This window comes from Vibrio sp. PID23_8 (assembly GCF_003584965.1).
In the GTDB taxonomy this organism is placed as follows: Bacteria; Pseudomonadota; Gammaproteobacteria; order Enterobacterales; family Vibrionaceae; genus Vibrio.
In genome coordinates this window covers 57,672-115,342 of the sequence record NZ_LIXE01000003.1, presented here as the reverse complement: position 1 = coordinate 115,342, position 57,671 = coordinate 57,672, and the positions used below count along the sequence as shown (strand labels likewise).

Annotated in this window: 49 protein-coding genes and 6 pseudogenes (2 of these 55 cut by a window edge); 21 read left to right on the top strand and 34 right to left on the bottom strand. The window is 44.4% G+C overall.

What is annotated here, in order from left to right:
- From AK966_RS07035 to AK966_RS06970, 14 genes and pseudogenes are all read right to left on the bottom strand, one after another.
- Positions 1–1,564: the beginning of a glycoside hydrolase family 99-like domain-containing protein gene (locus AK966_RS07035; protein WP_119463803.1), read on the bottom strand. The gene continues 2,249 nt to the left of window position 1, outside the view; the window shows 1,564 of its 3,813 coding nt (coding positions 1–1,564); it begins with the start codon at positions 1,562–1,564; the stop codon falls past the left edge of the window.
- A 47-nt stretch (positions 1,565–1,611) separates the two neighbouring features.
- Positions 1,612–2,733: a dTDP-glucose 4,6-dehydratase gene (gene rfbB / locus AK966_RS07030; protein ID WP_119463802.1), complete on the bottom strand. Its 1,122-nt coding sequence runs from the start codon at positions 2,731–2,733 to the stop codon at positions 1,612–1,614.
- 145 nt (positions 2,734–2,878) lie between these two features.
- Positions 2,879–3,847 (bottom strand): dTDP-4-dehydrorhamnose reductase, encoded by a 969-nt coding sequence (gene rfbD, locus AK966_RS07025; RefSeq protein WP_119463801.1) that lies wholly within the window; start codon positions 3,845–3,847, stop codon positions 2,879–2,881.
- On the bottom strand, positions 3,825–4,796 hold the full coding sequence (locus tag AK966_RS07020) for a glycosyltransferase family 2 protein (protein ID WP_119463800.1): 972 nt from the start codon (positions 4,794–4,796) through the stop codon (positions 3,825–3,827). Before AK966_RS07020 ends, rfbD begins: the two co-directional genes overlap by 23 nt.
- Positions 4,793–5,671: a glycosyltransferase gene (locus AK966_RS07015; protein ID WP_182852614.1), complete on the bottom strand. Its 879-nt coding sequence runs from the start codon at positions 5,669–5,671 to the stop codon at positions 4,793–4,795. The genes AK966_RS07020 and AK966_RS07015 overlap by 4 nt, the downstream gene beginning before the upstream one ends.
- Complete coding sequence (rfbC, locus tag AK966_RS07010; protein ID WP_119463798.1) at positions 5,668–6,243, bottom strand: dTDP-4-dehydrorhamnose 3,5-epimerase; 576 nt, start codon at positions 6,241–6,243, stop codon at positions 5,668–5,670. Before rfbC ends, AK966_RS07015 begins: the two co-directional genes overlap by 4 nt.
- A 90-nt stretch (positions 6,244–6,333) precedes the next feature.
- Entirely contained in the window at positions 6,334–7,254 is a 921-nt protein-coding gene (gene rfbA, locus AK966_RS07005; protein ID WP_119463797.1) for a glucose-1-phosphate thymidylyltransferase RfbA, read from the bottom strand.
- A gap of 18 nt (positions 7,255–7,272) precedes the next feature.
- Positions 7,273–8,658 (bottom strand): lipopolysaccharide biosynthesis protein, encoded by a 1,386-nt coding sequence (locus AK966_RS07000; protein WP_119463796.1) that lies wholly within the window; start codon positions 8,656–8,658, stop codon positions 7,273–7,275.
- Between the two features lie 202 nt (positions 8,659–8,860).
- On the bottom strand, positions 8,861–9,646 hold the full coding sequence (locus tag AK966_RS06995; protein WP_119463795.1) for an ABC transporter permease: 786 nt from the start codon (positions 9,644–9,646) through the stop codon (positions 8,861–8,863).
- Between the two features lie 5 nt (positions 9,647–9,651).
- A complete protein-coding gene (locus tag AK966_RS06990; RefSeq protein WP_119463794.1) occupies positions 9,652–11,370 on the bottom strand; it encodes a polysaccharide biosynthesis/export family protein in 1,719 nt (572 codons plus the stop codon).
- Positions 11,371–11,379: 9 nt separating this feature from the next.
- A complete protein-coding gene (locus tag AK966_RS06985) occupies positions 11,380–11,778 on the bottom strand; it encodes a hypothetical protein (RefSeq protein ID WP_119463793.1) in 399 nt (132 codons plus the stop codon).
- 882 nt (positions 11,779–12,660) lie between these two features.
- Positions 12,661–12,816: a hypothetical protein gene (locus AK966_RS20105; protein WP_259343743.1), complete on the bottom strand. Its 156-nt coding sequence runs from the start codon at positions 12,814–12,816 to the stop codon at positions 12,661–12,663.
- Positions 12,817–12,825: 9 nt separating this feature from the next.
- Positions 12,826–13,119, bottom strand: coding sequence for a hypothetical protein (locus AK966_RS06975; protein WP_259343742.1), 294 nt, complete (start codon positions 13,117–13,119; stop codon positions 12,826–12,828).
- Between the two features lie 198 nt (positions 13,120–13,317).
- Positions 13,318–13,520: pseudogene (locus AK966_RS06970) on the bottom strand (AlpA family transcriptional regulator).
- Positions 13,521–13,926: 406 nt separating this feature from the next.
- Here AK966_RS06970 and ylqF point away from each other — a divergent pair.
- Positions 13,927–14,871 (top strand): ribosome biogenesis GTPase YlqF, encoded by a 945-nt coding sequence (ylqF, locus tag AK966_RS06965; RefSeq protein ID WP_119463792.1) that lies wholly within the window; start codon positions 13,927–13,929, stop codon positions 14,869–14,871.
- A 68-nt stretch (positions 14,872–14,939) separates the two neighbouring features.
- Here ylqF and AK966_RS06960 read toward each other — a convergent pair whose 3' ends face one another.
- The gene (locus AK966_RS06960; protein ID WP_099077887.1) at positions 14,940–15,488 is read right to left on the bottom strand and encodes a GNAT family N-acetyltransferase; all 549 of its coding nucleotides are present in this window, start codon (positions 15,486–15,488) and stop codon (positions 14,940–14,942) included.
- Between the two features lie 271 nt (positions 15,489–15,759).
- On the opposite strand from AK966_RS06960, the gene AK966_RS06955 reads away from it, so the two are divergent.
- The 4 genes and pseudogenes from AK966_RS06955 to AK966_RS06940 all read left to right on the top strand — a co-directional run bounded on the left by AK966_RS06955 (position 15,760) and on the right by AK966_RS06940 (position 20,460).
- The gene (locus tag AK966_RS06955; RefSeq protein WP_119463791.1) at positions 15,760–16,884 is read left to right on the top strand and encodes a fatty acid desaturase; all 1,125 of its coding nucleotides are present in this window, start codon (positions 15,760–15,762) and stop codon (positions 16,882–16,884) included.
- Positions 16,885–16,910: 26 nt separating this feature from the next.
- Positions 16,911–17,055, top strand: a pseudogene (locus AK966_RS06950) (transposase); the annotation flags it as partial.
- Positions 17,056–17,496: 441 nt separating this feature from the next.
- Positions 17,497–18,729 carry an OFA family MFS transporter gene (locus AK966_RS06945; RefSeq protein WP_099077889.1) on the top strand — a complete coding sequence of 411 codons (1,233 nt, stop codon included), beginning with the start codon at positions 17,497–17,499 and terminating at the stop codon, positions 18,727–18,729.
- A gap of 96 nt (positions 18,730–18,825) precedes the next feature.
- Entirely contained in the window at positions 18,826–20,460 is a 1,635-nt protein-coding gene (locus AK966_RS06940) for a VRR-NUC domain-containing protein (protein ID WP_119463790.1), read from the top strand.
- Between the two features lie 2 nt (positions 20,461–20,462).
- Here AK966_RS06940 and AK966_RS06935 read toward each other — a convergent pair whose 3' ends face one another.
- Complete coding sequence (locus tag AK966_RS06935) at positions 20,463–21,515, bottom strand: tetratricopeptide repeat protein (protein ID WP_099077891.1); 1,053 nt, start codon at positions 21,513–21,515, stop codon at positions 20,463–20,465.
- Positions 21,516–21,525: 10 nt separating this feature from the next.
- Positions 21,526–22,848 carry an anaerobic sulfatase maturase gene (locus tag AK966_RS06930; protein ID WP_099077892.1) on the bottom strand — a complete coding sequence of 441 codons (1,323 nt, stop codon included), beginning with the start codon at positions 22,846–22,848 and terminating at the stop codon, positions 21,526–21,528.
- Between the two features lie 176 nt (positions 22,849–23,024).
- Between AK966_RS06930 and AK966_RS06925 the strand changes: the two genes are divergently transcribed.
- The 3 genes from AK966_RS06925 to AK966_RS06915 all read left to right on the top strand — a co-directional run bounded on the left by AK966_RS06925 (position 23,025) and on the right by AK966_RS06915 (position 26,045).
- Complete coding sequence (locus AK966_RS06925) at positions 23,025–23,813, top strand: SUMF1/EgtB/PvdO family nonheme iron enzyme (RefSeq protein WP_119463789.1); 789 nt, start codon at positions 23,025–23,027, stop codon at positions 23,811–23,813.
- A gap of 39 nt (positions 23,814–23,852) precedes the next feature.
- Complete coding sequence (locus AK966_RS06920) at positions 23,853–25,550, top strand: alkaline phosphatase family protein (RefSeq protein ID WP_119463788.1); 1,698 nt, start codon at positions 23,853–23,855, stop codon at positions 25,548–25,550.
- 159 nt (positions 25,551–25,709) lie between these two features.
- A complete protein-coding gene (locus AK966_RS06915) occupies positions 25,710–26,045 on the top strand; it encodes a YgiW/YdeI family stress tolerance OB fold protein (RefSeq protein WP_099077929.1) in 336 nt (111 codons plus the stop codon).
- Between the two features lie 56 nt (positions 26,046–26,101).
- Here the strand turns inward: AK966_RS06915 and AK966_RS20100 are convergent.
- The 11 genes and pseudogenes from AK966_RS20100 to AK966_RS06860 form a co-directional block, all read right to left on the bottom strand.
- Positions 26,102–26,263, bottom strand: a pseudogene (locus AK966_RS20100) (lipid kinase YegS); the annotation flags it as partial.
- Between the two features lie 52 nt (positions 26,264–26,315).
- Positions 26,316–27,218: a LysR family transcriptional regulator gene (locus AK966_RS06905; RefSeq protein ID WP_119463787.1), complete on the bottom strand. Its 903-nt coding sequence runs from the start codon at positions 27,216–27,218 to the stop codon at positions 26,316–26,318.
- A gap of 138 nt (positions 27,219–27,356) precedes the next feature.
- Complete coding sequence (locus tag AK966_RS06900) at positions 27,357–27,782, bottom strand: bifunctional diaminohydroxyphosphoribosylaminopyrimidine deaminase/5-amino-6-(5-phosphoribosylamino)uracil reductase RibD (RefSeq protein ID WP_099077896.1); 426 nt, start codon at positions 27,780–27,782, stop codon at positions 27,357–27,359.
- Between the two features lie 134 nt (positions 27,783–27,916).
- Complete coding sequence (locus AK966_RS06895) at positions 27,917–29,236, bottom strand: BatD family protein (RefSeq protein WP_119463786.1); 1,320 nt, start codon at positions 29,234–29,236, stop codon at positions 27,917–27,919.
- Complete coding sequence (locus AK966_RS06890; protein WP_119463785.1) at positions 29,233–30,984, bottom strand: VWA domain-containing protein; 1,752 nt, start codon at positions 30,982–30,984, stop codon at positions 29,233–29,235. Before AK966_RS06890 ends, AK966_RS06895 begins: the two co-directional genes overlap by 4 nt.
- Positions 30,977–32,068: a VWA domain-containing protein gene (locus tag AK966_RS06885; protein ID WP_119463784.1), complete on the bottom strand. Its 1,092-nt coding sequence runs from the start codon at positions 32,066–32,068 to the stop codon at positions 30,977–30,979. Before AK966_RS06885 ends, AK966_RS06890 begins: the two co-directional genes overlap by 8 nt.
- Positions 32,061–32,612, bottom strand: a complete 552-nt coding sequence (locus AK966_RS06880) for a DUF4381 domain-containing protein (RefSeq protein ID WP_119463783.1) — start codon at positions 32,610–32,612, stop codon at positions 32,061–32,063. Before AK966_RS06880 ends, AK966_RS06885 begins: the two co-directional genes overlap by 8 nt.
- The gene (locus AK966_RS06875) at positions 32,613–33,575 is read right to left on the bottom strand and encodes a DUF58 domain-containing protein (protein ID WP_099077901.1); all 963 of its coding nucleotides are present in this window, start codon (positions 33,573–33,575) and stop codon (positions 32,613–32,615) included. It lies immediately after the preceding gene.
- 12 nt (positions 33,576–33,587) lie between these two features.
- Entirely contained in the window at positions 33,588–34,571 is a 984-nt protein-coding gene (locus tag AK966_RS06870) for a MoxR family ATPase (protein WP_099077902.1), read from the bottom strand.
- Between the two features lie 99 nt (positions 34,572–34,670).
- Positions 34,671–36,977: a multiheme c-type cytochrome gene (locus tag AK966_RS06865; RefSeq protein ID WP_119463782.1), complete on the bottom strand. Its 2,307-nt coding sequence runs from the start codon at positions 36,975–36,977 to the stop codon at positions 34,671–34,673.
- A 158-nt stretch (positions 36,978–37,135) separates the two neighbouring features.
- Positions 37,136–38,683: an arylsulfatase gene (locus tag AK966_RS06860; protein WP_099077904.1), complete on the bottom strand. Its 1,548-nt coding sequence runs from the start codon at positions 38,681–38,683 to the stop codon at positions 37,136–37,138.
- Between the two features lie 344 nt (positions 38,684–39,027).
- Between AK966_RS06860 and AK966_RS06855 the strand changes: the two genes are divergently transcribed.
- The 4 genes and pseudogenes from AK966_RS06855 (at position 39,028) to AK966_RS06840 (ending at position 41,643) form a co-directional block, all read left to right on the top strand.
- Positions 39,028–40,599 carry an arylsulfatase gene (locus AK966_RS06855; protein ID WP_099077905.1) on the top strand — a complete coding sequence of 524 codons (1,572 nt, stop codon included), beginning with the start codon at positions 39,028–39,030 and terminating at the stop codon, positions 40,597–40,599.
- A 309-nt stretch (positions 40,600–40,908) separates the two neighbouring features.
- A complete protein-coding gene (locus tag AK966_RS06850; RefSeq protein WP_259343750.1) occupies positions 40,909–41,073 on the top strand; it encodes a fatty acid cis/trans isomerase in 165 nt (54 codons plus the stop codon).
- Positions 41,045–41,433 (top strand): annotated as a pseudogene (locus AK966_RS06845) (fatty acid cis/trans isomerase); the annotation flags it as partial. The gene AK966_RS06850 and the pseudogene AK966_RS06845, both read left to right, overlap by 29 nt.
- Positions 41,434–41,451: 18 nt before the next feature.
- Positions 41,452–41,643: a hypothetical protein gene (locus AK966_RS06840; RefSeq protein WP_099077907.1), complete on the top strand. Its 192-nt coding sequence runs from the start codon at positions 41,452–41,454 to the stop codon at positions 41,641–41,643.
- 112 nt (positions 41,644–41,755) lie between these two features.
- Here AK966_RS06840 and torS read toward each other — a convergent pair whose 3' ends face one another.
- On the bottom strand, positions 41,756–44,719 hold the full coding sequence (gene torS, locus AK966_RS06835) for a TMAO reductase system sensor histidine kinase/response regulator TorS (RefSeq protein WP_119463780.1): 2,964 nt from the start codon (positions 44,717–44,719) through the stop codon (positions 41,756–41,758).
- Positions 44,720–44,768: 49 nt separating this feature from the next.
- Between torS and torT the strand changes: the two genes are divergently transcribed.
- Positions 44,769–45,812 (top strand): TMAO reductase system periplasmic protein TorT, encoded by a 1,044-nt coding sequence (gene torT, locus AK966_RS06830; RefSeq protein WP_259343741.1) that lies wholly within the window; start codon positions 44,769–44,771, stop codon positions 45,810–45,812.
- A 64-nt stretch (positions 45,813–45,876) separates the two neighbouring features.
- Positions 45,877–46,332 (top strand): methylglyoxal synthase, encoded by a 456-nt coding sequence (locus AK966_RS06825; RefSeq protein ID WP_099077910.1) that lies wholly within the window; start codon positions 45,877–45,879, stop codon positions 46,330–46,332.
- Between the two features lie 57 nt (positions 46,333–46,389).
- Here AK966_RS06825 and helD read toward each other — a convergent pair whose 3' ends face one another.
- Positions 46,390–48,459: a DNA helicase IV gene (gene helD, locus AK966_RS06820; RefSeq protein ID WP_119463779.1), complete on the bottom strand. Its 2,070-nt coding sequence runs from the start codon at positions 48,457–48,459 to the stop codon at positions 46,390–46,392.
- Between the two features lie 291 nt (positions 48,460–48,750).
- Here helD and yccS point away from each other — a divergent pair, with 291 nt between their 5' ends.
- A complete protein-coding gene (yccS, locus tag AK966_RS06815; RefSeq protein ID WP_119463778.1) occupies positions 48,751–50,904 on the top strand; it encodes a YccS family putative transporter in 2,154 nt (717 codons plus the stop codon).
- Between the two features lie 152 nt (positions 50,905–51,056).
- A complete protein-coding gene (locus AK966_RS19910) occupies positions 51,057–51,218 on the top strand; it encodes a hypothetical protein (protein ID WP_172438033.1) in 162 nt (53 codons plus the stop codon).
- A 239-nt stretch (positions 51,219–51,457) separates the two neighbouring features.
- Here the strand turns inward: AK966_RS19910 and AK966_RS06805 are convergent, their stop codons facing one another.
- A complete protein-coding gene (locus AK966_RS06805) occupies positions 51,458–51,703 on the bottom strand; it encodes a hypothetical protein (protein ID WP_119463777.1) in 246 nt (81 codons plus the stop codon).
- Between the two features lie 305 nt (positions 51,704–52,008).
- Between AK966_RS06805 and AK966_RS06800 the strand changes: the two genes are divergently transcribed.
- The 3 genes from AK966_RS06800 to AK966_RS06790 all read left to right on the top strand — a co-directional run bounded on the left by AK966_RS06800 (position 52,009) and on the right by AK966_RS06790 (position 53,373).
- Complete coding sequence (locus AK966_RS06800) at positions 52,009–52,251, top strand: YgjV family protein (RefSeq protein WP_099077914.1); 243 nt, start codon at positions 52,009–52,011, stop codon at positions 52,249–52,251.
- Positions 52,252–52,455: 204 nt separating this feature from the next.
- Positions 52,456–52,842, top strand: a complete 387-nt coding sequence (gene cueR, locus AK966_RS06795; protein WP_099077915.1) for a Cu(I)-responsive transcriptional regulator — start codon at positions 52,456–52,458, stop codon at positions 52,840–52,842.
- A 375-nt stretch (positions 52,843–53,217) separates the two neighbouring features.
- Positions 53,218–53,373, top strand: a complete 156-nt coding sequence (locus AK966_RS06790) for a DUF3012 domain-containing protein (RefSeq protein WP_099077916.1) — start codon at positions 53,218–53,220, stop codon at positions 53,371–53,373.
- A 43-nt stretch (positions 53,374–53,416) separates the two neighbouring features.
- Here the strand turns inward: AK966_RS06790 and AK966_RS06785 are convergent.
- Together AK966_RS06785 and AK966_RS06780 are read right to left on the bottom strand one after the other, a co-directional pair.
- Positions 53,417–53,649 (bottom strand): annotated as a pseudogene (locus AK966_RS06785) (transposase); the annotation flags it as partial.
- A 77-nt stretch (positions 53,650–53,726) separates the two neighbouring features.
- Positions 53,727–54,485, bottom strand: a complete 759-nt coding sequence (locus AK966_RS06780; RefSeq protein ID WP_119463776.1) for a 5'-methylthioadenosine/adenosylhomocysteine nucleosidase — start codon at positions 54,483–54,485, stop codon at positions 53,727–53,729.
- 757 nt (positions 54,486–55,242) lie between these two features.
- Between AK966_RS06780 and AK966_RS06775 the strand changes: the two are divergent.
- Positions 55,243–56,159 (top strand): annotated as a pseudogene (locus AK966_RS06775) (IS5 family transposase).
- 477 nt (positions 56,160–56,636) lie between these two features.
- On the top strand, positions 56,637–57,278 hold the full coding sequence (locus AK966_RS06770; RefSeq protein WP_099077918.1) for a murein L,D-transpeptidase catalytic domain family protein: 642 nt from the start codon (positions 56,637–56,639) through the stop codon (positions 57,276–57,278).
- 154 nt (positions 57,279–57,432) lie between these two features.
- Here the strand turns inward: AK966_RS06770 and AK966_RS06765 are convergent, their stop codons facing one another.
- On the bottom strand, positions 57,433–57,671 hold the 3' portion of the coding sequence (locus AK966_RS06765) for a hypothetical protein (RefSeq protein WP_119463775.1). It continues 49 nt past the right edge of the window; 239 of the gene's 288 nt are visible here — the last part of the coding sequence; its start codon lies off the right edge, out of view; the stop codon is at positions 57,433–57,435.

Sequence of the window (57,671 nt, the reverse complement as noted above, 5' to 3'; positions counted from 1 at the left end):
AACTTGGATAATGCCCGGTAAAGTTCGGGTCAAACAGCCCCAGCTCCTGAGCTACAGATGGCAGGCCCGCCGCAACTTTATGGGGTGGAAACTCGATTGCGCCATCCAAACCGTATGGTCTCGGGTCATTGTCATCAAATGCCTGTGCCATGTAGAAGATAACTTCTGTATCATGGTTAGTTTTGAGTAGTTCGCGCCACTTCTCAAACTTGGCTTTAGCTTCCGGGACAATGCCAGGACGGTAGATAAAGAACAATGGTTTACCATCGATTCGAATATAACGAGGATCTTCAAAGTGCCTTACTATATCCGCGATAAATGCCTCGTCATCTTCATCACGATAGTCTTGGGCAATTAAGATATCCTGATCCAACCCATCCCAACGTCGCGACCAGTTTTCATTGGTCCACATCAAACAGAACGGTAACTCTATATCTCCATTTTCCAATAACAGATTTACTGGACCATCCATAAGACGTTTTCCATTAAACCAATAATGGTAGAAGCAGAAACCTTCAAGTCCGGCTGCACGTGCCATTTCAGCTTGCTTAACCAAAGTTTCTTTGAGACGTAAGTCATAGAAGCCTAGGTCTCTTGGCAGATGTGGCTGGACATGACCATTAAATCTTGGCCTTGCTCGTGTTACGTTAGTCCACTCGGTGAATCCAGTGCCCCACCATTCGTTATTTTCCGTAAATGGATGAAATTGTGGCAGGTAATAAGCGATGAGCTTTACATCAGGATCATGGGTTCTTGCTCCAAAGGCAAACTCTTCAAATTGAGCTCCTGCTTTGTGATATTGCGCTTCATAATCTATGTAATTGATCGCTACTGATGTGTTACTTGGTATAGATGTGTTTTCTTGGCCATTTGACGCGAATGTTTGAGGACTGGTTTTTAGCCCTTGAGACTTACCTTCTGATAGGAAATGATAAAAAGCATGTTTAGATAGATCATTTTCTAGGTATTCCTGTGCGTACCAGCCAACATTGAACTCGGGATTTGGGTTACGTCCTTCTAGATAACCTTGCAAGATAAAGTGCTTAAATGCATCCAACCCTGCATCTTTGATATCAATGTTGATAGTGAGGTAATACTCAGAGTTAAATTCTGGGACAGGGTCGAATTGACCGGTCTGTACATTATCGTAAAAGTGTTTTAGTGGGGATGTGGCCTCATCAAGGTTGTATTTAATTCTATAAAACTCAGGATCAAAGTAAATGGACGGTTTACGGCCTTCTTTTTCCCCGTAGAGTATGTAATGTTCTAATGGGGCCATTCCTGATGATTTAACATCCGGGTTGCAATCAAGATACCATGTTGGGTCAAAGAGGTAAGAGGGTGTTCTGCCTTCTTTTTCTCCATTAAAAAAATAGTGCTCTAATGGATTAACTTGAGCTTCAGCAATATCTGGATTGGACTCAAAATACCACTCAGTAGAGAATAGTCCGGAGTGATAGATAGTTTCTATGCTTTTTTCTTCATTACTTAATTCAGCGTTAGTTTTAACTTGTTCTTCTGAAGTAAGTTTTTTGAACTTCTTTTGAATATTAAAGTGTGCCATTTCTAGCCTATAAAATTGATGTATTCTATTAATAGTTTAACTTCGCGTTATTTGCTCAAAGGTTGCCACCAGTCCTGGTGATTTAGATACCACTCAACGGTTTTCTTAATTCCCGTTTCAAACGACTCCGCTGGTTTGTATCCCAGCTCGCTGTTGGTTTTAGTGGCATCAATCGCGTAGCGGCGGTCGTGGCCGGCACGGTCGGTGACGTAAGTGATCAGCTCTTCACTTCTACTTTCAGCAGCTAAAGTGGCCTCAGGGAATTTCTCTTTAAGCATTGCAGGAGCAAGGTTCAAGGTGCAAGATTCAAGGGAAGTACCTTCGTTACTGAAGTATTCGTTCATCAGCTTACACACGACTTTTACAATATCGATGTTCGCCCATTCATTGTGGCCGCCGATGTTGTAGTTCTCGCCGACTTGGCCTTTGTTTAACACCAGCTCAATGCCGCGAGCGTGATCTTCTACGTATAACCAGTCACGGATTTGCTGACCATCGCCATAAATTGGCAGCGGTTTGTTGTGCAAAATGTTGGTGATGATCAGTGGGATCAACTTCTCTGGGAAGTGGTAAGGCCCGTAGTTGTTTGAGCAGTTTGAGGTTGTCACCTCTAATCCATAGGTATGATGGTAAGCACGTACTAGATGGTCTGATGCTGCCTTTGATGCCGAGTATGGCGAGTTTGGCGCATAAGCCGTTTGCTCAGTAAACGCCGGATCGTTTGGAGCGAGAGTGCCGTACACCTCATCCGTCGAAACGTGATGGAAACGGTGAGCTAAAGGTGATTTTCCTTCCGCTTTTGGTTCATCAATCCAGACTTTTTTTGCCGCTTTTAGTAGGCTGTACGTTCCCAAGATGTTGGTTTCGATAAACGCATCTGGGCCCGTGATTGAACGGTCTACATGAGATTCTGCTGCAAAGTGTACAATAGTGTCCAGCTGATGTTCTTTGAGCAGTTTCTCTACTAGATTAGTGTCGCAAATGTCACCATGGGTAAAAATAAAGTTCGGATGTTGTTCTACCGATGCAAGATTCGCGCGGTTACCTGCATACGTCAGCGCATCCAATACCACCACTTTATCTTGTGGATTATTTTCTAGCCAATAAAGCACATAGTTAGCGCCAATAAAACCAGCGCCGCCTGTTACCAATAAGTTTCTTGTTTTCATTTTTTGCAATTAACGTTGAAAGTGAAAGTTGAAAGTTGAAAGTTGAGCAAGGTGCAAGAAATAAGCGCTTGATATTGTATTTCAACAATAACTTGGCTTATTTGTTTCGTTTCCCTTGAAGGAGCGAAGCGACACCCTTTTCACTTTAGCCTTGAACCTGCAGTTTTAGTTCATCCAGCATGGCGGATAGCTGCGCTCGCCAGTGCTTGGTTTCTACCCCGCTGGCTTTCTCTGCCGTGCTTTTGTCGATGACGCTAAAGCTTGGTCGCTTAGCAGGCGTTGGGTAATGGCTCGCAGGGATTGGGCGAATGGGAATCGCCTTATCTAGCATGCCTTTTTCTATCGCGAGTTCTTGAATCGCGACCGCGAAATCGTACCAAGAGGCCACGCCAGCGTCTGTCCAGTGCAGCAGCGTAGCTGCAGGTTTAAGAGTTAAGGGCGCTTCGCTTGAAGGCTCAAGGGTTAAAGACGCTGCGTTTTTTTCACTTGCACCTTGCGCCTTGTTTCTTGTCCCTTGCTTCTCAATGAGTTGCCAGATCATCTGCGCTAGGCCTTTTGCCCAGGTTGGCGTGCCAACTTGATCGTAGACGATGCCAAGTTGCTCTTTTTCTGCCATTAGGCGAAGCATGGTTTTAACGAAGTTATTACCGTGTGCCGAGTAAACCCAAGCCGTACGAATGATCGTGGCTTGATGCCCAAGGATTTGACTGATTTTTAAATCACCCTGAAGTTTGGACTCGCCGTAGACGTTAATGGGATTTGGCGTATCATCGACTTGGTATGGTGTCGTTTTCGTGCCATCAAACACAAAATCGGTCGAGACATGAATAAGCTTGGCGTTTATTTCTTTGCAGATTAGCGCTAAGTACTCACTGCCTTTCTCGTTCACCGCAAAGGCGGTTTCTTGATCGGTTTCGGCTTTATCCACGGCCGTATAGGCAGCAGCATTGATCACGATATCTGGAGCATGAGCAAGCACTATCTCATTTACTTGTGCTTGATTGGTTATATCGAGTTGCTGCGCATCGAAGCTGACCAACTCAACATGGGCAGGCGCCGTTTGCTCCAGCTCCCATGCGAGTTGACCGCCTTTACCGGTGATCAGTACTTTCATTTCTTTTACCTGTTTTGTTATTCAGACCATCTTTTAAGCCGCTCAGCATGGCTTTAACGTGTTGCTTTCTCTGAGTGCCCAATAGGGCATAAAAGCCAAACCGGATAGGAAGCTTGTACAACTCAGTGAGTTTCCAGACGGTTGGAATGTGTGGCATCTTTAATAAGTGACAAACGTTACGAAAATAGTAGTAGTGGCGCATAGGTGAGTGGTTCACAACGCGTTTACCCAACCACTTTATTGGCTCACCACCTAGCTCGTGAGTTAATGTTGCGTCGGTGTTCATCCGTAGCCCGTACCCTTTCGCATTGGCACGCAACCCCCATTCAATGTCGACAAAGTCAATGAACAGCGACTCGTCATGAATGCCGATAGCATCGAACACGTTCATATTAATAAGCGATCCGGATGTAATGGCATAAGACACGGATAAACCGTTGCTCTTCACCTCTTGGCCATCTATATGACAAACCGACGAACGTTTAATCCGCCATTTGCTCACCTGAATTGCACTGCCATAACCATTGAGGTTTGTCGCAAAGTACTTGGGAACCCAAGCCGCAACATTGTTCATTTGTTGCGGCTGGCTTTCTAGAATCGGACTCAGCATTTCTTGAACAAAATTTGGAGAGATTTTGCTGTCTTGATCGAACAGAAAACACCAATCTATGTTCTTGGATTGCCAGTATCCAATCCCTTGGTTGAGCGCTTTCGCAACCCCGCGATTCATCCCGTTTTCTATTATCACTATGGGGTATGTGGAAACATCACTCGGCGCATTAATTTCTACTTGAGTGGCCTTGGAATCATTTGGCTGGCGACCATCTTGCTCACTGTTATCAACGACCAAGACTGGAACAAATTGACTGAGATAATACGTATTCTCCCAGTCTTGCTCGGTCGGGTGATAGTGAATCACCACGGCTGCAATATTCAATGTTGAGTTCATGACTGCTTATCTACTATGCTCGCCTCTGCTACAAGGTTGGCGCTATCTAACTCTGCCCCTTTGCTTGAGGTCATAGGAATTGCAGACACAGTGATAAGATTGCTTTTTCTGTGCCACGAACGTAGCCAATTACGACGAGTGAGTTCATAAGTAATCGTGCTTTTGACATGATGAAAAAACAATCGTGAACCAAACCTTCTGCTTGCGCATCGGCGATAATGGATCGCAATAATGTCCGGCAAGTAACTTACCTTGATACCCTCTTGTAATGCTCTGAAACAAAAATCAATATCTTCACAGTACATGAAATATCGTTCATCTAACCCATTTAAGTGCTGATAGACGTGAGCTTTCACTACAAGAAATGCACCACTGGCCCAAAATGTTTCCCCATCTGTTGGCAATGTTCTGTCAATGACCGAGCTACGACTACGAAGCAGGTAATTTTTCAAGAACGTGCCAAATGTTGGGAATCTTCTCAGATTGTCATCTGCAAGCCTAAACGATCTATCGAGAAACAAGTTTGGCGCCATCATTGGCAGGTTACTCTGTGCCAATGTGCTAAGCAGGTGCTTGATCGCCAGATCGGAGATCTCAACATCAGGGTTCAACAGGAGGAAATAGTCCTCACCAGAAAGGCCCATTGCCAAGGCTAATAAGAAGTTAAGATTGTTGTTAGCGGCAAAACCCAACGGCTTATCATTACTGTGATATTGAATACCGATGCTTTCGCAATAAGTCTGTAATTCCTGCGATTTCACGTTATCACGAAAAATCACTTTTATCTGAGGGTAAGTAACAAGCCGTGCAAGCGTTTCTAGTTGTTCAATAATGTGATCATGATCATGCGAGATGACTGAAATAAATAGGGTCACGATGATACAGCAAGCTCTTGAGCAACCACGCAACGAGGTGCGGAGGCAAAGCTAAGCCCTTGTTCGTCCTTCGCTGACAATTGCGGCTGTTGGCCGTCTAATAATGGCCATTCAATCGCTAATTGTGGGTCATCCCAACGGATGCTCACTTCTGCAGCTGGGTTATAATAATCGGTACATTTGTAGACAAATTCGGCTTCTTCTGATGTCACGTAGAAACCGTGTGCAAACCCTTCCGGTACCCAGAGTTGGCGTTTGTTTTCTGCGGATAACAATACCCCAACCCATTGACCAAGCGTTGGAGAACCAGCTCGCATGTCAACCGCAACATCAAAGACTTCGCCTTTGGTGACACGAACCAATTTACCTTGTGTATTTTCCGTTTGGTAATGCAGGCCGCGCAGAATACCGTGATTTGACTTACTGTGATTCTCTTGCACAAAATGACGCGGATGACAGTTTTGATCAAATAAGGTGCTACGGAACGTTTCCATAAAAAAGCCACGATCATCACCAAACACTTGTGGTTCGATGATCTTAACGTCCGGGATCGCTGTTTCGATGAATTTCATTTTTGACTGCTCAACATGAAAAGCTCATCCGCGATGATTGATGGCATTGCGGATGAGTGATGATTTTAATAATGAGTGGAAAGTTTGCGTTTAGGCGCTGACTTGTAATGGCTGCTCTAGGATTCCCATCAAGTATTGACCATACCCTGATTTGATTTTGTCCTGTGCAATTTGAGCGATTTGCGCATCATCAATGTACCCCATACGGTACGCCACTTCTGCAGGGCAGTTGACTTTTAGCCCTTGGCGCTTTTCTATCGCACGAATGTAGATGGCGGCATCTAATAGGTCATCCAATGTTCCGGTATCCAGCCATGCGGTACCGCGCCCCATGATCTCGACGCGCAAATTTTCTGCTTTAAGGTACTGGTCAATCACATCCGTGATTTCTAGCTCACCACGTGGTGATGGTTTCACATTTTTGGCGAACTCGACCACACGGTTGTCGAAGAAATACATGCCCGGAACCGCATAATTCGATTTCGGTTGTTGTGGCTTTTCTTCTATTGATAACACTCGGCCGTTAGCATCAAATTCCACCACGCCGTAAGACGTTGGGTTCGCAACATGATAACCAAACACCGTTGCGCCCTGCTCTTGACGGTTCGCTTTATTAAGCAGTTGCGGTAAATCGTGACCATAAAATAGGTTATCACCAAGGACTAGCGCCGCTGGTGAACCGGCCAGAAAATCTTCCGCTAAAATAAATGCTTGTGCTAAACCGTCTGGAGAGGGTTGGACACAGTATTCAAACTTAATACCCCAGCGAGATCCGTCGCCTAATAAGTTCTGGAAACGATGGATTTCTTGAGGTGTGGAGATGATCAAAATCTCGTGCATCCCAGCCATCATTAAATTGGCAATTGGGTAATAAATCATTGGCTTATCGTAAACGGGCATCAATTGTTTGCTTACGACTTTGGTGATTGGGTACAGTCGTGTACCAGAACCACCAGCAAGGATGATCCCTTTACGGTTAAGCGGGTTGCTACATGCGCGTGACGTTGGCATTTCTATTCCTTAATATATTTATTTCAGCTCTTGAATGGTCAAGAGCACGATGCGACCAATCACAAATAACATGGTTGCAATAACGCCAAACAACGTAATGTTATAAAAAACATCTGGGTACTTGGCTTGGTGCGGCTCTGTGGCCGCCTCTACAACCACAAGGTATTTCAGTTGGCGATAGGCTTCTATTCGAGACTTTTCCAATGAAATCTGTGATGAAGTATAAGCTTGAAGTGCTAACTCCATTTTTACCTTGAGATCGGTGTATATCGTTAAAATCTCACTGACCGACATTGCGTGGTTTTCGGTGTTCGATAATTTCGCTCGTTCTTTATCTAACTGGCTTTTTAGTGCGGTTAAGGTATTTTTCACTGAGAGCACTTGCGGCGCTTGGCTGCTCATCATAGCACTCAGGCTTTTCAGCTCGGCTTCTTTGGCAGAAATTTGCCCTTCCAATCCATAAGTGATCTGCTGCATTGCCGCCCCTTCAGCCGTTGGATCGAGCAAGTTATATTGTTGCTGAAACCTTAACAGTTTGGTTTGGGCATCTTGTAATTTGCGCTCGATATTAGTGTGTTCTTTTTGAATAAACGCTAATTGGGCATTGGCAAGCTGATGGCCGATGGAGTTAATGTACCACTCCGCACGCTCCACGATGGTTTGCGTTAAGCGGTTTGCAAACTCGGGATCAAACGCTTGTGTCTCTACATGCACGATGTTGGAATTTGAGTCGATGTAAATGTCTATCCGAGTTAGGTAGTACTCGTAAACGGCTTCCCATGATTCTTCTTCGTCAATGCGGCTAAACCAATCGATGTTGGATTGGCTAAAATGGGTAACGATATCTAACTTCTCGTTAAGATACTTAACCATGTCGTTCGATAAGATATACGCCTTAACCAGTTCCGTATCCGCCACGCCAGTATTGGATACGCCTAATCCAGTTAAAACTGCCATGGAGGCATCCATGGTTGCCATACCATCCGGCTGTTGGACGATCACTTGCGCGCGACTGACGTATCGTTCAGACGCCCAAAAAGTTTGGTATAAGGCAAAAATAAGGGTTGGGATAACCACTAAAGCGATAAAAGGACGTCTAAATACAGGCTCAAGTAACAAGGCTAAAGGCGCAAGCTTACTTTGCTTGGCTTTTTTGCCGTCTTGTTTCATCTTGCTGCTCTCTACTTTTGCCTTGCTTCCTTGCTCCTTGTGCTTTTGTACCTCGCCGCTATTCACTTGCTTTTTCAAGTTAGTTACACGCACTAATATACGCTGTGCCAGTTCAGGGTCTGTGGCTTCAATCTGCTGAGCTTTAGCGACTAAAAATTCAATACTGGTAAATTCGGCTGGTTTAAGCGTTTGTCGTAACGCTTGAAATCGTTGTTCTACTGTTTGCGTTGTCATCTTGCTTTCTTTTCAGCGTTCGAATAGTGCGTCTTCCATTTTCGGAACGACGATGGCTGACTCATCTTTAGTTTGAGCCTTAAACTGTGGTTTTCTGCTTTATCTTTTCTTTTTACTTTTGCTTCTGCTCTTACTTTTGTTTTTTCTTTAACCTTTAGGAGCGCAGCGACACTTGTGCCTTGCCCCTTTCTCCTTATGCCTTTTAGCGGCTAATGGCTTGCTTCCAACTGATTTGGTAGCAACACAAGGCCAATGTCAGTAATCCTATGGTGGCAATATCAAGGTAGAATTCGCTCACGCCAACCTTGCCATACGCGGGATAAGCGTAGTAACGGGCCAGTTCCACCGCATGAAGTAATGGGTTCCAATCTAAGTACGGCCAGTATTCTCGTGGGATGTCTTGTAAGCTAAAAAAGATGCCTGAAATAAAAAACAGTGGTTTGGTTAAGATGGATTTCACTTTATTGACTTCAGGGACAAAGCAACTCGCCAGCGCAAATAACGTCCCTAGTGATAACGCCAATAGCCATACTTTAAATATTGTTGTCAGCACAGATAACGGATCGGCAATCTTTGGCTCAAATTGAAGCAGATAAGCCAACACGGCAAGTAAGAGTAACAGTGCGAACTTGTTGAGCAGTTCAAACCCGCTGATTGCAATCAAAGAGCTGATTGGTTGCACTTGTCTAAACGCATACAAGGGCTTATTTTTTTGGATGGCGGTGGCGGTTTTTTCTAGTGTCCCAAGGAAAAACTGCACTAACACTACGCCATAAACCACAAAGAATACGGTTGGCATACTGTGTGTGTTGCCACCGTCAAATGGGTTACGGATCAACACCATGACGGTGATCATGATCATCGGTGAGATCAATGCCCAGCTCAGGCCAAATTTGTCGCTAAAGGTACTTTTGATCTCCCGCAGGAAGATGGCGAACACCACGTCCGCCCATACCTGTAATACGCTACGTTTGATTACTTTTGCCATGATGGTTATTTAATCGCAACGTTCGCAGCAACCGCAATCTGATAAATGATTTGCGTGATGTCTTTCACCGCTTGCATGGTCTTAGTATCGACTTTCGGCAATACTAGAATTTGATCGCCTTGTTGAATTGGCGTGTCGCTTTCAAATTCCACCAAACCATTCGCACGAACAATCGCAATTCGGTTGTCTTCTGCTCGATCTGTAAAGCCACCAGCCCAAGCAATGTAATCATCCAGTGTGGCTTCTGGGTTGAAAACCACAGCTTGAGGCATCAACACTTCTCCGCCGACTTGAATTAAGTCCGTCTTGCTCGGGATCACAATGGTGTCGCCCTGTTCCAAAAGGATATTCGCGATCGCACCTTGATCGGCAACGATGACTTTGCCAAGAGGCTGGATTTTGCGAGCACGTTCGGTAAACAACATCACCATTTCCGCTTCTTTCGCGCGTATCGCGGCTTCACCATCCGACGATGCTGGTGCAGTAAAGATGCTGCGTTCTAAGCGATTTAATGACTCATCAATCATCTCTTTTTGCTTTTTCGCCACACTTGGGCGTAACAAATAGATCGATTGATAATCGGCAAGGAGAGGATCTATTTCAATATTGCTGAGTAAATCGTGCAGACGCGTGCGCTTATTGACGGCAAAGTAGGATGGGCCAAGGTAACTGCCTGACACTTGCACATCGATCACCTGAGCATGCAGATCATCATTAAACAAAACTTTGTCACCATCTTTTAGCTCAAAGTTTTGAAATGCTTGATAGTCCATATATAAAGAGAACGGACCATGACTACGATTACCTACGATGCCAACATGCGATACTTTCGCCAATGGTTTCGCATACGCTGACAGTTGTTTTCCTGTTTCTATCGACTGTTCCAGCTCAAATCGAAATGGGTTTCTTGCTCCGCCAGTGACGGTAATCGTCGCTTTTTGTGGCTTAACCAAAATCACATCGCCATCTTTAAAACTCGGTGATGACAAATGACCTTGTTGAATAAAATCGTATAGATCGATGCTGGCGATCACTTTGCGATTACGCAGAACTTGTATTTCTCGATAACTGCCACGTTCACTATCGATACCACCGGCACGCTTTAAGAAATAAAGAATGGAGTCTGACGCCATGCCTGCGTATTGGCCTGGGCGTATTACTGGGCCTGTTAAATACACACTTACCGGCGTTGCGGTTAACAAGTTGACGTAGACATTGACGTTGTGTGTGTACACTTGCTTAATCTTTTTTGTCACCAATGCGTTAACTTGGCTTGCTTGTACATTGGCAACTTGGATTGGCCCAACCTCTGGCACAAAGATATTACCTTGATTATCGACCGTCATGACATTGGAATAATTCACCGCGCCCCACAACCAAAGATTGATTTTATCTCCTGGAGCAATGAGGTAGTTATCGTTTAGACCATCGACTCGCTCTGTCTCATACCCGCCCGCAAAAAGATTCGCACCATAAGGTGGCACTTGCGAATCGCCCGAGGATGGTAAAAGCTTTTTGACATCAACTTCCCCTGGTAACAACACATCATGACGGTTTTCAACAGAGTACTCACCCTGTTCCAAACTTTGGTTTGGCGCGATGACACTTTTCGACGGTTGTGAGGTAAAGTTGCTGTTTGTTAATAAGCCCGAGCTTATGCCTGATGCCGTAACCTTGAAAGCCAGCAATGCTAGTGATACAGAAAGTAAACGAATGTTGTTCATCTTTTAACCTTATAAAGCGATAGTCTTAACGCCACTCTCTAACACGGGCATTAAGCGCCATTCATTTGCGTTAGATGACAAACCATCAATAACCGCGCACGCAACTTGCGTACGACCTTGCTTCCCATACTGAATGTATATTTCTCTGCATTGCGTTCCTAGTGCAGAGATATAAGGTTTACCTAAGATAATTTGATGATATTGAGGATGCATAATGGTCGTGATATTCGCCTGGTTTAACTGCTCCCAATATTTCGCAGGGATTTTTTCGCCTGGAATATCTACAAAAGACTGAGCAACTAAAGGACGTTCAGCAACCACTTCTCTCGGTTTGCTTGCACATGCGCTAAGTGTAGTGATTAAAGAAAATACAAATAATACGCGCTTTATGGTGTTCTTTGGTTTCATTTAGGTACGCTACCGCCCGATGATTGTTGTCGCGCTATTCATTTAACGCATATTTAAAGCAATATTATTAGCGACACCTGAAGATGTCTGTTTTAGCTACGCTACCGCCCGTTGATTGTTTCCGCGCTATTCATTAAACGCATTGGCATTACTATCTGTTTATCCATTTTGTGGACGTTTACTCTAACGGGCTTCCACTTCCGTTTTTCCAAACGTACAAATGGAACAAGAGTCGTGCGGCTTCAACTTTCTAAAACATTGGAATAGAGGTCGAAAAAAACGGCAGGAGATTATCACAATAGAGAGGGTATTAAAAGTTATAAAAGACTTATAAAGGCGCAACGCATGGCGCACAATCATTGCATTCTCAACTAGTTAACACAAAAACATAAAAAACATAAAAAACATAAAAAACATAAAAAACATAAAAAACATAAAAAACATAAAAATAACTCTCTAGAAATAAAACACCAAAATAACAAAATTTTTCGAACTAGGTGCAATATTTAACCAGCAAAAAAAACGCAACATTAAGCAACAAATAGCTTAAATTGGTAAGAGCTTATAAATCATTAATTTTAATATTACGTGGGTATAAAACCAGATGAGACGAGGCAAACGAAATTTGTAATAAGAATGGCTAGCTCCATTAACGCCGTGGCAATTAAGCCAGGATACACGATGCAGGTGCCCTGTCGTTCGAAGAATTGTTTGATGGTGTTGTCGGGGTGCATGCCCTTGAAGATAAAAGGTCTATTCATAGAGACCAAGAAAAATGACGTTGTTTCTCCAGAAACCGCTTCAAGATGGCGTACTTCTCTTTGCGAACCTGTGCACTCTCATGCTTCGTGCGCTCCTAGTAACCGATAATTTGTCGTCGCCCTACTCGTTTAGCTGCTCTGCCACATAGGGCTGATGCTTGAAAATATCATCCAAGATCATCAGCAAGCGTTTGACTTGTTTTTTACGATAAGAGATACCGCGCTTGTGGTACTGCGCCATGATCGTCAGGACTTGCTTTTTGGTGTGTGCGTTCACAGAGCCCCTCTAGCCAAAATATGCATTGGTAATAGTCACTCGATGATGCCCAAGTAACTTCGAAATCATCAAACGTACGGCATAGTCGCGTTTTTGGGTCTCCGCTTTGATGATATTAAGCGCGTTGGCAATGTATTGGTAATGCGCTTTACCGTGTGCGACACCGGCTTGCATTGGACATCGCACTCCCATTTCTTGGAAATACGTTTCACACACCCAATGCTTGCGCTCACCGTGGGTAAGATAGCTTTCGTCGGCTTGCTTGGTTTGGCGCCTCGTGTTGATGTTAGGACGGATGTACACGGCTTGGCATTCCCAACGCACTCTAATAGATGGTGATGAAATAACTAGGCAAATATCAACTTACGCGTCTTTCTGTTTACCCTCCTCCGTTAAAGGGAGGCAAGAAAATCATTCCACAACAGATCTCTATCATCGACATGCACTGTGCAGCATTAATGTTACTGTGCTCTCGTCAACCAATTCACAACAATCTCATCATCAACCCTGAGGATATCGCTCCTCTCCTGCTTTTCGCTTTAGTACAAGACTTTCCATCCAATCATCTACTTCACTTTCTAACCAGGCAACCGCACGGTCACCTAGACTGACTTAGGGAAAGTGTCATCGTTCATTTTTCTGTAGATAGCCGAGCGACTTAATCCGGTTTTTTCTTTTACTTCTTCCAATTTTATAAATCTCATGAGGTTCACCCGCAATCAACAATACTGAATGCCAAACGAATAAAGCTTGGCTCTAGTTGGCTTTATTTATTCAATACCCTAGCGAGCCTACTTACCTGAAAAGTAATTTGCTTACCGTTTTGCGATCACGCTCGAACGAATAACGATTTTGACGTAATTTATATATTGACTTTCCTTCAGGAGGCGGAGTCCCTTACCAAATCAGGCAACACCTACTACTTTCTAACGATCTCGTTTCTACTATTCGCATTTACTAGTAAATGTTATCATTATCACATTAATGGCTGATGCGGCTATGGGAAAGTTGAACAGTTCCTTTGGTACCCCCAAAAAACTAATTTTGAGACTTGGTACCCTACCTGATACCCCACCAGTCTAACCATAAATTAAAAGGCATAATTTTCAAATGGTTAACAACAACATTCAATGGTTCCCTGGTCACATGCATAAGGCACAAAAGGAGATTGCCGAAGCGATCCCGCAAATTGATGTGATCATCGAGGTACTTGATGCACGTATTCCATTCAGTAGCGAAAACCCTATGATTTCGAAACTACGTGGTGATAAACCAGTCGTAAAAGTACTGAATAAACGTGATCTTGCAGATCCTGAGTTGACTCAATTGTGGATTGACCACTTAGAAAAAGAACAAAATGTGAAAGCGATGGCTATCACGACAAATGAAACGAGTGAAGTACACAAAATCATGGAGCTTTGCCGTAAGCTCGCGCCACACCGCGAAGAGGTTGGTAAGAACATACGCACCATGATTATGGGCATTCCAAATGTGGGTAAGTCGACTATCATCAACACGCTAGCAGGTCGCACTATTGCAATCACAGGGAACCAACCAGCCGTCACACGTCGCCAGCAGCGCATCAATCTACAAAACGGGATTGTGCTTTCTGACACACCTGGAATTTTATGGCCTAAAGTAGAAAATCCACACAGTGGCTTCCGACTAGCTGCGACTGGGGCTGTAAAAGATACGGCAATGGAATACGATGAGGTTGCGTTCTACACGATCGAATACCTAGCAGCTCACTATCCAGAGAAACTTAAAGAACGCTATCAAATCGACGAATTACCTGAGTCTGATATTGAAATTATGGAAGAAATTGGTCGCCGCCGTGGTGCACTTCGTGCGGGTGGTCGAGTGGATCTTCATAAAGTATCTGAGATCCTGTTACACGAACTGCGTCAAGGTACTCTTGGGCAAATCACGCTAGAACGGCCTGAGATGATTACTCAAGAACTGATCGAAGTTGAAATCGAAACGGCTCGTAAAGAAGAAGAAAAAGCCAAACGTAAAGAGGAACGTCGTAAACGTTATCTACGTAACAAACGATAATTTGATTCTATCAATTGTAAAAAAGCGCGAAACTTCGCGCTTTTTTTGTTTGTCGCCACGTACAGTTTCTATGAATAGATGACATGCCTTTCGATACTACTAACTAACGATTGTGCATTCGACCAACGGAAGACTTTCTCCAACACTTCATTTCCACCTGGTGCTTTCCAACTACGTTCTTGGCCTTCTTGGCCACCGATATGCTGGTAAAATTCAACTGCTTGTTCATTTTGAGACACGACTTCAAGGTACAGTCCACTATCCTTAAAGTACTGCTGCTGCCACTCTGCTACGGCTAGTAACAATTGTGTACCAATACCTCGTCCACGATAGCTGTCATCAACATGTAATGCTTCAATAAAACTGCCGCGTTCGAAATCGTGATTCCCAAACACACAAACAAAACCTAGAAGCAGGCCTCCTTCTTCAGCTAATACAATGTGCTGATTAAAGGGTGGATTAGTCAACCGAGTTTGCCAAATCAGTAATTTATCATCGATAGCTTCGCTTTCAAGATAGCCGTCACTTAGAATCCCACGATAATGACACTTCCAACTCTGCACGTGAAGATGAGCAATGCGTTCATAATCCTTATATTCCGCTAATCGTAACTCCATTACGTATTCCTATATTCTTACTTTTCTTGCCTTTACACTCTGCTATGACATATTTAACCAGCTTATCGATTAATTATTGGTAGATATTATGTGCTCATAGCAACAACTCACCTTTTAATACTACTCATAATTCATTTAAAAGCAAAATATCCCAACCACAATGCTAGTTTGACCTCACAAGAAATGTAACCACATGTTAACTTTACTTTGACTTACAAGTGTACGCTGATATTCTGGCGAACAGTTGTTAGCTCAAAGTCGGATGCACACTGTGAAAAAAAACAAACCACCACTCATTTGGTTGAATGTATTCATCTTTTCTGCCAGTTTCTTTCTCTCCTTTACAATTCTCCCGTGGTACGCATACCATTTTGGGCTGGGTTGGACTCACCTCATTTGGGGAATTATTGCGTTTAGCTTTACCAATTTATCCATTACTGCCGGTTATCATCGCTTATGGAGCCATAAAGCATATGAAGCACATCCGATTTTACGTTTCATATTTGCCATTGGCGGCGCATTTTCACTACAAAACAGCGCAATACATTGGTCTTCTGATCACCGCGTACATCACAAGCATGTCGACAATAATGATAAAGACCCTTATTCAGCAAAACGTGGGATCTGGTTTTCTCACATCGGTTGGATGCTTCGTGACTACAACAAATCAAAAGAAAACGAATACACAAACTGCCGCGACTTAAAACGCGACAAGATCGTGACATGGCAGCACAAGTATTATGTTCCTTTGGCCATCGCGACCAATATTGGATTCCCTTTGGTGCTTGGCCTTATCTACGGTGACATTTTAGGCATGTTTTTGATCGTCGGTGCCGCTCGTCTTTTTCTGAGCCATCACACAACCTTCTTTATTAACTCGTTCGCACATGTTTGGGGCAAACAAACCTTTACCGATAAAAACACCGCTCGTGATAACGGCATTTTAGCCTTCTTCACCTTTGGTGAGGGCTACCATAATTTCCATCATATCTTCGAGAATGATTACCGTAACGGCGTGTACTGGTGGCATTACGACCCGACGAAATGGCTGATCAAATCCTGCTCGTGGTTAGGACTTACGTCAAAGCTCCGTACTACTTCGACATTCCGAATCGAAAAAGCGCGGGCTACGCAATTATTAAAGAAAGCGAATGAAAAGCTAGAAGCTAAGCCAAATAGTCAGTCGATTCGCGATCAATTACAGTGTGAATTTGATGCCCTGGTGCATCACATGCAAGAGTACTACGAAGTTCGTAAAGAAGTGTTTGGGGAGAAGGCTGCTACAGTAGTCAAGAAATACGAACATTCCGTTTCTAAGCTGAAATACGAGCAGATTAAGGAAGAGTTTGAACGCCAACAACGCAGTTGGGAGCTCTTAGTTCGTCGCTATGCATAACGTGTAACTTTTATTAATGAACCCTCGAGACTCAAATACAACTCTGCATCGTACATATGGTGCGAAACTCGGTGAAATACGTCCCTTGGAAGAACTACAAATCGGTGACAGCTGATCTAAAGAAAATCTTATCAATCTGTCACCGAAGATGAGCCGCTGTTGGCTTTAAAATTGAATTATTACAACCGGTTAACATTATCCTGTTTATAAACTCTTTAGATCCTGCATTTACAAAAAACAGTCTCTATTTTTGCCACTTTTATTACACGGCATTAACACTTAAATGTTTTGACACTTTTTGCTTAAACTGTGAGCCAAACATTCACAGTCAGCTACCAACCTTGTTTCACTTAGGATCTCACTACCAAACCAAAGCACCTTTACGCCGATTTAACATTTTCTTCATACATAAAACCCACTCATAACAAACATTTTTAATGTTTCAAATTATTTTTATTTAACAGGGTAAAAAGAGATTCCAATCACACATTTATTGGTTATAATCCGCGCTCATTGCGTTATGTGTTGAAAAACGCAAACTTATTTTGATTAACCCTATCTTTAAACCAACCCCTCTTTGCTGTCTGCCAAGAGGTATTACTGAGAACAAAAATGAGCAAGATTGATAAAGCTATGCGCATCCTGTTAGCAGGATTCTGTATCAACCTTTGTCTTGGCATCCTGTATGCTTGGAGTGTATTCAACAAAGCACTAGTGACTGAGTCAGGCTGGAGCGCGGCAGAAGCATCTGCACCTTACGCAACTGCTACTATCACTTTCTCTATCTGTCTTCTTGTTGCAGGTATTCTTCAAGACCGTATGGGTCCACGCTTGATCCTTATCCTAGGTACTGTTCTAACAGGTCTAGGCATGATCGCGTCTAGTTTTGTTAACTCACCACTAATGCTGAACATCACTTTCGGTGTGATTACTGGTGCAGGTATCGGTTTTGGTTACGCGTGTCTTTCTCCTTCTGCAATGAAGTGGTTCCACGCATCTAAGAAAGGTATGGTTAACGGCATCATCGCAGCAGGTTTCGGCCTTGCAGCTATCTACCTTGCGCCTTTGACTTCTGCACTGATCGACGGTATGGGCATCCAAACAAGCTTCCTAGTTCTTGGTGTTGGTATCCTTGCTATCGCTGTTCCTCTAGCAGCAACGATCAACAACCCACCAGCAGATTACACGCCAGCTGAACCTAAAGTAAAAGAAGGCCAAGCGCCTAAGGTTGTGAAAAAGTCTGACGACCTAACTTGGAAAGCAATGCTTAAAACGCCACAGTTCTACTCTCTATGGATCATGTACGCGTTCGCAGCTTCTGTTGGTCTAATGATCATCGGTAACATCACGACTATCGCAAGTGTTCAAGCGAACCTACCAAACGCGGTTTACCTAGCGTCTATCCTTGCGGTATTTAACTCTGGCGGTCGTGTAGCAGCAGGTATGCTTGCAGACAAGATCGGTGGCGTACGTACTCTTCTTCTAGCGTTCGTTCTACAGGGCATCAACATGGTTCTGTTCGCAACGTTCCAAACTGAGTTCACGCTGATCATCGGTACAGCAATCGCAGCAGTAGGTTACGGTACGCTTCTAGCGGTATTCCCTACTCTAACAGCTGAGTTCTACGGTCTGAAGAACTACGGTACTAACTACGGCGTGCTATACACAGCATGGGGTATCGGTGGTGCAATCGGTGCTGCTGTTGTTGGTTTCTCAATGACTAACGGTGACGGCTACAGTCTTGCTTACACTATCTCAGCAGTAATGATGGCGGTGTGTATCGTGCTAGCGTTCATCACTAAGCCACTGACTGAAGCGAAAGTAGCACAGCTGAAAAACGCATAATCAGCTTAAAAGTTCTGCAGACCTTAATAGAGTTGCAGAAATTGATTCGAAAAAGGCTTAACCTAAGGGTTAAGCCTTTTTTTATGTCGGTCGGTTATGGAAAACAGTGTCGAGCTCGCTCCTGATTATTATTTAGATAACTTCTTCAAACTCATCCAACACGCAACGCAATGGTACGGCGATTTATTGACTTCAGACGAGCATCAGTGGTTGTCAGCCTTTGAGCAATTAAGCAAATCTGCTCAGTGTCTTCTGGTTCGTTTATACAGCCGTAAAGGGTGTTGGTTTCGTAGCGACAAACTAAACTATCAAGAAATCGAAAATATCCAGTCTGCTTTAGATGAATTGGCAGCTCATGATTTTGTGTCGCCCTCCCCTGACCTAACAATACAAGAATTAGCTGCAAATCTACTAACCAAGCCAGAGATCGTAATGCTCTACCCTCAGCACCCTAAATCCCTCAAGAAAGAGGCATTAGTGGCGTGCTTAAGTGAAGAGAGTTTTGATCAATTTGAGGCTCTGGATTTCACGGTGATTCAACTTAACTCGTCACACATGATTGATGTTTTGCTGACGCTGTTTTTCGCCAATACCCATCAAGACCTCAGCCAATTTGTACTAGACGATTTAGGCTTACACCAGTTCGAACAATACCAGTTAAGTAAAGCCCGTCGATTCTTTGAGAGCAGAGAGCAAATCGATCGCCTTATCGCGCTCGGCCAGCTCTCCAATCTCTATTGGCAGTGCGATAGAAAGCAAAAAGCCAACCTCGATATGCTTATCACAGAAATGCCAGAGCGCGTTGAGCATGATTACGTTGACCGTAAACGTGAGCACATGATTAACGACATTGCTCGAGATTACGAACGCTTAAACGAGCTTGAGACTGCGATTTCATTGTTTAAGACAACGACACTCGCCCCAAGCCGAGAACGTCGTGCTCGCATCTACGACAAGCTAGAACAAAACAATTTATTTAGTGACATTGTCACTGATATGCTAGTTTACCCTCTTGATGCCTCCGAGCTTGAAGTGGCACAAAAGCTCGAACAACGCTTAAAGCGTAAACAAGGCTTAAAAGCCCCAAGAGCAACTAAACCTAAGTGCCGTGAATATCACATCGAGTTGGATCTATCCCAGCAACGTGTCGAACTAGCAACCAAAGTACATTTCGAAAGTTTAGGTTGGACCGTTTTCTACTCCGAGAATACCCTACTCAACAGCTTGTTGGGCTTAACCTTGTGGGATGCGATATTTGCACCAATAGAAGGCGCATTCATCAACGCTTATCAACATCGACCTTTGGATTTGTATCACGCAGATTTTACCGATAAGAGAAAGCAACTTATCGGTAACATTCTTGAGCAAGTTCAACAAGGCAACACGCAGGCGTTGTTTGATACCTACAGAAACAAGGTTGGGATCAGTAATCCCTTCGTCAGCTGGACGCACGTCAGTGAAGAGTTATTAACCCTAGCACTTAAACACATCCCTAATAAACTGTTGGTCGAGCTGTTTAACGTGCAGTTAAGCGACCTGAAACTCTACCGAAACGGCATGCCGGACTTAATTGCATTTAAAGATGGGAAGTTTGAATGGATAGAAGTGAAAGGTCCGGGCGATAAACTTCAAGATAACCAATGGCGTTGGATCAAGGAGTTCAATCGCCTCAATGTGCCGTTTTCAGTGTGTTATGTAACGGCACAAGATTTAGAACGAGCATCGAAATAGTCTTAGCTGCTCACTTTGGCGTTCTTCTGCCCTTTCTTCTCTTTAAGTTGATCAATCACGTAGCTTGGTGCGACTTTCTTTAACTCGTCCAAGCACTCATCCGTTTTTAGGTTATCGTAACGAACGTAGATATCACACACCGCGTAGAGCTGCTCTGGCGCGCCAGAAATCAAATACGCTTGCTCAAATGACTTCACTGATTTGCCTAAGTTGTAGTCTTCTTGCAGTACACCATTGAGATACCAGAAGTAGCTGTTGTCTTTCGCCATGTTGGCTGCTTTCTCGATTTCTGATGCAGCGTTCTCCTTGTCATCCAAACGCACAAGCGTCAGTGCTTTCGAGTAATGCAGAGAAGCGTTATCCGGATGCAGTTTTATTGCCGTATCTAACGTATTTACGGCTTCAGCGTCGCGTTGCTGCGCTCGGTAGTTGTCCGCTAAACTCAACCAAATTTGCAGGTTATCTGGTGCTTGAGTGATCAAAGCTTGGTATAGCTTATCGGCCTTTTCCCACTCATAGTGCCAACGGTATACATCCGCCAACAGCAGTTTCGAGTCATTATCTTGCTTGGCTTGTAGAAAACTGATCAGCTCAGAGATAGGCGCTGCTAATGCTTGTTGTTGCTTGCTGCTCACATTAGAAAAATCTCTCACCAAATTAGTTGCCGCGGTGATACGAACCATGGGCTCAGAATCACTTAAAAGCGGCTCAATCATGCGCCAACGGTGCTCAATGTTGTACGGTTCAGCACCCACAACAGCCGCTTTACGAATCGCAGGATCTTGATCTTGAAGACTCCGCGCTACAGCCACCAACGCATTTTGGCTTGGATAGTTAGCTAATTCATGCAGGGCTTGAATACGATTTTCTGTTGGTTGTTTGATGTCTTGGGCTTGATAAGACAGCTTTGCAACCACTTGTTGTGGCGACATCTGAGCAGAATTCACTTCCTGATCATTAGCCACACTTGCGTCAGAAACTTGGTCTTGCGCCACAACAGAATTGCTTACGGTTAATCCGAATGCGATTGCCAATAACGTTTTTGAGAATGTCATATCAATCCCCTTAAAATTTAGTGTCGAACACAGGACGCTTCGCCGCTTGCTGGCGTAACACCGCATCACTGTATTTGCCATGTGCGACGGGGTTACCCGTTACACGAAGAATGTATGCCATTGCCTTATCAGCATGAGAGAAGAACTTTTTCCAACCTGCGCACAAATAGTTCAAACCCGGCTCGCCATCTTTAGTGCGAATAAAACGGTTTTTCGGACACTCGCCGTAACAAGCGAACTGATATTCGCATTGTTGACACTGCTTGGTCAGAGTGCGCGTTTTTGCAAAACCAAACTTTTGCTGCTCTGGGCTATACGCTAAGTCATCAAGCTTTTCATGATGAATATTGCCAATCTTGTATTCAGGGTAAACGTAGTGGTCACAGGCAAATACATCGCCATTTGGCTCCATTGCCAAGCCCTTCCCGCAAATCTCGCCTAGCGTACAAAGCGGGTTCTTTCGCCCCATCCAAGTTTCTACGCTCGCTTCAAAATATTGAACAAAGACTTTGCCAATATCGTGCTGAATCCACTCATCAAAAATCGCGATAAGGAAGTTACCCCATGCCTCATCAGCCACGCACCAAGGCTCAACGACTGAATCTTTATGCCCGGGGGTCAGGCGCTTGTCCCCCTGCTTTAACTGCTCTTGTGGTTGCCATGTTTGCGGCGCAGTCGTGCGGAAAGTTTTCTGTTCCACAATGGGAATAAACTGCATTTGTGGTGATCGCACTTCATCACGCAGGAATCGGTACACCTCAAGTGGATTACGGCTGGTCAGGTTGTTTATACAGGTCAGTGTTGCGAACTTCACTTCATGCTTGTGTAGCAACTCAACAGCCTTCATCACTTGGTTAAACGTTCCACGACCTGCGCGGTTGGTTCGGTAGGCATTGTGCATCATTTCTGGCCCGTCGATACTCAGCCCGACTAAGAAATTGTTCGCTTTGAGAAATGCACACCAATCGTCATTAAGCAATGTACCATTGGTTTGTAAGTCGTTAGAAATGATCACGCCTTCAGGCTTGTACTTGGTTTGAAATTCGACAATTTTCTGAAAGTACTCCAAACCCAACATTGTTGGTTCACCTCCCTGCCATGAGAAGATGATTTCCGGTGTATTCTGCCCTTCAATGTACTGACGAATGTAGGTTTCCAGTGTTTCTTCATCCATCACTGGCGTGCAGCCTTTTTTGTACTCAAGTAAATCCTGTTTGCTGAGGTAGTAGCAGTAAGTGCAATCAATGTTACATGCCGCCCCGATAGGCTTTGCCATGACATGTAAACGCTTAGACGCTTTACCATTGAATTGAGGACCTTGAGTAATATGCATAAGTCACCTTTTCGTGAGTAGAATTTCGCTGAATCTGACTATAGTAGTGCCATTCCCATCTTGATTACTCAATCATAAATCTCATTAATGACTGTGGCTTGTTATACCATTTATAACCTTTTTTCATAACGATCTTTGCTAATCTATTCCGTGACTTTTTTGGCGAGAAACTATTGATGAAATCATTTAAAAGCAAATCGTTATCTGCACTTTCCATTCTATCATTCAGTGTATTAATGAGTGGTTGTGCGACTCAATCACCTCACCCTATCGCGCTCGATATTAATCAAGACATGGTGTTGGTTGAAGGCGGTTCATTTATCATGGGATCAAACAGCGACTCCGCCAAGAAGGCAGAAACTCCGGCACGCGAAGTCACCGTAAACGGCTTCTACATCTCCAAATTTGAAGTCACTCAAGCGTTGTTTGAATCGGTCATGGGCTCTTCGATGAGTTATTTCCAAGGCGCAGACATTCCGGTTAATAACTTGAGTTGGCAACAGGCGAACTACTTCGTCGAGAAGTTGAACGAACTTACTGGTGAGCGCTACCGCTTACCAACAGAAGCTGAATGGGAGTTTGCTGCAAAAGGCGGAAATAAGAGCCAAGGTTTTACTTACGCAGGCTCAAACAACATTGCTGATGTTGCTTGGTACGCCGACAACTCAAAGAACCAAGCGCACCCTGTGGGTCAAAAGCAACCTAACGAACTTGGTCTTTATGACATGACGGGTAACGTCGGTGAGTTCGTTATCGACGCTTACGACGACACCTTCTACCGCTTCGGTCCAACCGATAACCCAAATAACGCAAAAGATGAAAAAACAGGTTTGGCGCACAAGTCAGTTCGAGGCGGCAGTTTTGCCTATCACTCTGATGAATCAGAGAATTTCCGTCGAGACTTCGCCAGCCAGTCTATAATTATGTCGGACATGGGGCTTCGACTCGCCAAAGATTCGCAATAACCAGTTCTTATCCCGAACCAAAAATAAGAAGGATGAAATATGAAGTCAGTCTGGCTAGCAAGTGCCACACTTTTATGCTTGGTTACACCGGTTTCTTTTGCTGCAGAGCAATCTAAACCGAACCTTATTCTTCAAATCACCGTTGACGGATTGCGCGCAGATCTGCTCGAACGCTATAAACATAATTTTGGTGATGATGGATTTCGATACCTCATGGAACAAGGGGTCTACTATACCAATGCCAACTACCAGCATGGAAATACCGAAACGATTGTTGGACATGTTTCCCTGGCAACAGGCGCCCCGCCAGCTGTACATGGTATGGTAGGAAATGTTTGGTATGACAGAGCAAAAGAACGCTTGGTTTATAACGTAGAAGATGAAAACTACACCATGTTGACCAGTGGTGCAGGGGTAGATAAATCGACCGAAATAGACCCAACACAAAAAACGGCACAAAAGGATGGGCGTTCACCTGCCCCCATTCTCACCACGACATTTAGTGATGAACTGGCAATGGCCAGCAATGGTAAATCGAAAATCTTCTCAGTTTCAGTAAAAGATCGTGGTGCGATCTCTCTTGGTGGTCATTCCGGTAAGGCATTTTGGTTCTCTAAAGCGACTTCAGAATTTGCCACAAGTGATTACTATTACGATAAATATCCAAACTGGGTGATGCGCTGGAACGAAAAAAAGATTCCGAATCAATACTCCGGACAGCGCTGGGAGCTATCACTTCCTCGTGAGCAATACACTTTGAAAGAGATTGGTGAAGACTATAAAGTTGATCTTGCTGGTTTCGCTCGAACTTTCCCCCACCCGTATGGTCCGTCGAGCTTTAAGTACTATTCGACCATGTTAACACTCAGCCCGGCAGGCGACGAAATCACTGCAGACTTCGCTCAAACCTTACTTAAACAAGAACAGCTAGGCAAAGGCAAATTCACCGATTATCTGGCAGTGAGCTTCTCTTCAAATGACTATGTTATCCACATGTACGGCTCAAATAGCTTAGAAACCGAAGACAACTTGATTCGTTTGGACAAAACGTTAGCCAATTTATTTAAGTCTGTCGATCAGGAGGTTGGTTTAGAGAACACTCTGATTGTGCTTTCGGCAGACCATGGTGTTCCAGAAGCCTCTCCCGTAGCCAACAAACTTGGTTTACGACAAGCAAAATACTTCGATGTAAATACACTGCTATCCCAAGGCTTAGAACAAAGACTAAAAACCGAGTTTGGTTTGGATAAAGAAGTAATTCGCCTCTACGCTCAGCCTTATATCTATCTCAACCATGAACTCATCGCAGAGAAAAAGATCGACCTCGATGCCGTACAATCGGTAATTGCTGATGAAGTGTCAAAAGTAGAAGGGGTAGCTTATGCGGTAACAAGTGCTGATGTTCAACATAACCGCATTCAAAACACTCGTGTAATGAAATTGGTTGAAAACAACTATCACCCTCAGCGTTCCGGGGATGTCTATGTGATCTTTGGGCCTCGTTCATATATCAATGATATGGATGGGCTTACCATAGCTTCAACTCATGGCTCACCATGGCGTTACGACACGCATGTGCCTGTACTCTTTGCTGGGTTTGATATTAAAGCGAAGAAAACCGCTCGCCCTATTACTCCATACGACATCGCTCCTACACTATCCAACAAGCTCGGTATCACCCAACCAAGCGGAGCAACCGGGGATGTACTAAGAGAAATCGTTCAGTCAACCCACTAAAATTCAGGCTATTAAAGCTCCCCAACACGGGGAGTTTTTATTAGTTTTCTCAATTTGTCCTCGATTTTTCACGATTGCTTCACGGCTCTACGCTCAAAATGCCTCTCATCAACTCCAAGAGGTAATAATTAAATGAACAAATCAGCCCTAGCAGCAAGCTTGAACAAACTGATTCTTGCGTCCATGCTTACCCTACTTTCAGGCTCAGCATTGGCCGCTTTTAATGGCCCAGAAACCGCTGCAATTAGCTCAGTGAAAGAAGCACAAAACGCGTCAGATGATAGTTTTGTTCTTTTGACAGGCAATATTGTGCAATCCTTGGGTAACGAAACTTACCTGTTTAAAGATGATACTGGTGCAATCGAAGTTGAAATCGACAACGAAGACTGGAAGGGGCAAGAAGTCTCCCCACAAGATAAAGTCGTCATCCGTGGTGAAGTCGATTCAGAGTGGACAACATCACAAATCGATGCTGATACCGTTCAAAAACTGTAATAGAGATATCTATTAAACAAAAGCCACCACATATTTGGTGGCTTTTCTGTATGAGGTTAATGTACCGCTAAGCAAGAGCAGTTTGGAGGAAGAAACAAACGTATGCGCTTTGGTTGAACCTCAAAGCGGATCTTATTGGAACGATACGGTTCACCATCTAGATTCAACAGCAATGTTTTGGGGAAATTAATTTCCAACCAACTTGCCTGAGTATACTCCCGCTTTCTTACCGTCTTGAATAGTGCGTATTGTCTTCATACCGGCTCCCGTTTAATTAATCGCTTTACCTACTAGCTTGATTTGCGTTCTTAACCATTGATGAGCACTTTCATTGTGACGGCTAGAGTGCCAAATCGCGCAAAGATCATGAATTTTGTCACTGAAAGGAAGCGGCACCGCTTTAATATTATACGTTTTAGAGAAGTGCTTGATGGTGGAAAATGGTAGCATGGCGATATAGTCACTATCGTGTATCACAGGTAACATTTCCATCGCCCCGGACGCTCGATAAACGATGTTACGTTTCGCTAGATCTTCGATATCTTCTTCACTCATCAGGCTCTTACGTGCATGCCAACGCGAGACTACCACATGCTCTTCTGCCAAGAATTGCTCGACAGAACAGGTGTCATGAATGCGAGGATGGTCCGCACTGCACACCACCATAAGACGCTCAGAAAACACTGGTTCCACTTTCAATACCGTTCGTCCTCGCGGTGCCATATCAATGATCAAGTCGTACCTTTGCAAACGCAGATCACTTTCATAATCTTCGGTAAATAAGGGGTGTACTTCCAACCCAATATTTGGTGCTATCTTGCGGATTCGACGCAGAAGTTGAGGCATAAACTCATAGCTCGCCAGCGAGACGCAAGCAATCGAAAAAATACGATTAGACACTTTAGGATCGAAGCTACTAGAAGCGGATAAAGTAGACGTGAAGTTTTTCAGTGCTGCGACCATCGCCGGATAGATATCTATGGCAAAACTGGTTGGCTCTACGCCCGATGTGCTGCGGTGAAACAGTGGTTCGTCATAGATATCACGCAAACGAGCAAGTGCTTTGCTCACAGCTGGCTGGCTAATATCAAGACGAGCAGCCGCCTTAGATAGGTTCTGCTCTTCGTAAATCGCCACAAAAATCGGGATGAGGTTTAAGTCGGTGCTCTTCATTTTGTTCACATAAAACAGGAGATGAGACTATTTTAGCTAACAGTTTGATCTTTAACGACTCAGAACACCGGATTTGAGCGTCAATGCATGTTTTCGTGAGAATTGACCTTATAATGACGAGAAGTGTGTCAAAACAACTCAGGATTTTCCTAAGTAAGGGGTTAAAAATGCGCTCACCTCTTCAACACACAAGCCGACTTCCACCTCAACACCTCCTTCTTGGAGGATATCGATACCACGACCAGCGTTACGAGGATCTGGATCCAGCATCGCTACGACCACTTTTTTAATTCCGTAAGTGACCAAGGTTTTAGCACAAGCTGGCGTACGACCAACAAATGAGCACGGCTCCAATGTCACATACGCCGTCACTTCACTCATATCACCAACATAAGCATTTAGTGCTTCGACTTCTGCATGGTTACCGCCAATGGCTTGCGTATGCCCTTCTGATACGATTTGACCATCTTTGACAAGTACGCAGCCGACGGGTGGATTTGGTTGACAAGCAGGAAGCGCATTACGTGATACTTCCAACGCACGCAGCATAAATTTTTCATTCATTGGCTAGGATTCTCAATTTAAAAAATTTTGATAGTCGATTCTAGCGCTAGCATGCTTGCGCTTCCATACAAAGATTGACAAATGACTTCACGTTGTAAAATGCAGAGAGCTGAGCTGATTCTTCTTACTAGTGTTTATCTAGCCTGTGTTGACTTCCTACTTCGCTGCTCATCCAATTGCGGTAGCGTTTTGGGTATCCCCCACTTGAAGCGTTTAGACTTAAATGCTTGTATCGCTCTCCACAATGCGTTCATCAAGCTTGCGTCCTCCTGTCCCTCTTGCAATCGCTGAGAACGCTTCTGCCAAACGTCAGAGCTACTTGCTTTACTCATTTCGAGCTTGCCTGTGTTACTCCTCAACTGCTTATACAAGCTTGCTCGAGCTGCGCCCCATCGTTTCGCTTTCACCATTTTTCTGAACACCAACCATGGCGGCGAAGGACGAGAACGATAATAACGGTGAATGCTCAAGGCGGCGATAACGAGAACCAATAGCGTCGCTGCGCTGCCAATCAACCAGCCAGAATAAGCTCTAACAAACGATTGAAATGTATGCTTGGCTTTGAAGTTCTTACCCTCAATTACCACCGTTTCCAGCTGTTTATTCTTGCTATTCCACCATTGGAACTTGTGTTCAGGCAAGGTGAACTCACCGCCCTGTTGGATAACGTACACGCTTTCTTCAATGCGACTCGATTGGTAATCGCCACGTGTTTGCTTATCATCTAAGCGGTTTGGTTGAGGGTATGCTTGATAACTGGCGGTTGAATCATTGGATAACAAGTCTGGAAGTAGCACAGATAAGCTGTCTTGTGCATTGATCGTAATGGTGCGAGTGATCGCATCTCCGACTTTCAGTTCATCGTTAGACGTTGTCCATTTCTGATCCACACTCACTTTCGTCGCGGTAAACCATGCAGACTCATCACTGAGCAAGCCAGAAGGTATAGACGCTCCGAACTTAATTGGCGGTGTATAAAGCGTACCAGCCACTTTCGAACCATCCGGCGCAGAAACTTGCACACCTACAGCGACAGGTGGAATCACGAATTGCCCTGATACTTGCGGATACAAGGTAACTTCCCAGCGCTGCCGAGACCACGTTTGCCCCCCTTTGCGCTCAGTATAGTTGGTCGCTAATTGGTTACGCTGCTTCGCAATCACGTTGGGGACTTCTACGCTGCCAATGCGTGTACCACCTGTGAACCAGCGAGGCGTTGCGACTTCGATGTACAAAATCACCTGTTCATTCACGCTGAACTTAGGCGCTTCTTTCGTATCTGCATCTACACCCTGCTTGCCAACCCACGCTAACAGCTCAACGTTATTGCTGCGCTGCAAGTCTTGAATATCTTGTGCGTTCACCAAACCAGTAAAAAACAAAGCGAACATCATCAATATAGTGCTCAGACGCCCAATCATAGAGTCAGCGCCAAGTTTGAATACATTCATCATTGTGCTTGCTCCTCTTCTTGTTGTAGTTGCGGTTGTGGCTTCGGCTCCGTTTTCACAGGCTCACGCAGTTGAATTTGGAATTTAGCGCGCAAGAAGTACTTAGGATCGGCCTCTACGCGTTTTAACCACTTATCGGCCAGTTCTTGACTGCCGAGGATTTCGTTCGCATTGAGCTTCTCTTTCAGCATTAATTCAGCGGCGGTTTTTTCGTCCGCTCCATCTGCCGTTTGCGGGTTGTCACCCAGTTCAAACGACTCTTCGGGTCCATCTGTTGTCCCTGCTTGACTTTCACTGGTGCGGTTAATCTCTTCAACAATGCTGCCGATGACTTTTAGGTTATGTTCAACGTATGGTCGCAATTGCTCGCTCAAGGTGTCTTTGTCTGCCAGTGTTTGCAACAAATTACGCGCCGCCAGGTATTCACGTTGACGCGCCAACGCACTCGCAGCGTTGTACAAGCCATAGTCTTTTACCGCATCTGATGGATCGTTTTGCATCTCCAAGAAAGCCGTATGAGCCAGTTTGTATTCGCCTGCGTAGTAATAAGCCGTCCCTTTTCGCAACGGCTCCGTAAAGTGCTTTGCTGCCTCAAGGTATTCATTTTTGTTGAACAGGCGCTGACCTTGCTGATTTGGCGTGAGCCACAGATTCCACCACCATTGAGACGCTTTATCCCAAACCGTGACCTCTTGCACCACTTCAGACTTATCCGCTTTGAGCGAGACGGTTTCCGCCATTGCTTTTGGCGTCATAAACAAAGACGTTGACACCATCGCGACAACACACCATTGCACTAGCCACCCTTTGCGGAACCAAAGCATCATGATGAGAGCAATTGGGAACAACAGTTGATAGCCCATGTCTTTCCAAGGCATTGATGATTCGCCATTGAGTTGCATGTTTCGCTCAACAAAGCGATTCAGCTTCTCTATGTCACTATTGTCTACCGTCACTTCAACAAGGCGTCCTCCTGTCGCATTGGCAAGATTGTTCAACGAATCCAAATTGACAGGGTTATCAGAAACAATGCTCGAGTTACCCGCGGCCAAGATCAATAATTGATACGGCTTGTCTGCAAAGTAGTGTTTGTAAGCGATGATGGTTGCAGGATTAACCCCATCCGTGACCAACAGAACCGTAGAGCCCGGTTGACCTTGTAATTGTTGGTCAATCAAAGGCAGCGCCGTTTCAGCAAGTTTACCTTCAACCGGCATGATTTCTGGTGTTATCGCCGCAAGAAACGGTTCGAATACTTTACTGTCTTGCGTCACAGGCATCGCTACATGTGCAGAGCCCGCATAGACAACCAACCCAGTGCTGCCGCCTTTTCTTGCTGCCAAGAGGTCGCGGATCTTTTGCTTAGAGCGTTCCAAACGGCTTGGCGGAAGGTCTTTTTGCAACATCGAATCGTTGTTATCCAACACCACCAGCATGGAGGCTTTATCCTCGCCAAATGGAGAAGCTTGGCGCTCCCACGAAGGTCCTGCACAGATGATGATGGCAATCGCCACTATCACCATAAGTAGCTTGAGCGGCAGTTGCTTTCGCCAACCATAGTCGCCAATCGTAAGGGCTTTACGTAAGTGCTCTGGAAGAATGTCTTTCCAGCTTGGTTTGGATTCTTCTCGCCATCTTAACCAAAGCAAAAGAAACATTGGGATGAACGCCAATAGCCACATTGGACGAATGAAATGGAACTGTGTGAAAAACTGTTCAAGACCCATACTAGAGAAAGGAGAATCAAACATGGCGCTCTCCTTTTCCGTTTTCTGCTTGTGTAGAAGCTTCACTGGTTACTGATAGTCGACGACGCTTAAATGTCGCCAACGTGAACGCGGTTAAGTACATCGCAACGACCAAAGCCATTAAATAATGATGCAAGCTTTGCTTCGGACGGTACGTGGTGCTTTCATAAAGCTGTGGCTCCAACTTACCAATCTCATCATAGGCTTGAGCAAGTTCGTCACGGTTCAACGCTTCAAACGCCGACCCACCGGACTCTTTCGCAATGCGTTTTATAGTACCCATATCGAGTGCGGTTTCACCCACCGTTTGTGGATCACCCATGGCAATCACGTGGATACGTATATCTTTAGCTTTCGCGACTTTCGCAGCATCAATCGGCTCCACGAAACTTCCCGTGTCATTGCCATCCGTTAGCACAATGGCGACTTTCTCTTTGCTCTCTTCTACGTCGGTACGTGACTGTTCGCTTTGCTCAAACACTTTAATCGCCAAGCCAATTGCATCACCTAAGTGAGTGCTTGGCCCTGCCATCGCCACATCCGTCTGGTTAAGGAGCGCTAACCACACTTTTTGATCGGGCGTGAATGGGGTTTGCACAAATGCCGCATCGCCAAACAAAATCAGACCTAAACGGTCGCCTTTGCGCGTTTTAGCAAAGTCGCTCAACACTTCTTTGGCTGCATCAAGGCGAGTGATCTTTTCTCCGGTTTTGGAAGTAAAATCTTGCTCTGCCATTGAGCCAGACAAATCGACCACAACCATGACATCACGCCCTAAGCTTTCACGCACCTGTGGCTCGCCAAGTACTGTCGGCTTTGCCATTGCGGTCACGACCAAAAGCCAAGAAATAATCAGCGTCGCGCGCTGCCACCAGTTCGGAGTCAGTTGGCTTGCACCTTCTGATGGCGTTTCACCGATGGCATCCACGAGCTGACTAAAGAAAGGCACTTTGATGGCCATTTGCTTAGTGCGGTAAGCAGGTACGACGAAATACACCACTAAAGGCAGCGGCAAGATGATGAACCACAGCGGATGTTCAAACTCAAAACGGCTCATGCCAAGCCATGAAGCAAGAAGATCACCCATGGCGACCTCCTTTTAACGCGCGCGCTTTGTAGGCAAGCGTGCGCTTCTCAATGTTGTGAGCGTTCTCGTCGTGCTCTGTCACCCACTTAGTGGCGCGCTCAATCAGTTGTAAACGCTCTTTTTTTTCCAGTTCAACACTTGGGTCAACGATGCTTTGCAGCCATAGCTTGGAGACTTCGTCATCAAACATTTTATGCTTGGGATTAAGCGCATCTAACTTGCGTAGAAACGCCGTATCAAACAAGCGAGCAGTACGGCTATCGAGATGAATCAATACCATTTTCAAAATCGAGAACAGTGCTTTGGGCATACTCGCGTCATCTGGATTCAAGCGAGAAATGGCTTCAATAGCTTCTTTACGGTAGCGGTTATCCCACCAATGGTGCACCAGTCGATAGCCCAGATACATAAGTACAATCGCACCAATGACGGCAAGGATCTTCCAACCAATGGTTTGTGGTACCCAACTTACGCTTTCTGGCACCGCGACGTCATGCAGCTCACGCAGAATATACGTGCTTGGAGGCGTGTGTAAGTCTGTCATTTATCGACCTCCAACGAGTTTTTGGAATTGGGTAATGTGGTCACCTGATGTATCGATTTCGATGTGAGGGAGCTTTTTGATTGCCATTAACTGAGCCAGTGATTGACGTTTTAACTGCGCTTTCTCAACCAAGCTAGCACTGGCTGCATCGACTTTGGCTTTACTGTCTAAGTTGAGCTGGTAACGGCCGTCACCAATCACCCATTTCACTTTCGCTAAATCTTGAGGAAGCGACTGCTCTAACGGATCGCTCACCATCACCGCAAGCAGATCGTTGTGTTGTTGAAGTTGCTTGAGATGATCAAGGTGGTGTTCTTCACAATCGCGCCAATCACTGATGAAAATCAGCGTGGATTGTTTTAGCTTCATGCGTTTGATGAGTTCAATCCATTTACTGAACGTTACTTTGTCTGAATCCAACGAGTCCGCATTCAAGCGCTGGTTGGCTTGAGAGAGTCGTTTCAGTTGAGCGAGTAGATCGTTTTGCGAACGCTGGGCTTTGCTGTGGTATAGAGCAGCGTCAGATGCGATAACAAATCCAACCCGGTCACCGTCTTTCAATACTCGCCAGCCGCACATAGCCGCGACTTCCGCAGCGACTACGGATTTCATGACCTCGGTAGAGGCGAAAAACATCGCACTGCGCTGATCAACACATACAATCACATTGCGGTCTTTCTCTTCGGTGTAACTGCGCACATGAGGCTTGCCTGTGCGCATGGTGACTTTCCAATCTAGGTTTCGAATGTCGTCCCCTAGTTGGTAATGACGTAGTTCTTCAAAGTTCAAGCCACGCCCACGAAATAATGAGTTATGACGACCAGAAAGTACACTGCCCGCTTTTAGATGAGGCAGTAAACTGAAGGATTCGGCTTGCGCTTGTAAACGTACTAAGCGGGAGTAATCGCAATACAAGCGAGGGTCGAGCCCTTGGGATTTAGGAGCAAGCGTTGGCTTTGCCATCGTCCCTCCTATTTATCCGATTTCTACACAATCAAGCAGCTCTTGCACCACACGTTGGTGATCGACACCATCAGCAAGTGCATCGTAAGAAAGTGAGAAGCGATGTCCCAGCACCGATGGCACCATTGCACGCACATCATCAGGCGTTACATAGTCACGCCCTTGTAACCACGCATAAGCACGAGCACATTTGTCTAACGAAATTGATGCTCGAGGACTTGAGCCAATTTCAATCCATTTTTGCAGCTGAGAATCTGCGTAACGCTCTGGTTTACGTGTCGCCATGACAAGTGCCACGATGTAGCTCTCTACCAAATCAGAGACTATGATGTTCGGTAACTGACGTCGAGCTTCAATCACAAGCTCTGGCTCAATGTGTTTTGGCGTGACCAATTCGCTGCTGGTTTCTGAACCCAACTCTTCGCTACGAACAAGACGAATGATGTCACGTTCCGCTTCATCTTCTGGATAGTCGACGGTCACTTTCATAATAAAGCGGTCCATCTGCGCTTCTGGCAGTGGGTAAGTACCCTCTTGTTCAACTGGGTTTTGCGTTGCAAGCACCATGAACAACTCAGGCAATACATGCGTCTTATCACCTACCGTAATCGTACCTTCTGCCATGGCTTCTAGCAGTGCGGCTTGTACTTTTGCTGGAGCACGGTTCACCTCATCCGCCAATACAATGCTGTTGAAGATTGGACCCGGTTGGAAGTGAAGCTGTGGCTTACCATCTAACTCTTGGTACACTTCGGTGCCCGTTACGTCTGAAGGTAATAAGTCGGGAGTAAACTGAATACGACCAAAGCTGGTGTTAAGTAGGTTGGCAAGCGACTTCACTGAGCGGGTTTTCGCCGTACCCGGTAAGCCTTCTAGCAAAACATGACCATTGGTCAACAGGCCTACAACTAACGCCTGAACCACATGACTTTGACCGATAACACTCTGTTCTGTTTGTCTAATGAGCTCATTGATTGCCTGCTGTGCATGGTTCATAAGGTTTCCTCAAAGGTTCAATCTATTGCTTTATACATCCTACCCATAAACACCATAACTATTGGTTATAGACTTCATGCCTAGGCATAGCGACAAGTATTAACGTCTGATCTGAGTTCTTAATTGTTGAATCACTTCATCTGGCGCCACTTGCTTTAACTGCTCAACGCACTGTTCAAACGCGAATGCGATTGATCCTTGCTGGTAGTTACGCGCCAACACCTCACACTCGGCGTATAAATGCTGCGGATTTCCACCCACGGTATACGCCATGTTTAGCGCCTTGCTAGCGGCAAGAGTATCGATCTTCTCTAACGCCAGGCCATAAACATACCAATACTGCGGATTGCGCTCTGCCGTTTCGGCCGCTTTTTTCAGGTATTGATTCGCTTTAACGTTATTACCCACCCGAAGCCAAGCTAACCCCGCACTATATGGCAAAGCACTGGATTTCGGTTGCGCTTCAATACCAACCATCAACGTTTCCAACGCTTTAATGTCATTGCCTTGCACACGATATAAATCCGCCAAGTTAGCGTAGCTGTTCTCGAAATAAGGCTCAATCTCTATTGCCTTTTGGTAAGAGGTTATTGCTTTGTCCGTTTCGCCTAAGTCTCGATACACGTTGGCGATATTGGTTCGCCCAAAGCCTCGATCCGCATTGAAACGCTGGATTTCCATATAGTCTTCCAACGGCTTTTTAATCTTGTCACGTTGCAGCGGATTCATTTCCGAGTAGTGGCGAACCAAAGCACCCGCAGTTTCGGCGCGAACGGATAACACTGGGTCATTTAGTAATGGTTCAAGAATTTGCCAACGGTCACTGAAGTCATAGCCAGAAGATCCTGCGATTGAGCCCAGACGAATCATGTCGCTCTCATGCTTTCCTGCGCGAGCTAGTGATACCAAGGTGTTTTGTCCAGTATTGCCGCCCATGCGCTCTAACGCAGAGGCACGAACAATGTCACTTAGCGATGCGTCTTGACCAGTATACGCCAAGGCATCAGGCGCGCCGCGGTGACCAATGGCATCGGCATAAAACGCGACAGCAAAGTGTTGTTGATTACGGTATTTCGAATTCGGGAACCATTCGCTTATCTTCTTATCTGCCCATTGGTTAGCTTCATCTTCATGGCAAGACGTGCAGACGTTTGGCGTATTAATGTGCTGACTCAAATCTGGACGCGGCACGTGCCAACTGTGGTCACGACGTGGGTCAACTTGCATGTAAGTCGTTTCTGGCATATGACAAGTGGTGCACTTGGATGCCTCGGTATTTGCCTCATGGAAAGTGTGATTCTCTGGCATGTAGTCAGACGCAATATGGCACTGCGCGCAAACGGCTTCTTCAGAAATTTTTAACTCTGCGGTATGAGGGTCATGACAGTTGGTACAAGTTACACCTTTTTCTGCCATGTCAGACTGCAAAAATGAACCGTAAACGTAGTCTTCATCGTAAATCTGACCATCATGATAATAGAGTTCTGGAGTGATTAAGCTGAGGCGGTATTTATCTAGGAAAGAGCCTTTAACGTGGTCTGCACTTTCATTTAATTGTGTACGACGACTATGGCACTGCGCACAAGTCTGAACTTGATGAGTCATCGCAATTTCTTTTGGCTGGAGCGTGCTGTGCCCTTCTTGGTAGATCCACTCTTTTACTGCCATGCCAATATCTCGGTCAAAACCATAATGGTTCGTTGCGGCGAAGGCATTCCCAGATTTTTCCGCTTGTTTGGCAAGCTCTGCGTGTTCACTGGCCGGGCCATGGCACGCTTCGCAACCGACATTGATTTCAGACCAAGTCGTCGAATACGTATTCGCTTTGGCGTCGTAGTTCTTTTCTAGATTGGTTGAGTGGCAATCGGCACACATGAAGTTCCAGTTTTGACCGGTATTGGTCCAGTAGAATTCGTCGGTTGGCGTGGTGTCTGGATAAAGGTGGAACCAGCGTTGACCGCCTTGTTCTTTGGCTCTGGAATCCCATGCAAAAGGAATGAGTTGGAGTCGTCCATCTTCAAACTCAACCATATATTGTTGAAGCGGCTCCCACGCAAAGGTGTAGCTGATTTTGTAGTCATGCCATTCACTATCTGGGCCCTGGATATTGACCCAATACTCGTCCCCTTTTCGGTAAAAACGGTTTGGCTTTCCTTTGAATGTAAACGTGTAATCGTTAAAGTCACCCAATACAGACTCTACATCAGCATGTCTCATCGCCATATCATGATGAGATCCTTGCCATGCTTCGGTTTCTTTTTGGTGACAATCTACGCAAGCTTCACTGCCTACGTAAGTCAGCATTGATGATTCGGTTGATTGCGGCGTTTCCTGCGCAAACAGAGAAAAACTGACGAGCGCTGCAAGACCAATTAAGGTTTGCTGCCAACTTGCCCAGTGAGTCATAACTGTCCTTGTGTGATTCTTTTTATTCTCTGTTCAAAGATAGAAGTCTTTTTTCTTTTTAGACAAGCAATTACATGAGTTTTAAGAAAAACTGAAACGAGGCGCAAAAAAGAGGCTCCGAAGAGCCCCACGTTTAGTTGCAATCAATTCAATTCCAGTTACTTATTTGGATTCTCTTGTAGTTTTTCCATTACTTGCTCAAGAGAAAAACTCGCGGCTTTCTGTCTTGGTGGGAACTCTTTAAATGTTTCCAAAAACTGACCAACATAAGCCTGTGCAGGAACCAGCATGTAAGCACGGTCTAACATCCAGTCATAGTAGGTATTTGATGTAATATCTGCCACTTCATACGGGTCCATACGCAAATTGAAAATTTTTGGTAAGCGAAGTTCAGTAAAAGGTTCGGCCCAAATGCGTAACGTCCCTTCAGCACGCTGCTCCATAAAAACAATTTTCCAATTGTTATAACGTAACGCCGTCAAGTCACCATCATCGGAAAAGTAGAATATCTCTTCACGAGGGCCTTTCTCTTCCTTACCTGTGAGATATGGCAAGAAGTTGTAACCATCTAGGTGCACTTTGTAATCTGTACCATTAACTGATTCGCCTTTAAACAGTTTCTCTTTTACTTTGTCGTCGCCCGCTGCCGCTAGCAGCGTTGGTAACCAGTCCATATGGTGCATGATTTCATTGGAGACTGAACCCGCCGCAATCTTACCTGGCCAACGAACCATCGCAGGCACTCGGTAAGCGCCTTCCCAATTGGTGTTCTTTTCACCACGGAATGGCGTCAACCCTGCATCTGGCCAAGTGTTCATGTGAGGACCATTATCCGTCGAATAAAAGACAATCGTATTATCTTCTACGCCTAGCTCATCGACTTTCTTCAACAATTGACCAACTTGGTTATCGTGTTCAACCATTGCATCTGCGTAGTAACTGATGCCCGTCTTGCCTAAGTTTTCTTCTTTCACGTGTGTACGAAAATGCATACGCGTTGCATTCCACCAGACAAAAAATGGCTTATCTGCTTTCACCGCACGCTCCATAAAGTCCAGTGCCGCATCTAACGTTTCTTCATCGACCGTTTCCATACGCTTACGTGTCAGCGGACCGGTATCCTCAATTTTTCCGTCAGCATAAGATTTAATAACACCTCGTGGGCCAAATTTCTTGCGGAATTCCGGATCCTTAGGGTAATCCACATTCTCAGGTTCTTCCTCGGCATTCAAGTGATAAAGGTTGCCAAAAAATTCGTCGAAACCGTGGTTGGTTGGAAGGTGTTCATCCTTGTCACCCAAGTGATTTTTCCCGAACTGCCCTGTCATATAACCCAAAGGCTTCAAAAGTTCAGCAATCGTTACGTCTTCGGCTTGCAAACCAAGATCGGCACCGGGAAGGCCAACCTTACTCAAACCCGTTCTCAAGACCGACTGACCCGTAATAAACGTTGAACGCCCTGCAGTACAAGATTGTTCCCCATAGTAATCGGTAAACATCATACCTTCTTTCGCAATGCTATCTATATTTGGGGTCTTATACCCCATTAGGCCGAAGGTATAAGCGCTTAAGTTGGATTGGCCAATGTCATCCCCCCAGATGACCAGAATATTCGGTTTTTCTGCTGCGACAGTAGTACTTGTCGCGCCAACTAAAGCAGCGGCAAGAATCGCTAGACGGCGTTTCACGCCATAATTCGCTGTCATATAAACCTCTGTCTGTATTAAAAAGTGCTTCCTGCACAAAAACGTATAGCTCACAAAACAGTTTAATGCGAATCAATATGCATAAATAAATCACGCAAAAAACTAATGCCTTGCATCCACAAAGCAGTGATGAATTAACGTGGCCTGAGTCTCCCTTCAGTTTTTCTTTCATTGATAAAAACTTAATGAAAATCCATAAAAAACAATAAATTAAGTAGCCACATAACTTATGGTTATAAACACTATAAAGCGACATTCTTCAGGTACATCATTAACTTAATAACCAACGAAGCGTAGGCGGTCTCTTTGCTTCTCTTCCAACTTTCAACCAATTTGGAGTTTTTATGGCTAACCAAATGAGTAAGCTGGCTGTCGGTCTCGGCGTACTGGCAACCTCTAGCGCAGTGACGGCGGCAGACAAACCAAACATTTTAGCAATTTTTGGTGATGACGTTGGGTACTGGAATATTAGTGCATACAACCAAGGTATGATGGGTTACGAAACCCCGAACATCGACCGTATCGCAAACGAGGGGGCATTATTTACTGACCATTACGGCCAGCAATCATGTACAGCCGGTCGGTCAGCATTCATTTTAGGCCAAGAGCCATTTCGAACTGGTCTACTCACTGTCGGCCTACCGGGGTCAACACATGGCATTCCTGATTGGGCACCAACTCTCGCTGATCTACTACGTGAACAAGGTTACATGACTGGTCAGTTTGGTAAAAACCACCTTGGTGATCAAGACCAACATCTACCTACTGAGCATGGCTTTGATGAGTTCTTTGGCAATCTTTATCACTTAAACGCTGAAGAAGAACCAGAGACTTACTACTACCCTAAAGACCCTGAATTCCGTAAAAACTACGGTCCACGTGGCGTCATCAAGTCTTATGCTGATGGCAAGATCGAAGATACGGGTCCAATGACTCGTAAGCGCATGGAAACGGCGGATGAAGAATTTCTCGAATCCACACTGAACTTCATGGAGCGCGCAGTCGCAGCTGATAAGCCGTTCTTTATCTGGCACAACTCAACGCGTATGCACGTCTGGACTCGCTTACAAGAGAAATGGCAAGGCGCATCGGGCATCAGCATCTATGCTGACGGAATGTTAGAGCACGATGAACATGTCGGAATACTTCTCGACAAGCTTGATGAACTAAAAATCGCTGATAACACCATCGTTATCTACACAACCGACAATGGTGCGGAAACCGTATCATGGCCAGATGGTGGGGCGACACCATTCCACGGCGAGAAAGGTACAACTTGGGAGGGTGGCTTCCGTGTACCTCAGTTAGTAAAATGGCCTGGCGTTATTGAGCCGAACACTCGCATCAATGACATGATGGCACACCAAGACTGGCTACCAACGCTATTGGCAGCCGCTGGTGAACCGAACATCAAAGAAAAACTCGCGTCGGACAAAGGTTACCACGCTAACGGAAAAGATTGGCGCGTGCACATTGATGGGCACAATTTCCTACCTTACTTCGAAGGTAAGACAGAAAATGGTCCACGCGAAGAACTCATGTACTTTACAGCCAATGGTGAGTTGAACGCGATTCGCTGGAACGATTGGAAGCTACACTTCGCTACATTTGAAGGCAACATCACCGATGCCGTTCGCTTCGAACCAAACTGGCCTCAAATCATCCATTTACGAGCTGACCCATTCGAGAAAGCGCCACACGAATCAGGCATGTATCTGCGTTGGATGGCCGACAATATGTGGTTGTTCGTACCTGTTCAGGATGTTCTGGCCAACTTTTTCAGCACCATTCATCAGTACCCAATGCAAGAAGGTCTTCAGATAAACCCAGCGGGCATAAACTACCAGTCACTTGGTCTCCAAGGGAAGATGCAACAGCTCAATCAACTTCAACAAGAAGTGAATAAAATGAAATAGTTTCTTTTTCAGCTACCGAAAAAGCCCACCAGCCAGCCTTGGTGGGTTTCCTTTATCTGTTCGCCACCCGGCCGTGTTGACCTTTGTTTGGTATTTGTCGACTTATTTTGCTTTAATTAAAGTAAATTCAATTTACTTAAAATAACCCTATGATTTTGTAATTAATTTTCTTTGTATGTATGGCCTCTATATTTTCGGGTTGCGCTGCATACGCAGGACTAAACTACGCTTCACCGTTTGGCCCCGAATACGTACGTGAATGCGCACTTGCCACCGACTGAGCAAGGTACGATTGTGGACAAGACTCATATGCCGCTTACGCTTAATGTGACACGTATCACCAACTGGAAGAAATGGTTTATCGAAGCCGATTATCAAGTTGAAAACCTACCAAACTATGAACCTGAAGTCGCCGCGAGCCCAATGACAGCGTTTATTGACTTCTCAGATCAACATGCTAATGGTACGCAGTAAGTCAGGTAAGGATGAGCTGTTTACCCTGCTGCACAATAACGCTCATACCAATATCTCGAGCTTATTCAATGAAGAGAGCAATCGCGACTTTGCTAAAGATGGCATCACCATTGTTCGAGGCGTGGTTGGAAGTTATCCCGTCGCATTGTTTTCGATAGAAGTAACACAGTAAAAGATTTTGTCACTCAGTTTACTACCTTTAGGACAGAGTCCGATTACGTTAAGTTGTTGGATAGTTTTGCAATTCGTCGAAGCTCTGAAATGCTTTGGCCATTTAGCGAGCGCGTCCACGATTGGTATCGTAAAAAACAACCGATCGAATTTGGTTTACTTGACTATAATCGTTTTGAGAATCGATGATGATTGAAGGGGGTTCTCATGAGTATCCGAGACAACATTGCCGCTCTTGAGCAACAAATTTATGTCGCTTGCTCAGAGGGAGACTACGATACAGTCAATATGCTTGAACACCAACTCGAATACTTACGTGGCAGGGTTGAGCATCCTTTAGATGATGATCCTTATGCGCTAGACACTCGGTTCGAGTGGGAAGACGATACGACCCGATAGAAAAAACCTCCGGCTTAATTCGGAGGTTTTTGTTTAATTAAATGAGAGTATACCCAAGTAACCTCAAGATGTTTGATTCAGGGGGAATGGCTTGGATATCGAGTCAAAATGCTTACACATTCATCAGATTATCAAGGGCTTTCACCGAGTCACTCACTTGCTCTTTGAGCGTAAGTTGATTCTGCGAGTAAATATCTAATGGCTCCGGTGCAATCTCAATATTTTGACAAGTATCCATCAAAGCAGGTAATCCCAAACTCCCGGCACTGCCTTTTAGCTTATGCGCTAGGCTCTTAATCTCGCGACTATCCCCTCGCTTTGCGTTTGCTTCCATCTGCTCTAGTACCTCAGCACTGGTTTGTCTGAATAAGTTAATGATATACAGCATTTTTTCTCTGCCTAGAATCTTCATGTCAGATTGAATCACACTCGGGTTGATGATAACCATTACTGGCTCCTCTGCTCTCTCTCCCTTCTCGACCAACGTTTCACTAGTTTGACTCGTGGTCATTGTTTCTTCTTGCAGTACACGCTGTTCATTTTGTGGCAACAAAAGTTGCTTTCCGTCTAACATGTCTAGGATTATCGCGGCTAGTGCTTCTTTTTCCATTGGCTTGGGTAGATAACCATCAAAACCGGCGGCTAAATAGCTTTCAACTTCTTCAGCAAATACGTGTGCAGAGACCGCTATCATTGGGGTTGGCATCAATCCTTTATCTGCAGATTTTTTGAGTTCAATAGATTTTAAGCGATGAATCAAATCCACACCGTTACAGTCAGGCAGGTTAATGTCAACCAAGGCGATATCAAAATCTTGCCTGTCGATAATGTGTTCAGCTTGTCGACCGTCTTCGGCGATCACGACTTCATGTCCCATGCTTTCTAAGAAACCTTCCGCCACCAGTTGGTTTACCGGATTATCTTCGACAAGCAGTACTTTAACTTTTATTTTGCAGCGTGCACTCGCAATCGAAACGGTTTCCACAGGTTCGCTTTCCTCCAGCGGAATTGAGAACCAAAAGCGACTGCCATCGCCCTCATCAGAATCCACATCCAATTGTCCACCCATTGCTTCAATAATACGGCGACTGATCGCCAGGCCTAGGCCTGTCCCACCAGCTTGACTTAGCCCGCTTTCTGCTTGCGTAAAAGCATCAAACAGGCGTTTTTGATCATGCTTCGCAATGCCAATGCCCGTATCCGATACCTCAAACAGCACTTGCGATTCATCCTCTGGATTTAGGCTGACATAGATATCAATTTCACCTTCGTCGGTAAACTTAATTGCGTTACCAACCAGGTTATTAAGTACTTGACTGATTCGGGTCACATCACCTTTCCAGTAGCGCCCTACATCACTTTCAATGTGGTAAGAGAACAACAATGCTTTCTCTTGCGCTTTACCATTCATGAGCTGGAAGGTGTCTTCGGTCATTTGGTGCAAATCGAACCCCAAGTTACGAATTTCCAAATGACCGGCCTCAATTTTCGAGTAATCCAATACATCATTCAAAATCGCTAATAGGTTTTTACCACTACGATTAATGATTTCGGCATAGCGCTTCTGTGTTGAATTCAAACCAGAATCAATCAGTAAACGGGCTGTACCCAGAACCCCATTCATCGGTGTACGGATTTCATGGCTCATCGTTGCTAAAAACGCCGATTTAGCACGATTCGCTTGTTCCGCTTGTTTTCGTGCTTCCGCGTGATTAAGGACCTCTTCATTGAGTCGACGGTTTGCTTGTTTTAACTGAGATGTGCGTCTTTCTATCTGCTCTTCTAGGTGTTCTTTGTGTTCTTCAAGATCACGCTTCGCTTGTGCTTCACCTTCGGCAACAACTTTTAACGCTTGTGCGGTGTTGCGCGCGGTAATAATGGCCTGCCCCATATGAGCCAGTTCATCTTTCCCTTTCACTTCAAGCTCCACAGCAAGGTTACCTTGAGCCACAGAAAGCAACGCTGCAGAGTATTCCCCCAAACGCTTCACCACCGACACGTAAACCACACGCCATAAGATCAAGACCACAACCACTAAACCTATAATGGAAATAAGAGTCAGTGACCATTGAGCAAACTTCAAGGTACTGGTGAGCTGATCAACCGCAACATGTGTCGTCTTGTTTGAGTCATCAACGAGCTTGTTTACCGTACTATTTAATCCAGAAAACAGATTTAACGTCTCATGCATGAGTTCTTGTGACTGTTCATTGTTCTCTTGCTGTTGAAGCAAAATCGTAAAAACCACTTGGCGTTTGCCAAGCTCGGTCAATAACTGGCCCATCTGTTTTGAACGAGTTGGATCCTCTACTGCCAACACCCGACGTTTCATTATCCTAAGGTTATCTTCAAATGCGGTTTGGATTTGCTGGATACGCTCTACGTTGCTCAACGTGCGTGCTTCTTCAATTTGGTTGAGCATTTTAAACGCAAGGAGATGTAATTCATGGAGCCTTTCGATCAGATCGAGATCGACTTCCACTAACCCATCGAGCGCTTGATATACTTGATTTTTTTTATCCGTTTCCAATAGATCGTATATGTGTGTGACATTAGCGACCGCAATGGTGGCGGTATTCTGCACTTGAGTCCGCGTGAGTTGCTCTAGTTCTTCACTCAACAAACGCATCTCTTCGACACGTGTATCGATCTCTTTTGCTAACCATAGCTTCCGCTCAACCGTTACCCCCAACTCAGCTAAGTTGTTGATCACGTTCTGAACATTGTTTTCCAAAGTTTCAAGTAACTTAGAATCGAACGACTCTCCTCCTAGCGCTTTTATGTGGGCAAGCAGAGATTCCAATTGTTCAAACAGTATACGGCCCGCCTCTTTGCGCTCAAGTTCGTTCTGAGCGTTTAATAGCATCTGGACTGAGGAAATAATGCGTGTACTTAGCTCGGAAACTTGCCTTGCTTCAATCATTGCCGGGATGGCTGAATCCACAACATTCCTTTCTGTTTTTGCTACCAGTGAAAAGCCTGATACACCGATAAGCACCGACAACATAACCAACATTGCCATGGCAATAAAAGACAACAACAGTTTTCGCCCGATGCTTGCGGTAGCTAGCAACATATTTTTCCTAACCTTAATATTCGTGTTCTGCGACATATTACGTTATATTTTGCAGTGTTTACTTAATCTATGCCAACGAACTTTATTCATGGTTATAAATCAGCGTTCATTTCGTACAATTTTCAAGCACTCTGTACTCACAATGTCACTTTTCGCTTCAGTGCCATCTTTTGCGGCAGAGAAAATCTGTGCCATTTACCCCCACCTTAAGGACTCCTATTGGCTATCAGTAAACTATGGAATGGTTTCCGAAGCGAAAAAACTCGGTGTTAATCTGCGCGTTCTTGAGGCTGGTGGTTATTTAAATAATGACCGCCAAAAGCAACAACTGGCTCTGTGTACTCAATGGGGAGCCAATGCCATCATTCTTGGTACGGTAGAGCCGCAAGCTTACGAGCACAACCTCAAGAACTGGGTGGGTAACACCCCGGTGTTTGCAACGGTAAATCAACTTGATCTCGATAAAGAGCAAAACGAATTGCTCAAAGGTGTCGTTGGGGTTGATTGGTACTGGATGGGATATGAAGCGGGGAAATTCTTAGCAGAGAAGCACCCTAAAGGATCTGGTAAAACCAATATTGCTCTACTACTTGGCCCACGTACCAGTGGCGGAACAAAACCGGTCACTACGGGATTTTACGATGCCATCAAAGGTAGCGACATTCACATTGTTGACTCATTCTGGGCCGACAATGACAAGGAGTTACAGCGAAACCTTATTCAGCGTGTCATTGATTTGGATAATATTGACTATATCGTAGGTAACGCTGTTGCTATTGAAGCGGCTATCAGTGAATTGCGCAGTGTTGGTAAAACGAAAGAAATCGGCTTGGTTTCTATTTATCTCAGTCATGGCGTTTACCGAGGCTTACTTCGCCACAAGGTATTGTTCGCCCCAACCGACAAAATGGTTCAACAAGGCCGTTTATCTGTGAGACAAGCCGTTCACTATTTACGTCAACTACCATACGAAAAGCACGCGTCTCCAGGCATTAAACCACTGACACCTAGCACGCTTCATGATGGCACAATTCAAGAATCGTTATCTCCATCAAAATATAGACCGACATTCAGTGTTAAGGCTGTTGATTGATCAATAAAAAACGTATTTTATTGGATGATCGCTACTTTAAAATCATAAAAACGGAAATCACTTGATGCAAAAAACAACCCGTACCATGCCAGCGCACAAACATGTGGCATTGGTTGCCCACGATAACTGTAAACCCGAACTACTTCGTTGGGTTAAAGAGAACAAAGAAAAGCTACAAAGCCATTTCTTATACGCGACAGGTACAACAGGTCACATGCTAAGCAAAGAAACGGGCTTAGCCATTAAGAGTTTGATAAGCGGCCCAATGGGCGGCGATCAACAACTTGGCGCCCTGATTTCTGAAGGCGATATCGATGTTTTGGTGTTTTTCTGGGATCCTCTTAACGCCGTTCCACATGACCCCGATGTAAAAGCACTGCTTCGCATCGCCAGTGTTTGGAACATTCCAGTCGCGACTAACCGCGCAAGTGCAAAATTTCTTTTCGCCTCTCCGCTGATTGATCAAGAAGTCGATATTGAAGTACCTGACTATCAAGCTTACTTAGCCGAGCGCACTTGATCTTGGTGTGTAAAGCATAGAAAACAAAGGCGATACCCTGTATCGCCTTTGTTGTGCTTATTTTGAGCTAACGATTGGATAATCACCGCTGACCAATTCTTGAACAAAACCAGATCCTGCCCCCGTGTGCGTAATCCACACTTTCTCTTTTGCTCGTGTCATTGCAACATAGAATAACCGACGCTCTTCTGCATATGGGAATTTGTCTTTCGACTCAGTCAAGGCTCCATCAATGTGTGCATGCTTCTTCTTCGCTGGGAATTGCCCTTCATCTACAGAGAGTACAATAACAAAATCTGCCTCCCTTCCCTTACTCGCATGGCAAGTCATAAAGCGAATGTCCAGATTTGGGAAACGCTTCACCCAGTCATCATACAAATCTGGCTTATGGTAATGATTGCGACCAAGTAGCAGAACAGACTTAATTTTCTTCGCCTGTTGGTTCAACTGATCAAGGATTTTCTCAACCTGATTGCTTGGCGCAGTATGCACACTCTTCTGCTTACGTTGCTTATGACTATTCAATATTTTTGGCAACTGCGAAGGGTTTTGCTGCACAAAGGTATTCGCTACCTCACCAATCTGATTATTAAAACGGTAAGTGGTATCGAGATAATGAACCGTCGAGTGTTGAAAACGCGTTTGGAAACCGGTGGTCAGATCTACGTCTGCCCCGGCAAACTGGTAAATCGCCTGCCAGTCATCCCCTACAGCGAACAAGGTTGCTCCTAACTGCTTGTCTGTCGATTCGCACAGTGCTTCAATTAAAGCCAAACGATCTGGCGAAATATCTTGATATTCATCAACCATCACAAAACGCCATGGTGAAACAAACTTTCCAGACTTCACATAATCTGTCGCGCGACTGATCATGGTTGGAAAGTCCACTTGGTTACTGTCTTTTAGCATTTTTTGCCAAGCGCTATAGCACGGCCAACACAACGCAAGTTCACTATTCAAGCGTGTGTAATCTTGATGATTAACCAACTTTTCCTGTACTTGTTTCTTGGTTAACCCGACCAAGGCCAGTTGAGATATCTGTGAATCTAACCATGCAATCAGCTTGGGGTTCTCTGAGTGACTGCCAAGCTCGTCATCCCCTTTTAAGTACGCGATAGGCCACTTATCCAAATGTTTCTGCCAACGTTTAAAGTTAGTCGGCGTCATCCAATGTTTTTTCAACCAATCAATGCACCAAGCAGTACGTTGGTTGTCATCCAAAGCGACCGGGCTAATTTCTACGGCTTGTGGTTCAACTTGGTTCAAAATGCGTAGGCCAAGTTGATGGAAGGTATTTACACGTACGCCTTCCGCAGCCATACCCACTTTGTCTACTAATCGATCTTTCATCTCGGTTGCTGCATCGCGGCCAAACGCCAGCAACAGCAGCTCTTCCGACTGAGCCTGATGGCTTTGAAGTAAATAGGCCACCCGCGCAGTCAAAACACTCGTTTTACCCGAGCCTGCACCTGCTAACACTAAATTATGATCGTCATTAAGTAGCACCGCATGCTGCTGCGAAAGGTTCAATGGAGAAGATTCAATACGATTAAATAGCACTTCCCAGTTCGAACGCTCATTTTCCAGCCACTCATGATTACGTTCAGCCAGTGTTGCCGAAGTCTCCGACAACCAAGGTTCTATCTCAGCCATACGATTCGGCATACGCATTTTTGCTTCAGCCAAACTGGTTTTGATGTCAAAAAGTTCACTATTAAGTTGGTCAGCCCAGCTTTGAACTTTTGAGTGAGATAAATAAGCTGGTAGATGTTTGAGCTGATACAGCTCATCTTCCCACCGAGGTAAATATTCAGCGAGTTTACGACACTGGCTATTGTGCCAATCTTGATACTGGCGTACGGCTTCAAGTGCAAACTTACGACACTGGGGCCATGGCAAACCTTGTACTAACCAGCTTTGCTGCTTGCCACCTTGTTCGTGAGCAAAAAACTGCAGCGAGCTCCAAAGTAAACCACGCTTAACGCTCACTTTTCCGTTCCAAATCGTGAACGGAATGTGCTCTTCGCTGCCAATTGATGTTAATAAAACGCTGTTTTCTTTTATTTCAACTTGGAAATACTCATTTTGAATAAAAAACTGTGCTTTATTAGAGGCTGTGAGCAGCATGAAAGAGGCGCCTTTTGATAGAGAAGTTCTCATTTTATATCATTTTAGACGGCCAAGTTGTAGCAGGGGATTGAGACAAAATGCGCTTCTTTCGGCATTCTCAATTAAAAATTACATTACTGTTGAATTTGCAAACAATAATTTGCGATCTAATGAGTACACTCACTGTAAGTCAATGACGCACCTGTTTAATTTCTAACCAAATGACAATATTTATTAAATTAGGTCATAAACGCGCTATAGTGAGTTTGTTAAAATTCTGTCGTTTTTACTGGCAACGAAAGGCGCACTGTGCAAGCTGCTTTAAAACTTCGCCTCTATTGGGCAAACAAAACCATCAACTACAGTATTCTCATTTTGATCACCTTACTAGGCGTAGTCGTCCCGGCTTGGTATTTTGAACAAAATACGTTAATTACCCCTTTAATTTTAGGTGTAATCGCTGCTGCATTGGCTGAAAGTGATGACAGTTTCACAGGACGCATCAAAGCACTGCTCCTCACTTTTCTCTGCTTTGCCGTTGCCGCACTTTCGATAGAAATCTTATTTAACATTCCTTGGGCGTTCGCTATCGGGCTGTTCATTTCTACCTTTGGTTTTATTATGCTCGGCGCCATCGGCCCTAAATATGCTAGCATCGCTTTTGGATCATTACTCATCGCGATTTATGCCATGCTGGGCGCCCATGAGAGTACTAACCTTTGGTTCCAACCCGCACTGTTGCTCGCAGGGGCGGCGTGGTACTACTTCATGTCGATGATATGGCAGATATTTTGGCCGCTACAACCCGTTCAACAGAGTCTTGCAGCCGTATTCCTCCAGATCGCTAATTATCTTGATGCGAAAGCAAAGCTATTTCACCCGGTGACGAATTTGGTGCCTCAACCCATTCGTATTGAAGCCGCCAAACTCAATGCTGCGACAGTGAATTCGTTGAACGCTTGTAAAGCGACCCTACTCAGCCGCTCTAAACGTGGCCATATCGATGGCCCAAGTGACCGGTTCCTGAATATCTACTTTATTGCTCAAGATATTCATGAGCGTGTCAGTTCAAGTCACTACCGCTACCAAGATCTCGCCACCGAGTTTGAACGCTCTGATGTGCTATTTCGCTTTAAATATTTGCTTGAATCACAAGCGCAAGCTTGTCGTGATATTGCGCATGCAATTCGTCTTGGAAATGAATATATCCATACGGATCAATCCATTCTTGCTTTGGCCGAACTGCAAAACTCACTAGCCTATTTAGATGAGCAGCAACAAAACCATTGGAAACGCCTGCTCACGCAACTGACTTACCTCTTCAATAACCTAGCAACGGTAGAAAAGCAGTTGAGTAACATCAACAACCCGGACGCAGAGCGTTTAGAAGAAGGGACACTTGACGACACCAATCCACACACACTCAAAGCGATGTGGCAACGAATAACAGCAAATCTAAACAAAGACTCAATGCTGTTCCGTCACGCCCTGCGCATGTCCATCGCGCTGACCGTAGGCTACGGTATCATTCAGATGTTTGATATCGACCGTGGATATTGGATTTTGCTCACCACCCTATTTGTATGTCAGCCCAACTACAGCGCTACCAGACAAAAATTAACGGCGCGTGTTATCGGCACCTTAGCCGGCCTGTTAATTGGTGTTCCCTTACTGACCTTCTTCCCTTCTCAAGAAAGTCAGCTAGTATTTATCGTCCTCTCTGGTGTCATGTTTTTTGCATTTAGAATCAACAATTACGGTTATGCTACGGGCTTTATCACACTACTGGTTCTGTTTCTATTTAACCAATTAGGAGAAGGCCATGCCGTCGTATTACCTCGTTTAGCCGATACCTTAATTGGTTGTGTGTTAGCTGTTGCGGCAGTGATGGTGATATTGCCCGATTGGCAATCTAAACGATTGCACAAAGTGATGTCTGATGCGATTGACGCTAACAAACAGTATCTTGGGCAAATCATCGGTCAATACCGTATCGGCAAGAAAGATAATCTAAGCTATCGTATCGCTCGACGTCAGGCACACAACAATGATGCGAACCTATCTTTAGCAATCAGTACTATGTTGGCTGAGCCTGGTAAATATCGTACTGCGGTGGATGAAAGCTTCCGTTTTTTAACCCTTAACCACGCAATGCTGAGCTACATCTCTGCGCTTGGCGCTCACCGTACGAGAATTGAGGACGAAGCGATTCACCAACTCGTACTTGATGCACATCGCTGTATTCATCAACATTTGGATGTACTGCATCGTCAGCTACACCCTCATTGTGAAGAGTATGATTTATCGTCAATGGATGATGCTGATCTGGAACAAAGACTGAATGAATGGCGTGAAGAAGATGATCACTCAGCTAGGATGGTACTGCAGCAGCTTCATCTGATCTATCGCATGTTGCCAGAACTCCATTCACTGGCTTCCAAATTTGCAGTCCGCGTAAACTAGAAGCTCTTACCAATTGTTAAACACTAACTGACATTACTCGGACAAAAAAACACCAGTCAAAATCTAAGCTAGACGTATCGGGTTTTCAGTGGCGATGAGAGCCGCGCAGCGGGTTAATGATGGAAAAGCCCAATCAAGATGCGGAGATAACAATGACTGCTCAGCAATTTAACGACTTAAAAGAAAAAATCAATGAGTTAACGGCAAGCCAACTGCGTTCGTTGCAAGGGCAAATTAGCCAAACACTCAGCAAGAAGAGTGCGCCAATTTTGTCGAGTGAAGAACAAGAAATGTTGTCAAAACTGTTTACTTAGTCAAGCCGTTGAACAAAAACACTCGAACATTTTTCAACACTTTTATGCTCAAGAAAGCATAATGAAGAGTGTAATGCCATGTCTATGTCTGGAATTCGGTCTGGGTATCAACGGATTCAGTTATCACAGAAGGTGGCTGACGATGCTGCGCATGACATTCAACAAGGCACTGTAAAAAAGCGCGACAGTTGATAGACTGCCACGTTTTTTGAATGTCAGTTCAGGCTTGCTTAGCCAAACTAACCATTAGCTATTACGTTATTATGCAATTGCGACTCCGCAATATCATTTGATGACATACCGTTGAAATAGTTCTCAACCAAAATCGTTTGATGCACATTGACATCAGTCGTGATATTTAATGAAACAGCCTCCATTGATGGGTCATAATCTACCTTAATTTGAATCAGTAACTCATCCATATCGATCGCTGAGTCGTTCAAGTCCATGATTTGGAAAGAGACACCAAGCAAAGCCTTGCCCAACAGTAACGATTATCCTTATTATGGCATGCCATTCCATGCGCTCGTCCGTCCGCGTTTGCCCATCAATATCATCGTTATCATCAATCAGACTTATAAGTAAATTTTCAACAATTGGCGACCTAAACGTTTGCGTAATCGCTAACCTTCTCTTAACCTTGTTTTGAGGCTTTCATCACGGTTTTTCCATTGATATAGTTAACCCATCAAAACGAAAAAGACCATTCGAGGCATGGAGCTTCCTCACTAATCTCAAGAAGAGAAGAATTGGTACCGACAACAATCGGCAGATTTAAGAGGGTCAAATTATGGAGATGAATATGGTTGAAATCCTAGGCTACGCTGCCTCAATCATGGTCGCGATTTCACTTACAATGAAAGATATCGTTAAGCTACGTATTCTTAACTTTATCGGCTGTGGTCTGTTCACTGCATACGGTCTGATGATTGACTCATGGCCAGTTGTGCTAACTAACGGGTTTATTGCTTGTGTAAACGTGTATTTCCTAGCAAAAATGCAGCGTGAAAAAAAAAGTTTCGCCACTGAGTAATGTCTAAATATATTGAATAACGAAAGCCCGAAAGTACTGTTCTTTCGGGCTTTTTCTTAATTATTCAAAAACTTACTTAACACAACTTAGATATGAAAGGTCATGAACACGAACACGGATAAGTAAAAGTCTCTTCAGTACTGCACCTTAACGCCCGTTCGGTATATACTCGCGATAACATCATCTCGAATGTAGAGGCTATCTATGAATATTGGTGTGGCTGCTGAATTGACAGGGCTTTCTTCCAAATCTATCCGACTTTATGAAGATAAAGGCATCATCACACCGCCAGCACGCAATGACTCGGGTTATCGAGAGTATTCAGACAAGCACATCCAAGAGTTAAATCTAATTTCTCGAGCAAAAAATGCAGGATTCTCTCTTCAAGAATGTAAAGAGTTTGTGCAGTTGGCGCATAATCCAAACCGAAAAAGCAGAGAAGTTAAAGCTCGAACCATGGGGAAACTACAAGAAGTTGAAAACAAGATAGCTCACCTTGTCGAAATCAAAAAGCAACTTGAGAGTTGGGTTACTTCCTGCCCTGGTGACGCCACAAGCTGTTGCCCAATTATTGATGAGCTCACTAAATAACCTCAGCTCAAGACAATCTAAGCCATTCAGCACAGCGCTTTTAGCGCCTAACGTCGTTAAAATGACCGCAATAGACTCACTATTGACTTGTCATTTTGCCTTGTTATTCATCTAAAATAGCTGTACTGACTCCTATATCAGCTTAAGTGACTCATGAATTGGGCTATGTAGACTTTCTTGTCCCGAGTTGAGGTTAAAAAACCATCATCCGAGCAATCAAAACAGGCCTGTTTCGAGGCTTCTCCACGCCTTCAAAGTTTCAAGTTGCACGTCCTTCTAAAGTGAGATCATTCGCTCAAATTTTTAATTTTGACATTACTTCAGTAACTGAATGTTTATACTTCATGAAAAGGACAACTTTAAAAGGGATGGAAAATGAAAAAGTTAGCATTGATCGTGTTTGTTACAGCACAACTGATGGCGTGTACTGAAGTAGGCAGCGAAGCATGGTGTAACGATATGAAAGAAAAACCAAAAGGCGAATGGACGGCCAACGAAGCGTCAGACTTCGCTAAACATTGCGTGTTCTAACAATACCTTAGACCCTGTAAATAATTCTGTGTAACTGTCGGCGTTACATATATTCAGTGAGTCGGTCTTCGAACATAATCATAAAGCGGTTCAGTGCTTGTCGCTAGGTAAATCACCTTTCGAGCTGACTAATCTGTTGGGAACAGTTTTTTGTTTCTTAATCGCTTTTCTAATAACGCTGTTGAGTGACTCAATGGCGTTAGTCGTGTAAATCGCTCGACGTATATCCTCTGGGTAGTTAAACAGGGTATTAAGGTTCTCCCAATGCGTCCTCCAAAAAAGAGAATAGAAGCCCGCAATCTTTGTCCTTGCAGAACAAAGCAGCACTCTTGGCGCTGCTTTGATTTGTAATGCTACTGCATGCGTTTTAGCATATTCAATGTAATGTTCGCTGAGTTGTCAGCCGTGGCTTTCTTCAAATCAGAGTATACCATCTCTGCAGATCCATCCGCTTTGTCCGAAATCGTACGGATCACGACGTATGGAACTTTAAATGCATCTGCGACTTGACCAAGTGCGGCCCCTTCCATTTCCACCGCCATGGCATTGTACTCTTGATATATTCCGGTCACTTTTACCTTACTTGCTATGAACTGGTCACCTGAGGCGATAATGCCTCGATAAACACTCTCTTTACCTAACGTATCGACCGCAGCTTCAAACGCGTATTTTTGTAGCGTTTTATCTGCGTAGAAGTAACGCTCTTGATAGTCTGGTAATAGACCTTTCGGCATATTAAAAGGTGTTAAATCGACATCATGTTGAACAAGGCGTGTTGATACCACCACATCCAACGGATCCAATTTAGGATCGCTTGCACCTGCAATACCAGTAAAAATCAGTTGGTCTACACCGAATGACTCAATAAGCAATGTGGTTGTCATAGCGGCATTCACTTTACCAACGCCAGACTTAGTTACGACTACTGATTTGCCTTCTAACTCACCCGTGTAAAAACTGTGCCTACCAATTTGTTTTACTTGTTGATTTTGGATTTTTGGTAATAGAGCTTCAACTTCTACATCCATTGCACCGACGATACCAATGGTTGATGCTGCAATGGAAGGTAGAGAGTAAGCTGCAAGCATAAGAGCAAGTGATTTCTTCAACATATGAGTCCTGAAATGTAATACGAGCCACCAATTTGTGACGCAGCTCAGATTATACAACACCCCAAAACAAGAGCAATCGTTTGCTTTGAATATTCAAGACTGATTGATTAAATAACTTTCAATCCATGGTGATTATTTAATCACCATCGCTCTTGATTTAAAAACAGCTCTGTACACTGCGTTGCATTGGTGATATTTTCAGCCTCACTTTATTGACGCATACATAAGCGATAACTGCCCACTCCTAGTAAAGTCACGTCTTATAAACATCTCAGGACTCCGCTCAGAACGCTCAAATCGTGAATATTTTAGTTTATCCGCGTGCATCTTTCTTATCAATCTAACCATTCCCATAAGAACATGAAAAATATGAAAATTAGTATAATTTTAAAAACCAATTGAACTTGAATCATAAAATAACAATGCACAATAATAACTAAACCAACTGCAAACCTATTAATTAACAAAAAATCATACTTAATAAGTTTAAGCGTTAATATTGTTTTTTAAATTTCACCAACCCAATTCCAATTCAATAAGCACTGACCATTAATTTCATTGATATAATTTATTTAGGTGTGAAATATAACATTCATCATTGGACACCTCTTACTAATTTCAATCAAGAAAAATAATATCACTCCAATATCCATTTTTTTGATTTAGCAACGCAATGGATCTTTGTTGCAGAAATCGAATGAACTAAATCAGAATATTACGATCAGATCAGTAACATTCATTCACTGACGTTGATTTCATGCCGAAGCCTCGCGACAAAACCAATCACTGGCGCAAGTACAATAACGCCTTGGTCAACCGAGGCTCACTCACCTTTTGGATTGACGAAGAAGCGATAGCTGAGTGGAAGCAACCCAGACAGAATAGACGTGGTCGAGCACGATTGTTTAGTGACCTCGCTATCACAACCACTCTGATGGTAAAGCGCGTCCTTTCCTTACTTTAAGAGCCCTACAAGGCTTCATCGATTCTGTTTTTAGATTGGCAGACGTCCCACTGGTTTGTCCCCACTATTTTTGCATCCGTCGCCGAGCTAAGGATGTTGAGGTTAATTTCAAAGCCTCATCACGAGGTGCTATCCAGCCCCTAGCTATCGATGCAACTGGGCTCAAGGTATACGGTGAGGGTGAATGGAAAGTAAAAAAGCACGGAATCGATGGTAAGCGTCGAGTCTGGCGTAAACTCCATCTTGCTGTTGATACTGGTACTCATGAAATTATCGCAGCGGAACTGACACTTTAAGGCGTGACAGATGTGGAAGTACTCCCTAATTTACTTAAGCAAACACGCCGAACCATCAAAGAAATTTCAGGAGATGGTGCGTACGATACAAGGGAGTACCACAGGGCGATTAGGGTTAAGAAAGCGACACCTCTAAATCCCTCCACGTGAAGGGGCAGCTTTCTGGGAAAAGGGGCATCCACGTAATCGAGCGGTTGGCTGCCAAAAACTCTACGGCTCGAACAAAAAGTAGAAACAGAAGTATGGTTACCATAACCGTTCATTGTCGGATACCGCTATGTATCGTGTAAAACCGCTACTCGGGCATCACTCACGCTTCGCAATTACAACGCATAAGTTGGGGAGACTTACGCCATGATCAACGCACTCAACATGACTGGGATAGGCATGCCTGATACTCAGTATGTCGTTTAAAATGCAAACGAATTAGCTAGCGTTCGCTCTGAAGCTGAGTTCCGCCACAAAGCCTGTTTAGCCCCTCTTTTTTATGCAACATTTTGTTACAAGTCAGATCGCGGGATGAAAATTATTTTTTCCTTAAAAATCACCCCTAATCTCTTTGGAATAAAATGAAATTTCCGGCGAAATGTTAATTACACATTGTTTTATTAACTGTCAGTTTAAGTAAATGTCGTTAAACACAGTTTTATTAATTAACCAAATAAGATAGTATTTGCTCTGAAGTTTTTATATTCTTCGATTAACGCCTCAATATTGATTAAAATCAGTAATTTAAATCAATGAACAGCAAAAGTACTCTGTCCATCGTGGAATTTATGCGTTCAGATGATAAGAAACACCGAGAATAAAATTAATTTGATGTGCATGTTGTATTAAAGAATGCATGAAGCAATCGATAAGTTTGTAACACCAAGAGTTATATTAGTAAAAATGAAAAAGCTATTTTTATTATTGATATGGGTATCAGTATCAGTTTCACCTTTTGCTTTTGCGCAACAGACAGGGAAGCAGACGGAAAATAACCTCACTCAACAACTTGTTGAAAATACATATAAAGAAGCCAAATTGAACGGTGTCATTGACTATGAGCTATTTAGTGATGCTTTTAAGGCTTATAACCAAACACCAAATCGAAAAAAGCAGGTGCTAACCATCATCGATTATAGCAAGCCATCGACTGAAAAACGCTTTTACGTGGTCGACCTTGAGAAAAATAAGCTGATCTATAACACTTACGTTTCTCATGGGGTAAACAGTGGTTTGAAGACCGCTACTAAGTTTTCTAACATTGTGAATTCACGTAAAACTTCGTTAGGTACGTTTTTGACCGATACCACCTATTATGGTTCTAACGGCTACTCACTTCGCCTAGACGGTCTGACTTCTGGTGTGAACGATAAGGCTCGTGAACGTTATATCGTTGTTCATGGTGCGGATTACGCCAACCCGTCATTTATTAAAAAGAATGGGTATTTAGGCCGCAGTTGGGGCTGCCCTGCATTACCTGAACATCTATCACGCCAGATCATCGATACCATCAAAGGTGGCAGCGTGATTTACGCTAGCGCCTAACCCTCGGCTCGTGTCATCAAGTCAGAAACCTAGGCAAACAGGATGAATAAAAAGGCGCTGTGATAGCGCCTTTTTTGCAAATGTTGTCTGAGGAATACCCTTTATGATGCTATCTGTGGTGTCGCCTTTGATTTATTCCACGCCTTACGAACTTTCATCTCACAAAACTCATAACAGCGAACCTCCGCATCATTAGTGTATCTGGCTCATCGGCATCTGTCGCGTAGCTAGAATAGTGCACCCGTAACGTATTACGCCCCAACAGACTCGCTGCCATCTTACGTCTAGGTAAAGACGGGGCTTCTTCAAGAAGCGGAGCGTCAACAATATCAGGAGTGAGGCGGGTAACGTGAAGATGGTTTAGTGACGCCTGTGCCTGACTCAACCCAAAAG

Excerpts from the sequence above, each read along its gene's own strand:
- rfbB (WP_119463802.1), bottom strand. The coding sequence starts at position 2,733 with ATGAAAACAAGAAACTTATTGGTAACAGGCGGCGCTGGTTTTATTGGC.
- rfbD (WP_119463801.1), bottom strand. The coding sequence starts at position 3,847 with ATGAAAGTACTGATCACCGGTAAAGGCGGTCAACTCGCATGGGAGCTG.
- AK966_RS07020 (WP_119463800.1), bottom strand. The coding sequence starts at position 4,796 with ATGAACTCAACATTGAATATTGCAGCCGTGGTGATTCACTATCACCCG.
- rfbC (WP_119463798.1), bottom strand. The coding sequence starts at position 6,243 with ATGAAATTCATCGAAACAGCGATCCCGGACGTTAAGATCATCGAACCA.
- rfbA (WP_119463797.1), bottom strand. The coding sequence starts at position 7,254 with ATGCCAACGTCACGCGCATGTAGCAACCCGCTTAACCGTAAAGGGATC.
- AK966_RS07000 (WP_119463796.1), bottom strand. The coding sequence starts at position 8,658 with ATGACAACGCAAACAGTAGAACAACGATTTCAAGCGTTACGACAAACG.
- AK966_RS06995 (WP_119463795.1), bottom strand. The coding sequence starts at position 9,646 with ATGGCAAAAGTAATCAAACGTAGCGTATTACAGGTATGGGCGGACGTG.
- AK966_RS06990 (WP_119463794.1), bottom strand. The coding sequence starts at position 11,370 with ATGAACAACATTCGTTTACTTTCTGTATCACTAGCATTGCTGGCTTTC.
- AK966_RS06985 (WP_119463793.1), bottom strand. The coding sequence starts at position 11,778 with ATGAAACCAAAGAACACCATAAAGCGCGTATTATTTGTATTTTCTTTA.
- ylqF (WP_119463792.1), top strand. The coding sequence starts at position 13,927 with ATGGTTAACAACAACATTCAATGGTTCCCTGGTCACATGCATAAGGCA.
- AK966_RS06960 (WP_099077887.1), bottom strand. The coding sequence starts at position 15,488 with ATGGAGTTACGATTAGCGGAATATAAGGATTATGAACGCATTGCTCAT.
- AK966_RS06945 (WP_099077889.1), top strand. The coding sequence starts at position 17,497 with ATGAGCAAGATTGATAAAGCTATGCGCATCCTGTTAGCAGGATTCTGT.
- AK966_RS06940 (WP_119463790.1), top strand. The coding sequence starts at position 18,826 with ATGGAAAACAGTGTCGAGCTCGCTCCTGATTATTATTTAGATAACTTC.
- AK966_RS06935 (WP_099077891.1), bottom strand. The coding sequence starts at position 21,515 with ATGACATTCTCAAAAACGTTATTGGCAATCGCATTCGGATTAACCGTA.
- AK966_RS06930 (WP_099077892.1), bottom strand. The coding sequence starts at position 22,848 with ATGCATATTACTCAAGGTCCTCAATTCAATGGTAAAGCGTCTAAGCGT.
- AK966_RS06925 (WP_119463789.1), top strand. The coding sequence starts at position 23,025 with ATGAAATCATTTAAAAGCAAATCGTTATCTGCACTTTCCATTCTATCA.
- AK966_RS06920 (WP_119463788.1), top strand. The coding sequence starts at position 23,853 with ATGAAGTCAGTCTGGCTAGCAAGTGCCACACTTTTATGCTTGGTTACA.
- AK966_RS06905 (WP_119463787.1), bottom strand. The coding sequence starts at position 27,218 with ATGAAGAGCACCGACTTAAACCTCATCCCGATTTTTGTGGCGATTTAC.
- AK966_RS06900 (WP_099077896.1), bottom strand. The coding sequence starts at position 27,782 with ATGAATGAAAAATTTATGCTGCGTGCGTTGGAAGTATCACGTAATGCG.
- AK966_RS06895 (WP_119463786.1), bottom strand. The coding sequence starts at position 29,236 with ATGATGAATGTATTCAAACTTGGCGCTGACTCTATGATTGGGCGTCTG.
- AK966_RS06890 (WP_119463785.1), bottom strand. The coding sequence starts at position 30,984 with ATGTTTGATTCTCCTTTCTCTAGTATGGGTCTTGAACAGTTTTTCACA.
- AK966_RS06885 (WP_119463784.1), bottom strand. The coding sequence starts at position 32,068 with ATGGGTGATCTTCTTGCTTCATGGCTTGGCATGAGCCGTTTTGAGTTT.
- AK966_RS06880 (WP_119463783.1), bottom strand. The coding sequence starts at position 32,612 with ATGACAGACTTACACACGCCTCCAAGCACGTATATTCTGCGTGAGCTG.
- AK966_RS06875 (WP_099077901.1), bottom strand. The coding sequence starts at position 33,575 with ATGGCAAAGCCAACGCTTGCTCCTAAATCCCAAGGGCTCGACCCTCGC.
- AK966_RS06870 (WP_099077902.1), bottom strand. The coding sequence starts at position 34,571 with ATGAACCATGCACAGCAGGCAATCAATGAGCTCATTAGACAAACAGAA.
- AK966_RS06865 (WP_119463782.1), bottom strand. The coding sequence starts at position 36,977 with ATGACTCACTGGGCAAGTTGGCAGCAAACCTTAATTGGTCTTGCAGCG.
- AK966_RS06860 (WP_099077904.1), bottom strand. The coding sequence starts at position 38,683 with ATGACAGCGAATTATGGCGTGAAACGCCGTCTAGCGATTCTTGCCGCT.
- AK966_RS06855 (WP_099077905.1), top strand. The coding sequence starts at position 39,028 with ATGGCTAACCAAATGAGTAAGCTGGCTGTCGGTCTCGGCGTACTGGCA.
- AK966_RS06850 (WP_259343750.1), top strand. The coding sequence starts at position 40,909 with ATGCCGCTTACGCTTAATGTGACACGTATCACCAACTGGAAGAAATGG.
- AK966_RS06840 (WP_099077907.1), top strand. The coding sequence starts at position 41,452 with ATGAGTATCCGAGACAACATTGCCGCTCTTGAGCAACAAATTTATGTC.
- torS (WP_119463780.1), bottom strand. The coding sequence starts at position 44,719 with ATGTTGCTAGCTACCGCAAGCATCGGGCGAAAACTGTTGTTGTCTTTT.
- AK966_RS06825 (WP_099077910.1), top strand. The coding sequence starts at position 45,877 with ATGCAAAAAACAACCCGTACCATGCCAGCGCACAAACATGTGGCATTG.
- helD (WP_119463779.1), bottom strand. The coding sequence starts at position 48,459 with ATGCTGCTCACAGCCTCTAATAAAGCACAGTTTTTTATTCAAAATGAG.
- AK966_RS19910 (WP_172438033.1), top strand. The coding sequence starts at position 51,057 with ATGACTGCTCAGCAATTTAACGACTTAAAAGAAAAAATCAATGAGTTA.
- AK966_RS06800 (WP_099077914.1), top strand. The coding sequence starts at position 52,009 with ATGGAGATGAATATGGTTGAAATCCTAGGCTACGCTGCCTCAATCATG.
- cueR (WP_099077915.1), top strand. The coding sequence starts at position 52,456 with ATGAATATTGGTGTGGCTGCTGAATTGACAGGGCTTTCTTCCAAATCT.
- AK966_RS06790 (WP_099077916.1), top strand. The coding sequence starts at position 53,218 with ATGAAAAAGTTAGCATTGATCGTGTTTGTTACAGCACAACTGATGGCG.
- AK966_RS06780 (WP_119463776.1), bottom strand. The coding sequence starts at position 54,485 with ATGTTGAAGAAATCACTTGCTCTTATGCTTGCAGCTTACTCTCTACCT.
- AK966_RS06770 (WP_099077918.1), top strand. The coding sequence starts at position 56,637 with ATGAAAAAGCTATTTTTATTATTGATATGGGTATCAGTATCAGTTTCA.